Source organism: Streptomyces sp. NPDC005799 (genome assembly GCF_040630525.1).
GTDB classification, from domain to species: domain Bacteria; phylum Actinomycetota; class Actinomycetes; order Streptomycetales; family Streptomycetaceae; genus Streptomyces; species Streptomyces griseorubiginosus_B.
The window spans coordinates 1-56,038 of the sequence record NZ_JBEXXQ010000066.1 but is presented as its reverse complement, the minus strand read 5'-3'; the positions used below and the strand labels follow the sequence as shown (position 1 = coordinate 56,038).

Sequence of the window (56,038 nt, the reverse complement as noted above, 5' to 3'; positions counted from 1 at the left end):
ACCACCCCCCGGGTCATGGGCGACAGGGGGACATAGTCATGCCGGGCCAGAAGGCCGGGAGCCCCAAGATCGGGGCCGTCTAGAAGGTAACGGGGGGCACACCATGGGCTTGTCTTTCCACCACAACGCGGACGGCACGATCACCGGCCGCGACGACAACACCGGGTTCACCGTGACCGACACGGACGAGGAGGAGGTCAAACGCCGCATCTACGAGGACGCCGCCCGGGACGTTCGGAGGGCAGGTTGTCGCCCAGATGCTGCTGATGGCCGCCCACCGTGCCTCCCTCAGCGGGTACGGGCGGGCGGACCTGGTCCGGCTGCTCGACGCGGCGGGCCACGAGCCGCCCGACCAGGCGCCGGGGCGGGTGCGCCGGGCCGGGACTCCGGGGGCGGGTGGAGGGTGGGGGGGGAGGGGGGGGGGGAACGGGGGCGGGCGGCCCCCGGGGGGGGAATCCGAGCAGCCGGACCAGGCGCCGGGGCGGGTCAGCAGTCCCTGAACTCCGGGGACTGGTTCAGGATCTGGGAGCGGAGGGACGTGAAGCGGCCGTAGGTCTCGCCGGTGCGGGCTCCCGGGGGGAAGACCGCCACCCGGTGGCAGTTCTGGAAGGCCAGTTCGACGCCGAAGTGGCGTTCCAGGCTGCCGCGGATCGCGTCGCCGGCGAGGGCGCGCAGGAGCTGGCCGCGTTCGCGCTCGGAGGGGGGAGGACGCCTGGTCGAGGAACTGCTCACGTTCGCGGTCGCGGACGGCGGCTATCGCGCCGTGTGCCTGCACACGGACCCGTCGGTGTCGGGGGCGGAGGCCTTCTGGCGGTCTCTCGGCAGGGTCGTGCTCGACGAGCGGCGGGAATCCGGCGGCGGTCAGGGGATCGTCCACTTCGAGATACCGACGGGGCGGTAGGCGCCGTGCACCGTTCGAGACTTCTTCTTACGCTGATGCTGGTCGCACCGGCGGCTCGCGCCCGGGTGCCGGACCAGGCGGAGGAGGGGTGGCTCGGGCTCCACACCGGGGGGTTGTCCTCGGTGTCCGGGCTCATCGTGCCGACGGGGAGCTCGGTGACGGGACTGCTGCCGGACGCGGGAGCGCCGGGCGCGGTGCCGTGGGTGATGCCGGCCGTGGTGCTGGTCGCGGCGGCTGGGTTGTTGCCAAGAGGCCGATGAGCAACGGATCGTCGCCGGCTGTGGTGCCGCGGTGACCGGTCGCGGCCGGGCGACACGCGGCTTGGCCACGGAGGCGCGAGCGGCAACGACGGCACGGTGTCCGACGTCACGCCACGGTCCTGGAGGTGAGGCCGCGACTCCCGGCGGTGAGGCCGCGACTCCCGGCGGTGAGGCCGCGACTCCCGGCGGTGAGGCCGCGACTCCCGGCGGTGAGGCCGCGACTCCCGGCGGTCAGGACGTGATCCCGGCGGTGAGGCTGCGACACCTAGCGGTCAGGACGTGATCCCGGCGGTCAGGACGCGACCGTCTCCCGCTCCTCCGCCGCCAGTTCCAGGATCTCCGCGACCTCCGCGTCCTGGACGCGGGAGTTGCGGTGGAGCCACCGGACGTCCCGGCCGAAGGACCAGGTCAGGGAGGCGAGGGCGATCAGGACGACCGTCAGGGACGCCGTGCTCGGCAGGTAGCCCGAGGCGGACAGCAGCAGGCAGATGCCCTGCATCGCGGCCACCGTCTTGCGGGCCATGCTCGGCGGGAGCTCGGCGTTCAGCCACGGCCAGACACGGGCCGCGGCCACGAAGCCGTACCGCATGCCGCCGATCAGCAGGACCCACGGGCCGAACTCCATGGAGACGTACACGCTGAGGACGAGGATCAGGAACGCGTCCACCTCCATGTCGAAGCGCGCGCCCAGCGGCGTGGACGTGTTCGTGGCGCGGGCGACCTTGCCGTCCACGCCGTCGAGGATCAGCGCGACCGCCGTGAGGCCGACGAGGGCGGTGACCGGCGGGGAGCTCTCGAAGGAGTCCGCGACCAGGGCGGTGACTCCGCCCACCAGGGTCGCGCGGCCGAGCGTCACTCGGTTGGCCGGGCCGAAGGAACGCGGCCGGGTGCGGTGCAGTGCCCGGGAGAGCACCGCCCAGGTGGCGACGGCGAAGGCGAGGCCGGTCAGCCAACCCGCCGGCCCCATGCCGATCGCCGTGCCGAGCAGGGCCAGCAACAGGATCTGAACGCCCGCTCCCACAGCGGTCTCCTGCTGGACCAGCCTTGCGTCGTAAGTGTTGTTCAGGGCCACCGCACACCCTCCGGCCGTATGACAGAGTCGATCAACGCCGCGTACTGTGCGCGGCCTGTGCACACCTCGGTACGTGAACCACTTCCCGATCGTTCAGGAGGACGTCAGATGAACCTGATCGCCCGCGCGTTCTGGCTCAGCCGTCCGGGACAGGGCGAGATACGAGACGTCCACCTGCCCGAACCCGGTGAGGGCGAGGTGCTGGTGCGTTCGCTCTACTCCGGGGTCAGCCGGGGGACGGAGACGCTCGTCTTCCGCGGCGGTGTTCCCAAAAGCCAGCACGCGGCCATGCGGGCGCCGTTCCAGGAGGGCGACTTCCCCGCCCCCGTGAAGTACGGCTACCTCAGCGTCGGTGTCGTGGAGGCGGGTGCGGCGGACCTGGTCGGGCGGACGGTCTTCTGTCTGTATCCGCACCAGACGCGGTACGTCGTCCCCGCCTCCGCCGTGACCGTCGTTCCGGACACCGTGCCCGCCGAGCGGGCCGTCCTCGCCGGGACGGTGGAGACCGCCGTGAACGCGCTGTGGGACGCCGCGCCGCTGGTCGGAGACCGGATCGCCGTGGTGGGCGGGGGCATGGTCGGCTGCTCGGTGGCCGCACTGCTCGCCCGCTTCCCGGGCGTGCGCGTCCAGCTGGTGGACGCCGATCCCGGCCGGGCCAAGATCGCCGAGGCGCTCGGGGTCGGCTTCGCGCTGCCCGCCGACGCCCTCGGTGAGTGCGATCTGGTCGTGCACGCCAGCGCCACCGAGCAGGGGCTCGCCCGGGCCCTGGAACTGCTCACCGCCGAGGGCACGGTGCTGGAGCTGAGTTGGTACGGCGACCGGCAGGTGGCCCTCCCGCTCGGCGAGGCCTTCCACTCCCGGCGCCTGGTCATCCGCAGCAGCCAGGTCGGCACCGTCTCCCCGGCCCGCCGCTCCAGCCGCAGCTACGCCGACCGGCTCGCGCTCGCCCTCGATCTGCTCGCCGACCCGGCGCTGGACGCCCTCGTCACCGGGGAGTCCGCGTTCGAGGAACTGCCGGACGTCCTGCCTGGGCTGGCCTCCGGGGAGATCCCGGCGCTGTGCCACCGGGTCAGGTACGCGGACACAGCCTGACGGAGTCGTTCAATCCGGGACGACTTTTCGGCCACGCAAGACCGCCTGACCTGAGAAAAGAGTGAGACGGGGCTGAACACGGGGAACCGAAGAGCCGTACTACACGGCATCCCCCGGCGGCCAATGGCCGGGGGACCAGACGCGCCGCACCTGGAGGGTCGTCCGTTGTTCAGTGTCACCGTCCGCGATCACATCATGATCGCCCACAGCTTCCGCGGCGAGGTCTTCGGACCCGCGCAGCGCCTGCACGGAGCGACGTTCCTGGTGGACGCCACCTTCCGGCGCGAGCAGCTGGACGACGACAACATCGTCGTCGACATCGGACTGGCCACCCAGGAACTCGGCGCGGTCGTCAGCGAGCTGAACTACAGAAACCTCGACGACGAACCCGCGTTCACCGGGACCAACACCTCCACGGAGTTCCTCGCCAAGGTCATCGCCGACCGGCTGGCCGAGCGCATCGAGAAGGGCGCGCTCGGTGAGGGCGCCAAGGGCATCGCCGGGATCACCGTCACCCTGCACGAGTCGCACATCGCCTGGGCGAGTTACGAGCGTGCCCTGTGACCGACGTGACCTTGGAGAAGGTGGGGAACCCGGCACTGGGCTATGTGCCCGTGCAGAACGCCGCCGTCAAGAAGGCCGAGATCCTGCCCATGTCCCTGCGCCTGGTGCACTTCGTCATGCCGGGCGGCGTCGACGACCCCGCCGCGCCGAGCGGCGGCAACGCCTACGACCGGCGGGTGAGCCTGGATCTGCCCGGTTTCGGCTGGCAGGTCCACAAGCACGCCGTGGCCGGCGAGTGGCCCCGGCCCGGGGCGGCGGCCCGCGCGGAACTGGCACGGACGCTGCGCCAGTTCCCCGACGGGGCGGTCGTCCTGCTGGACGGGATCGTCGCCTGCGGGGTGCCCGAGATCGTCGTACCGGAAACGGAGCGGCTGAACCTCGCCGTGCTGGTGCATCTGCCGCTCGGCGACGAGACGGGCCTCGAGCCCGCGGTGGCCGCCGAGCTGGACGCCAAGGAGCGGGACGTACTGCGGGCCGTGCCCGCGGTCGTCGCCACCAGCGACTGGGCGGTCCGCCGCCTCGTCTCGCACCACGGGCTAGCCCCCGAGCGGGTCCACGTCGCCGCCCCCGGCGCCGACATCGCGCCCCTCGCCTCCGGCACCGACGGTGTCTCGCGGCTGCTGTGCGTGGCCGCGGTGACCCCGCGCAAGGGGCAGCACCGACTGGTGCAGGCGCTGGCCGCGGCGGCCGACCTGCCGTGGAGCTGCGTGTGCGTGGGCGGACTCGGGCAGGACCCGGAGTACGTCGCCCATCTGCGGCAGCTGATCAGGGAGAACGGTCTGGAGGGCCGCATCCACCTCGCGGGTCCGCAGGCCGGTGCCGAGCTCGACGCCAGCTACCAGGCCGCCGACCTGATGGTGCTGACCTCCTACGCGGAGACGTACGGCATGGCGGTCACCGAGGCCCTGGCACGTGGCATCCCCGTGCTCGCGACGGACGTCGGGGGTCTGCCCGAGGCGGTCGGCCGCGCCCCCGACGGCGGGGTGCCCGGCATCCTCGTGCCGCCGGAGGACCCCGCCGCGCTCGCCGCCGAACTGCGCGGCTGGTTCGGCGAGGCCGACGTACGACGCCGGCTGAAGGCCGCTGCCCGGGGCCGGCGGGCCGCCCTGGACGGCTGGGCGACCACGGCCCGCAGCCTCGCCGGAGTACTGGGCCGGCTGCCGAGCGAACCCAGGAGGGCGGCATGAACAGGACCGCACCGGCACAGACCGGCGGAAAGATCCCGGCGCAGCCGGGTCCGAGGGAAACGGTTCGGGGGCAGCAGATGGCAACGCAGGCGGCGGACACCCGCACGAACGCAGAGGACCGGACGGCCGAGACGGACCGCCACGAGCCGGGGACCGGTGCCGCGGCGGACGGCGGCCGCCAGGTGGCCGGGAACGGTGGCGGTACGTCGGTGGAGAGCAGCCGGCAGGCGGGCTCGATCGGGGGCGGTACGTCGGCGGACACCGGACGACAGCCGGACGCGCCCGGTGGCAGCCCGGTGGCGGACGCCGCCGCGCAGGGCGTGATCCCCGGTGCCGGGCCCGTCCAGGGGCCCGGGGAGCGGGCCACCGTGCGGTTGCGGGAGACCGGACCGGACGAGCCGCCGCGCTACGCGCCCGAGTGGCTGGAACTGCGGGAGCCCGCCGACGCCGGGGCCCGGGCGCACGATCTGCTGGACCCGCTGCGGATCCGGCTCGCCAACCTGCCCGGCAAGGCCGGGTACGTCATCCACGACCTGGGCTGCGGCACCGGCTCGATGGGCCGCTGGCTCGCGCCCCGCCTCGACGGCGCCCAGCACTGGATCCTGCACGACCGCGACCCCTACCTGCTGCACTTCGCCGCCGTCGCCTCCCCGCGCTCGGCCGCCGACGGCAGCCGGGTCACCGTCGAGACCCGGCGCGGCGACGTCGCCCGGCTCACCCCGGACGCCCTCGCCGGCGCCTCCCTGGTGACCGCCTCGGCCCTGCTCGACGTCCTCACCCGCGAGGAGATCGACACCCTCGCGGCGGCCTGCACCGGCGCGGGCTCCCCCGCCCTGCTGACCCTCTCGGTCGCGGGCCGCGTCGAACTCTCCCCGCCCGACCCGATGGACGAGGAGATCATGGAGGCCTTCAACGCCCACCAGCGCCGCGACGGGCTGCTCGGCCCGGACGCGGTCACGGTGGCCTGCGAGGCCTTCTCGGAGCGGGGCGCCACGGTACGGGTCAACCCGAGCCCCTGGCGGCTCGGCCCCGGCGAGGCGGCGCTGACCGCCCAGTGGCTGCGCGGCTGGGTCGGCGCGGCCGTCGAGGAGCGCCCGGAGCTGGCATCGCGCGCAGAACGGTATCTGCGTGACCGGCTGGCCGCCTGCGAGGCCGGCGAGCTCCACGTCACCGTCCACCACAGCGACCTGCTGGCGCTGTCCCGGCCGGTGGGCGGGGCGTCATGAGCGTGGAGACGGTGCGGGCGTTCGTGGTGCGCGGCGCGACGAAGACCGGGCGGGACGTGGACGTGGTGTCCGGGGCGCCGAGGGGCGTGCGTGCCGAGGGGCAGGTCCTTCCGGCACCGGCGGGCGCGGCCGACGGTGTGCCGTCCGTCGTGGTCGAGGTGTGGGAGGACGGCAAGGACTGTCTCGCGGCGCGCGAGGCGGCCCTGCGGGCGCGGGCCGGTGAACTCGCCGTCTCCGCGGACCGCATCGGCGTGATCGTCTCCTCCGCGCGGACCGGAACCCCGTCCGCCGCGCCCCGGTGGCGGAGCCTCCTGAACCGTCTCAACTCCCGTGCTCTGCGCACCCACTTCGGCTCGGTCGCCGGCGCCGTCATCCTGGGCGCCCTGTTGTGGCATCTGGGCACCGGCGTGCTGCTGGACGGGCTGCGGCGGATCGACGCCACGACGCTGGTGCTGTCCCTCGTGATCGGCGCCGTCACCACCGTGCTCAGCGCCTGGCGTTGGGCGCTGGTGGCCCGGGGGCTCAGGATCGAACTGCCGCTCGGCGCGGCCGTCGCCGACTACTACCGCGCCCTGTTCCTGAACGCCGCCCTGCCCGGCGGTGTCCTCGGGGACGTGCACCGGGCGGTGCGGCACGGGAAGAACGCCGGTGACCTCGGCCGCGGTGTGCGGACCGTGGTGCTGGAACGGGTCGCCGGACAGATCGCGCTGGCCGTCGTCGGTGGCGCGGTGCTGCTGACCCTGCCGTCCCCGGTGCTGGCCGAGGTACGCAGCTTCGCCCCGCTGGTCGCGCTCGCCATGGTGGGCGCGCTCGCCGTCGTCCTGGCCCTGCGGATGAACCGGGCGCCCTCCCGCCGCGGCCGCGCCCTGCGCGCGACGCTCGCGGAGGCCCGCGAGGGACTGTTCTCCCGCCGCAACGGGCCCGGAGTCGCCCTCTCCTCGCTCCTCGTCCTCGCCGGACACCTCGCCATGTTCGTGCTCGCCGCCCGCGTCGCCGGCTCCCCAGCCTCCGTCGCCGTCCTGCTGCCGCTGGCCGTGCTGGCGCTGCTCGCCATGGGAATCCCGCTGAACGTCGGCGGTTTCGGGCCTCGCGAGGGCGCCACCGCCTGGGCGTTCGGCGCGGCCGGACTCGGCGCGAGCAGCGGGGTGGCCGTCGCCGTGGTCTACGGCGTGCTCAGCTTCGTCGCCGCCCTGCCCGGCGCGGCCGTCCTCGTCGCCCGCTGGTACGAGGGCCTGCGCGCCGGGACCGACGCCGGTGCCGACTACCCGCGGTCGTCCGCCGACGTGAGCAGCGAGAAATACGCGCCGAAGGAATCCGCGAGGCTCGCCAGCAGTTCCTTCCCCTTTTCCGCGGAACCGAGCGAAGGGCGTCCGATGACGCCCGAATCGGTATAGCCGGACATACCGAGGGTGAGCAGATGGCGACGGTCGTCCGCGATGAAATCGGAGGTCTCATAACCGGGCCGGAGGAATTCCGGGTGAGCGTGCAGAAGGATGGAGGTCTCGATTTCTCCCGCGTGCATGTCGGTCAGCAGCGAGGTGGTGACCCCCGCCCGCTGCCGAGCCGCTTCCCAGTCCTCGGCGGCCGGGAACAGCGCCATGTGCTCGCCGCGCGCGGAGGCTTCCTGGACGACGTTTCCCAGCACGTAGTTGCCGCCGTGCCCGTTGACGACCACCAGGACGTCGACGCCGGAGCGGTGCAGCGAGTCCGCAATGTCCCGAACCACCGCGTGAAGGGTCACCGAGGAGATGCTGACGGTACCGGGCCAGGCCGCGTGCTCGTGCGAGCAGGAGATCGTCACCGGGGGCAGGAGGTGCACCGGGTACGCCGCGGCGATCTCCCGGGCCACGGCACACGCGACCAGCGTGTCGGTCGCCAGCGGAAGGAACGGACCGTGCTGTTCGAAGCTGCCCACCGGAAGGACGGCGACCTGCGTTGAGACACCCGCCGCTCTGGTCCGTACCTCTTCCGTAGTGTCCGCCGGCACCAGCCCGTCCGCCGCCGTACGCGCGCCCGAACCACTCATTTCTTCACGGCCTTTCGTCTCTGTTTAGGAATCAGATCATGACAGATAAAATCGGCGTCCTCGGCAAGAAGTCCCCGCAGCGCACGGGTGTGGAACGGATCGTGAATGCACCACTGCCCACGGTGTACGGGCAATTCCGGGCGATCGGCTACATGGATCACGACCGGGGTGACGAACAAGTCGCCCTGGTGTACGGCGAGATCGGCACGGACGACGTTCTCACGCGCCTGCATTCCGAGTGCCTGACCGGTGACGCGTTCGGCTCCCAGCACTGCGAGTGCGGCGACCAGCTGGCCTCCGCGCTGAAGGCCGTCGTCGCCGAAGGCAGCGGCATCGTCGTGTACTTGAGGGGCCACGAGGGCCGAGGCATCGGTCTGCTGGCCAAGCTGCGGGCGATGGCGCTGCAGGCGGAGGGCCTGGACACGGTCGAGGCGAACCTCGCGCTCGGACTGCCGGTGGACGCCAGGGACTACGGCGTCGCCGCGGAGATCCTGCACGACCTGGGCGTGAACTCGGTCCGTCTGATGTCCAACAACCCGCGCAAGCGCGAGGCGTTGCTGCAGCACGGCATCAAGGTCGCCGAAACGGTCCCGCTGCTGATCCAGCCGTGCGAGAGCAACATCACCTACCTGCGCACCAAGCGGGAACGGCTCGATCATGTGCTGCCGCATCTGGACGCCGTGGCCCACCTGTCCTGATCGCGGTGCGGATGCGGGCCAGCGCCGTGATCATCGGCGGTGGGGTGATGGGCGTGAGCATCGCCTACCACCTCGCCGCCGCCGGTGTCCGTGACCTCGTCCTCGTCGAACGGGACGAACTCGCCTCCGGCTCCACCTCGAAGGCCGCGGGCGGGGTACGGGCGCAGTTCTCCGACGAGCTCAACATCCAGCTCGGCGCGCGCAGTCTGGCGGCCTTCGGCCGGTTCCAGGAGGAGATCGGGTACGACATCGGGCTGCACCGGGTCGGCTATCTGTTCCTGCTGTCGACGCCGGAGGAGGTCGCCTCCTTCGAGGCGGGCGTGGAGCTGCAGAACTCCCTCGGCGTGCCCAGCCGCCTGATCACCCCGAAGGAGGCCCGCAAGCTGTCGCCGCTGATCAGCATCGACGGCCTGCTCGCCGCCGCCTTCTCACCGGACGACGGCCACTGCACCCCCGAGGCCGTCGTCCACGGCTACGCCTCCGCCGCCCGCGCCCTGGGCGTGCGCATCCTGCGGCACACCGAGGCCACCGGCATCGAACGGCAGGGCACCACCGTCACCGCCGTCTCCACCACCCTCGGCCGCATCGCCACCGACACGGTGATCTGCGCGGCCGGCCCCTGGTCCCGGGCGGTCGGCGCGATGGCCGGCGTCCAGCTGCCGGTGGTGCCGCTGCGCCGCCAGATCGCCGTCACGGAACCCGTCGCGGGACTGCGGTCCGACCTTCCCATGACGATCGACTTCACCACCAGCCTCTACTTCCACGCCGAGGGCCCCGGTCTCCTGCTGGGCATGTCCGACCCCGACGAGCAGCCCGGCTTCGCCACCGACCCCCACGACCGCTGGATCCCCCGCCTGGCAGCCGCGATGGAACAGCGCGCCCCGGCCCTGCTCGACCTGCGCCGCACCGGCACCTGGGCGGGCCTGTACGAGATCACCCCGGACCACAACGCCCTGATCGGGGAGGCCACTTCCGTTTCCCGCTTCCTGTACGCCACCGGCTTCTCCGGGCACGGCTTCCTGCAGGGACCCGCCGTCGGCGAGGTGATCCGCGACCTGTACCTGGGCCGCGTACCCTTCGTGGACGTCAGCCCCTTGAGCGCCGACCGTTTCGCGGCCGACGCCCCGCGCCCGGAGGCCAACCTCGTATGACAGAGCTCCACCTGTGGCTGCGCCACGAGGACCGCACGACCGAACGACGCACACCGATCGTGCCGTCCGACGCCCGTCGGCTCGTCGAGGCCGGAGTGACGCTGACGGTGGAGGAGTCCCCGCAGCGGATCTTCCCGATCGAGGAGTACGAGACGGCGGGCTGCGCGGTCGCGCCCTCGGGAACGTGGGTGTCGGCGCCCCGCGACGCCGTGATCCTGGGCCTCAAGGAACTCCCGGACGGACCGGCAGAACTGACTCACCGTCACATCTTCTTCGGCCACGCCTACAAGCGGCAGCCGGGAGCTGAGACCCTGCTGCGGCGGTTCGCCGCCGGGGGAGGCCGGCTCCTCGACCTCGAGTACCTCGTGGACGACGACGGCCGCCGGCTGGCCGCCTTCGGCTTCTGGGCCGGCTACCTCGGCGCCGCCCTCGCCGTGCTCCAGCACCGGGGCAGGCTGGCGGCTCCCCTCACTCCCACCTCGAAGGAGAAGCTGGACGAGTCGCTCCAACGCGCCGAAGGGGACGAGGAGTTCACGGCCCTGGTGATCGGCGCGCTGGGCCGCAGCGGCCGGGGAGCCCGCGTCGCCCTCCACGCGGCCGGGATCGAGCCGACCTGCTGGGACCTGGCCGAGACCCGGGACCTGGACCGCCCGGCGCTGCTCGCCCACGACGTCATGGTGAACTGCGTCCTCGCCACCAGCCCCGTCCCGCCCTTCGTGCGCGAGCAGGACCTCGACGACCCCGCCCGCCGCCTGCGCACCCTCTGCGACGTCACCTGCGACGTCGGCTCGCCCCTGAACGTCCTGCCGGTCTACGACCGCACCACCGACTGGACGGATCCGGCCCGGCGCCTGCGCAAGGAACCCCCGCTCGACCTCATCGCCATCGACAATCTGCCCTCCCTGCTCCCGCGTGAGTCCAGCACCGACTTCTCCGCTGCGCTGGTGCTGCAGCTGCTGGAGTTCGGGGGCGGCGGGGCGTGGGGCCGCTGTCTGGACCGGTTCCACCAGGCCTGCCGTGAACTCGGTATCGAGGAAGGGGAGTTCCGTGGCTGACCGCGTCGGCGCGAGCGGCACCGTCCACTGGATCGGTGCCGGACTGTCCACGGGCAGCGGTCTGGGCCGGCTCTGCGACAGCGCGCCGCGCGTACGGCTGTGGCACCGCACCGAGGAACGCGCCGCCGAGGCCCTCGGCCGGCTGGACCTCACCGGAGGCGCCGAACCCCGCGCCTACACGCTCCCCGCGCTCACCGCCGAACTGGCGCCCGGCGACGTCGTCGTGTCGATGCTGCCCGCACCCGAGCACACCGGCGTCCTGGCGGCCTGCGTGGCCGGCGGCGCCCACTTCGCCTGCTCCAGCTATGTCTCCGACGCCGTCCTGGAGCAGGTCCCCCAGGCCGCGAAGGCCGGCCTGGTCGTCCTCACGGAGGCCGGACTCGACCCCGGCATCGACCACCTCTTCGCCCACAGCCTCGTCGCCCGCGCCCGTGAGGCCGTCGGCGACGACACGGCGGCCTCGTACGCCTTCACCTCCTACTGCGGCGGCATCCCCGCCGTCCCGAACGACTTCAGGTACCGCTTCAGCTGGGCACCCGCGGGCGTCCTCAACGCCCTGCGCTCGCCCGCGCGTTACCTCGAGGACGGAGTGGCCGTCACCGCCGACCGGCCCTGGGAGGTCACCCGGCCGCACGTCCTGGAGGGTGAGACCTTCGAGGTGTACCCGAACCGGGACAGCGTGCCCTTCGTCGAGCAGTACGGGCTGCCGGCCGCCTGGCAGGCGCGGTCCTTCGTGCGGGGCACGCTGCGGCTGGAGGGCTGGCTGCGGGCCTGGGAGTCGGTGTTCGAGGAGCTGAAGGGCGGGGACGACGCCCGGATCGCCGCGCTGGCACGGGAGTTGGCCGACCGCTACCCGACCACGGACGCCGACCGGGACCGGGTCGTGCTCGCCGTGTCACTGGACATGCGGGCGCGGGAGGGGCGGAGCTGGTCGGGGAGTTACCTCCTCGATCTGGTCGGCGACGCGCGGGAGAGCGCGATGGCCCGCTGCGTCTCCCGTCCCCTGGCCCTGGGTGTCCGCCACATCCTCGACGGCAGCCTGCCCGCGGGCCTGAACCGGGCGGCGGAGACGGCCGCCCGGTCAGAACGGTGGCTTGGTGAACTGGCCGAGGAGGGGCTGGAGTTCAGCCTGCGCGCCGACCAGTAGGCGGGCTCAGCCGGTGACCGCCTCGTGCACCAGGCGCCTGAGGTCCGGGATGACCCCGAGCGGGGTCTTCGGCCGGACCTGGGTCATGAACTGCACGGTCAGTTCGCGGCGCGGATCGACCCAGAAGGTCGTCGACGCCGCACCGCTCCAGCCGTAGGTGCCGAGGCTCGACGGGGTCGGGGTGCGGTCCGGGTCGATGACGACGGAGACACCGAGTCCAAAGCCGACGCCCTCGTTGTTCGGCTCGTCGTGGACCGGACGGCTGCCGAAGGCGCGCAGGTCGGCGCCGCCGGGCAGATGGTTCTCGGTCATCAGGCCGACCGTCTCGGCGGCCAGCAGACGGACGCCGTCGAGTTCGCCGCGACGGCGCAGGAACTCCATGAAGCGGTGCATGTCGTGCGCCGAGGCCACCATGCCGCCGCTGCCGGACAGCAGACGGGGGCGTCCGCGCAACGGCAGCCCCGGGACCGGCTCGATGCCGCCGCCCTCGGTCTCGCCGTACAACTCGGCCAGCCGGGGCGCCTGTTCGTCGGTGACGTGGAATCCGGCGTCGGTCATGCCGAGCGGGCCGAGGACGCGCTCCGCGAAGAACGCGTCGAGCGGCTGCCCCGAGACCACCTCGACGACCCTGCCGAGCACATTGGTGGCCACCGAGTAGTTCCACTCCGTGCCCGGCTCGAACTGCAGCGGCAGACCCGCGTACACGTCGACCGTCTCGGCGAGGTTGGTGCCCGGCACCACCGACGACTCCAGCCCGGCGGCGCGGTACAGGGCGTCGACGGGGTGGGAGTGGTAGAAACCGAAGGTCAGGCCCGCGGTGTGGGTCAGCAGGTGGCGGATCAGGATCGGCCCGGACGCCGGGCGGGTGCGGACATCGGCCCCGGAGCCGCTCTCGTACACCCGCGGCTCGGCGAAGGCCGGCAGGTACCGGTCGAGCGGGTCGTCCAGTGAGAGCCGGCCCTCCTCGACGAGGATCAGGGCGGCGACGGTGGTGACCGGCTTGGTCATGGAGTAGATCCGCCACAGCGTGTCCGGCTCGACGGGCAGCCCGGCCGCGACGTCGCGCCGGCCGTGGGTGGTGAGGTGGGCGACACGTCCGGAGCGGGCCACGGCCACCAGGTGGCCGGGCAGGCGTCCCTCGTCGACGAAGTGGGCGAGATGCTGGTCCAGGCGGTCCAGCGCCTTCACGTCCAGCCCGGCCTCTTCCGGGTCCACCTCTTGTCGCAGCTGTGCCATCGCTCTCCTCCGAATGCGCTCGTCGAGGCCCGGTGCGGCGTGCCGCGTCACACCGGCCCCGCAAGTCATCGTTGCGCAGGAACACGGGCCGGGTCCCCCTGTTGACCGGGATTGATCTCCGTAAGGGAGCGTTTTGGGAATGCGGGCATCCGCCGGACGGGTTGACGGCTGTATGACTCAGGACACACTGCTCGAGCTGCTCTCCGAACACCGTGGGGGAGTGCTGGTCACTCTCAAGCGCGACGGCCGCCCCCAGTTGTCGAACGTCAGCCACCACTACTACCCGGAGGAGGGCATCGTCCGGATCTCGGTCACGGACGACCGCGCCAAGACCCGTAATCTGCGCCGGGACCCGCGCGCCTCGTACCACGTCTCCAGCCCGGACCGCTGGGCCTACACGGTCGTCGAGGGCACCGCGGAGCTCTCGCCCGTCGCGAAGGATCCCCGGGACGACACGGTCGAGGAACTGATCCGGCTCTACCGGGACGTCCAGGGCGAGCACCCCGACTGGGACGACTACCGCGCCTCGATGGTCCGCGACGGCCGGCTGGTGGTGCGCCTGAAGGTGGACCGCGCGTACGGCATCCCGAAGGGCGCCATCAAGGGCTGAGACGATTACGGCATCCCGACGGGCGCCATCCAGGGCTGAGACGGTCACGCGGTCCTAGGGCTGCGGGCGCAGGGCGCACGACCGATGGCCCGGGGCTCAGGGGCTGCCTAGGCTCACCGGAGAAGACAGCGCAGCTCGGGAAGAGGTCATGATGCCCGTCGACGGACGCAGCCATGTTCGTGTCGCCCGCCCCTCGAGGGATCTCGCGGCCGCCGAGCGGTTCTGGGTCGAGGGTCTCGGGCTCAGCGTGGTGTGGCGGACCGAGGGCGGTTCGGAACCCGGTGAGCACGATCTGCTGATGGTCGGGTGGCCGGACGCGGGATGGCACCTGGAGCTGGTGCACGAGCCCGCCCGGCCGGTGGAACCCCGGCCCACCGAGGAGGACCTGCTGGTCGTCTACGTCGACGGGCCGGTGCCGGAGGAGTTGGTGGACCGGTTGGAGGCGCACGGCGGCAAGCGGGTGGCCTCGCCCAATCCCTACTGGAACCGGTGGGGAGTGACCGTCGAGGATCCGGACGGGTACCGGCTGGTTCTGTGCGAGCGCGGCTGGTCCAACGCGTGAGCGGGCCCGGACAGGAGTGCGCCGCACGCGCCGGGAACGGATCCCCGCGCGTGCGACGGTTCGGCGGTGCGGGGTCAGGCCGTGACCGTCTCCGGCTGTGACGCCGGCCGCGCCGTGCGCTCGCCCAGCTGCTCCGTCGGGACCTTGTGGGTCTCCCGGGCCGAGAGGGCCGCGATGACCGGCGGGACGCACAGGGCCGCGGTGAAGAGGGCGACCGAGGACCAGTCGGTGCCGTCCGGGCCCGCGATCTCCGCCGCGAAGGTCACCGCGAAACCGGCGACGGCGAAGCCGATCTGGGTACCGACGGCCATGCCGGACAGCCGGACGCGGGTGGAGAACATCTCACCGTAGAAGGACGGCCAGACACCGTTCGCCGCGCTGTAGACGACACCGAAGGCGACGACGCCCAGGAACAGCACCAGCGGGTAGTCGCCCCTGGAGATCGCCCACAGGTACAGGAACATGGTGACCGCGCTGCCCACCGCGCCGACCAGGAACACGGGGCGGCGGCCGATGCGGTCCGACAGGCGCGCCCACAGCGGGATGGCGGCGAGCGCGACGGCGTTGGCGAGCGCCCCCACCCACAACATGGACGAGCGGGACATGCCGACGGAGTCGCTGGTGGCGTAGGCCAGCGCCCACACCGTGAAGATCGTGGAGACCGAGGCGATGAGCGCGCCCCCGATCACCCGCAGCACATCTCCCCAGTGCTCCCGCAGCAGCACGAGCAGCGGCATCCTCACGACGCCCTCGGTCGCCGCCTGCCGGGCGAACACCGGCGTCTCCTCGAGGCGGCGCCGGATGACGTACCCGACGACGGCGACCGCGACGCTCGCCCAGAACGGGACGCGCCAGCCCCACGACAGCAGCTGGTCCTCGGGCAGGGCGGCGACCGGGATGAAGACCAGGGTGGCGATGAGCTGGCCGCCCTGGGTGCCGCTGAGGGTGAAGCTGGTGAAGAAGCCGCGCCGGTGCGGCGGGGCGTGTTCCAGGGTCATCGAGTTGGCACTGGCCTGCTCGCCGGCGGCGGAGACGCCCTGCAGGACGCGGCACAGCACCAGCAGGACCGGCGCGAGCGAGCCCACCTGGGCGCGGGTGGGCAGGCAGCCGATCAGGAACGTCGACAGACCCATCAGGATCAGCGTGAAGACCATGATCCTCTTGCGGCCCGCCCTGTCACCGAAGTGACCGAGGAAGAGCGCGCCGACGGGCCGCGCGGCGTACGCGACGCCGAAGGTGGCCAGCGACAGCAGGGTCGCGTTGGCCGGGTCGGACGCGTCGAAGAAGACCTTCGGGAAGATCAGCGCGGCGGCGCTGCCGTAGATGAAGAAGTCGTAGTACTCCAGGGCGCTGCCGATCCAGGCGGCTGCTGCGGCCTTTTTCGGTTGCCCGACGGCTTCGGCGGGGACGGACACGGCGTTGCTCCTTCGGGGGGCTCCAACGTGAGCGGAGCGAACGGAGAAGGGGAGACGGAGAGGGGGAAGGGGAGGGCGAGCGGGGAGCCGGATCAGTCGGCTAATTAACCCACTGGATAGTTAGTAGCGGTGGGTGGGATGTTGCGCCCGCGTTTCCCGCGTGTCAAGGGGTCGCGCCCGGCGGCCCTCAGTCCGCCGTGCGCTCCGCGGTCAGGTAGGCGATCACCATGTCGCCCAGCATGGCGCGGTAGTGCTCGCGCTGCGCCGGGTCCACCAGGTCGCGGCCGAAGAGGGCGCCGAAGGTGTGCCGGTTGGAGACCCGGAAGAAGCAGAAGGAGCTGATCATCGCGTGCAGGTCGACGGCGTCGACGTCCGCCGTGAACAGCCCGGACTCCTGCCCGGCGGCCAGGATGCGGCGGATCACGTCGAGGGCCGGGGAGCCGATCCTGCCGAGTTTCCCGGAGGCCGCGATGTGCTCGGCGCCGTGGATGTTCTCGATGCTGACCAGCCGGATGAAGTCCGGGTGCTGCTCATGGTGGTCGAAGGTCAGCTCGGCCAGCCGCCGGATGGCCGCCACCGGGTCCAGATGCTCGACGTCCAGGGCCTGCTCGGCCTCGCGGATCACGCCGTACGCCCGCTCCAGGACGGCGGTGAAGAGCTGCTCCTTGCCGCCGAAGTAGTAGTAGATCATCCGCTTGGTGGTACGGGTGCGGGCGGCGATCTCGTCGACGCGGGCGCCGTCGTAGCCGGCCCGGGCGAACTCCTGGGTGGCCACGTCGAGGATCTCGGCCTGGGTGCGGGCGGCGTCACGGATCCGTCCGCCGGGTCGTGCCGGTTCGTCGACGCTGGTCATCGGGTTCCTTCGGAGGGTGGGACCGGTGCCGCAGATTCTAGAAGGCGCCCGGGCGGACGGTGCCGGGACCTTCCCTGGGCGCCGGACGGCTGATATAGCTAACGTACTGGTTCGTACATTAACCATCGGTTCAGGAGGTCCGTGTGGCCAAGGACTCGTTTCTCGTCGGACTGATCGGCGCCGGCATAGGGCCCTCGCTCAGCCCGGCGCTGCACGAGCGGGAGGCGGACCGTCAGGGCCTGCGCTATCTGTACCGGCTCATCGACATCGACCGGCTGGGCCTGCCCGCGCGGTCCGTGGGCGACCTGGTGCGCGCCGCCCGCGACCTCGGCTTCGACGGGCTGAACATCACCCACCCCTGCAAGCAGCTGGTCATCGGGCACCTGGACGCCCTCGCCCCGCAGGCCGAGGCGCTGGGCGCGGTCAACACCGTCGTCTTCGAGGACGGACGGGCGACCGGGCACAACACCGACGTCACCGGGTTCGCCGCGTCCTTCGCCCGCGGGCTGCCCGACGTGCCCCTGGAGCGGGTCGTGCAGCTGGGCGCGGGCGGCGCGGGCGCGGCCGTCGCGCACGCCACGCTCACCCTCGGCGCCGGTCGGGTCACCGTCGTCGACGCGCTCGCCGAGCGGGCGGTGGATCTGGCGGCGGGGCTGAACCGGCGCTTCGGCGCGGGACGGGCCGCCGCCGCCACGCCGGACCGGCTCGCCGACCTGCTCCCCGGTGCGGACGGCATCGTCCACGCCACCCCGACCGGGATGGCCGCGCACCCGGGTCTGCCCTTCGCCGCGGAGCTCCTGCGTCCCGGGCTGTGGGTCGCCGAGGTGGTCTACCGGCCGCTGGAGACCGGGCTGCTGCGCAGGGCCCGTGCCGCCGGGTGCGCCACGTTGGACGGGGGCGGGATGGCCGTCTTCCAGGCAGCGGACGCGTTCCGCCTGTTCACCGGCCGGGAACCCGACGCGGCCCGGATGCTCTCGGACATCGGGGAACTGGCGGGCGCCGTCACCGCCCCCAAGTGAAGTGAGGTAGTCGAAGGTGCGTACGTCCATCGCCACCGTCTCTCTCAGCGGATCCCTCACGGAGAAGCTCACCGCCGCCTCCCGGGCCGGCTTCGACGGGGTCGAGATCTTCGAGGACGACCTGCTCGCCAGCCCCCTCGCCCCCGAGGAGATCCGGGCCCGCTGCGCCGACCTGGGACTCGGCATCGACCTCTACCAGCCCCTGCGGGACATCGAGGCCGTGCCCGAGGAGGAGTTCACGCGGAATCTGTGCCGGGCCCGGCACAAGTTCGAGCTGATGCGGCGCCTCGGCGCCGACACGGTGCTCGTCTGTTCCAGCGTCTCCCCGTCGGCCGTCGACGACGACGCCCTGGCCGCCGAGCAGCTGGCCCGACTCGCCGATCTCGCAGAGGAGTTCGGCATCCGCGTCGCCTACGAGGCGCTGGCCTGGGGGCGGCACGTCAGCACGTACGACCATGCCTGGCACGTCGTCGCGACGGCGGGCCACCCCGCGCTCGGCACCTGTCTCGACAGCTTCCACATCCTCTCGCGCGGCAGTGACCCCAAGGGCATCGAGGACATCCCCGGCGAGAAGATCTTCTTCCTCCAGCTCGCGGACGCCCCGCTGCTCGCCATGGACGTGCTGCAGTGGAGCCGCCACCACCGCTGTTTCCCCGGCCAGGGCGGCTTCGACGTCGCCGGGCTGGTACGGCACGTGCTGCGCACCGGATACGCCGGGCCCCTCTCCCTCGAGGTCTTCAACGACGTCTTCCGACAGGCGGAGGCCGGCCCGACCGCCGTGGACGCGCACCGCTCCCTCCTGGTCCTGCAGGAGACGGTGGGCCTGGCCCAGTTGCCCGCCCCGGTCGTCCCCACCGGCGTCGCCTTCGCCGAGCTGGTCACCCCCGACGCCGAGCCGGTCGCCGAGGTGCTGGGCGCCCTCGGCTTCGCCCGCACGGCACGGCACCGGGGCAAGCCGGTCGACCTGTGGCAGCAGGGCGAGGCCCGCGTCCTGGTCAACACCGGGCCCGCCGCCCGCCGCGAAGGCACCACGCTCGCCGCGATCGGCCTGGAGTCACCGGACCCGGCCGGTGCGGCCCGTCGCGCCGAGGCGCTGCTGGCACCGGTGCTGCCCCGCCGGCGGGCGGCCGAGGACGCCCCGCTGGAGGCCGTGGCGGCGCCCGACGGCACGGAACTCTTCTTCTGCGCGACGGACCATCCCGAACTCCCCAACTGGCGCGCCGACTTCGAGGACGTCCCCGGCGCCGGACCCGACACGGCCGTGACCCGCGTCGACCATCTCGCCCTCGTGCAGCCCTGGCACCACTTCGACGAGGCCGCCCTCTTCCACCGCAGCGTGCTCGGCCTGTCCGCGCAGGAGAGCGTGGACGTCGCCGACCCGTACGGCCTGCTGCGCAGCCGCGCCGTCACCGCCGCCGACGGAAGCGTCCGTATCGCCCTGTCCGTCGGCCCCGCACCCGCCGACGACACCGTCCACGCCCAGCACATCGCCCTCGCCACCGACGACGTGGTTGCGGCCGCGCGCCGGTTCCGCGCGGCCGGTGGCGCGCTGCTGCCGATACCGGCGAACCACTACGACGACCTCGCCGCCCGATTCGACTTCGCCGACGGCGAGTTGGCGACCTACCGGGAACTCGGCATCCTCTACGACCGTGACGCGCACGGCGAGTTCCGGCACTGCTACACCAGGACCGTCGGCCGCGTCTTCTTCGAACTCCTCCAGCGGGACGGCGGGTATCGCGGGTACGGCGCCTCGAACGCCCCCGTCCGCCTCGCCGCCCAGCACGCCGCCCGCCGCCTCACTGGCGGCTGACGGTCCGGGTGACGCCGGTGACGACCGTGGTGGCCAGGATCCACCCGGTGATGATCAGGGCGTAGGCGAGGTACTGGTACCAGCCGCTCGGCGCGAAGGCGTCCTCCTGACCGAAGGAGATCACCGGCAGGAGCAGGTCGAGGGTGTAGAACACGGGATTGAAGTGCGGGGCCTCCGACGCCTTCAGCGGGCGCGGGTGGTGCAGGGCGTACGCGAGCGAGCCGACGGCCAGCAGCGACAGCAGCCAGACGGCGGCGCGCAGCGGGTGGAAGCCGTAGCCGACGGTGGCGTCCTGGACGTAGCCCCAGACGCGGCCGTACCAGGCGCGGGTCGAGCGCAGACGGCGCTGCTTGGCGAGAAGGACGAGCCGGGCGGCGTGGTCGTCGCCGACCCGGCGGTAGGCGGCCGACAACTGCTCGTAGGCGTAGGGGACGTAGCCGTCGCTGTCGCGCTCGAGCATGGGCAGGCGGCGCTCGGCGGGCACGTGCGGGGTGAGGGCCGTGTAGGTCAGCTCGCTGACGTACACCTCGCCGGGCAGCATCGCCGGTTCGAGGGTGAGGAGTTCGATGTGGGACCGGCGCAGGTTCAGCGCGCCGTCGACACGGTCACCGCCACGCAGCCAGAGTTCGCCGATCACGCTGCTGCTGGCCCGCAGGGCCGTCCCGCCCGGCCCGGAGAGGCGGGCGTGCAGCAGATCGAGGCAGCCGGGGATGCGGGAGCCCCGGAAGTCCACCCGCCCGCGCGCGGTGAGGCACGCCGCCCGGACGTCGCTGCCCACCGTGAGGTTCTGTGCGTCGAGGGCGGTGCCCGAGGGGTGGTCGAACTCGGTGTCGCGGAAGTTCACCGCGCCGGACACGGATGCTCCGGTGAGCCGGACCTGACCGTGTGCCCGCAGACCCGGTGCCCACAGGTCGTCCCCGATCGTCACCTGGTTCAGCTGCAGCACCGGCTCCTCGGCGCCGGCCGCCTCGAACGCGCCCCGGTCGACGAACAGCGCCCCCGCTATGTGCGCACCGCCCAGCCGTACCGGCCCCAGGAACCGGCAGTCCGTGAGCCGTAGCACCCCCTCGACCCGGACCGTCGCCGCGGACAGCCCGGGCAGCACCGAGTCGCTCAGGTTGAGCTGGCGCAGTCGCGCGCCGTACAGCTGCGGGACCTCCTCGAAGTGGCAGTGGCTCAGCCGGACCGCGTGGTCGGTCGTGCCGTACCGCAGGTCGAGGACACCGGTGATCCGGGCGCCGTCCACCTTCAGCGCGGCTATCTCACCGGGCTCCTCGGGCCCGTTGAGCAGCAGGGCCCGCAACACGGCCGCGCGCAGGGTCCGTTCGGGCCCCCACCGCCCGCCCTCGGCCGGGTCCTCGTCGTTCCCCGTACCGAAGTCGACCGCTTCCCCCGTGGCGAACGCCCGCCACACCCGCCGCTCGGCCGACGTCAGTTCGTTGATCTCCACAGGGTGGGACTCTAACGCCCTCACACGACAGTGGCCCGGGCCACGACACCAACGCGTCTGCTCATCTGCGGTGTTGAGCGAGCGCGGAGGTGTGCGTGGTCCGGGCCGGGCGGGTTACGGCCGGGTGTTCCACTCGGCGACGACCGGGCGGCCGTGCTCGGTCGACAGGCGGCTGACCGTGCCCGTGGAGAGTTGGAACAGCCGTCCCTCGGCGGGCGGCAGGCCCAGTCGGCGGGCGGTCAGGACGCGCAGGAAGTGGGCGTGCGCGATGAGGATCACGTCACCCGAGCGGTTGGCGAGGGCGGCGTCCACCCGGGCCAGCACCCGGTCGGCGCGGTCGCCCACCTCGGCCGGGGACTCGCCCGGGTGGCCGTCGGGGCCGGGCGGGACACCGTGCAGCCACAGGTCCCAGTGCGGGCGGGTGCGGTGGATCTCGACGGTGGTGATGCCCTCGTAGGCGCCGTAGTCCCACTCGTGCAGGTCGGGGTCGACCTCGTGCGAGGGGATGCCCGCGAGTTCGGCGGTGCGTATCGCGCGGCCGAGCGGGCTGGTCAGGGCGAGTGCGTAGGTCCGCTGCGAGAGGAGTGGAGCGAGGGACTTGGCCTGCTCCTCACCGTGCTGGGTGAGGGGCAGGTCGGTGTAGCTGGTGTGCTGTCCCGACACGCTCCACTCCGTCTCGCCGTGGCGGACCAGGAGAAGGTCCCCCACGGCCGGACTACTCCTTCGACTCGACGGCGTGGCCGCCGAACTGGTTGCGCAGCGCCGCGACCATCTTCATCTGCGGGGAGTCGTCCTGGCGGGAGGCGAACCGCGCGAACAGGGAGGCCGTGATCGTCGGCAGCGGAACGGCGTTGTCGATGGCCGCCTCGACCGTCCAGCGACCCTCGCCGGAGTCCTGCGCGAAGCCCTTGAGCTTGTCGAGGTGCTCGTCCTTGTCGAGGGCGTTGACCGCCAGGTCCAGCAGCCAGGAACGGATCACCGTGCCGTCCTGCCAGGACCGGAAGACCTCGCGGACGCTGTCGACCGAGTCGACCTTCTCCAGCAGCTCCCAGCCCTCGGCGTAGGCCTGCATCATGGCGTACTCGATGCCGTTGTGGACCATCTTCGAGAAGTGCCCGGCGCCGACCTTGCCCGCGTGGACATAGCCGTACGGGCCCTCCGGCTTGAGCGCCTCGAAGATCGGGTGGAGCCGCTCGACGTGCTCCTTGTCGCCGCCGACCATCAGCGCGTAGCCGTTCTGCAGGCCCCACACACCGCCGGAGACACCCGCGTCGACGAAGCCGATGCCCTTGGCGCCCAGCTCCTCGGCGTGCTTCTCGTCGTCCGTCCAGCGGGAGTTGCCGCCGTCGACGACCGTGTCGCCGGGGGAGAGGAGGGTGCCGAGTTCGTCGACGACGGACTGCGTGGCGGCGCCGGCCGGGACCATCACCCAGACCACGCGCGGCGCTTCCAGCTTGTCGACCAGTTCGGCGAGGCTCGTCGCGTCGGAGAGGTCGGGGTTGCGGTCGTAGCCGATGACGGTGTGGCCGGCGCGGCGGATCCGCTCGCGCATGTTGCCGCCCATCTTGCCGAGACCGATGAGTCCGATCTGCATGTCAGTTGCCTTCCTTCAGGTCGCGGTAGGCGGCCACGAGTGCGGTGGTGGAGGGGTCGAGGCCGGGGACGTCCGCGCCCTCGGTCAGGGCGGGTTCGACACGCTTGGCGAGCACCTTGCCGAGCTCGACGCCCCACTGGTCGAAGGAGTCGATGTTCCAGATCGCGCCCTGGACGAACACCTTGTGCTCGTAGAGAGCGATCAGCTGGCCGAGGACCGACGGGGTCAGCTCGCGGGCCAGGATGGTCGTGGTGGGGCGGTTGCCCGGGAAGGTGCGGTGCGCGACCTGCTCCTCGGGCACACCCTCCGCGCGCACCTCGTCGGCGGTCTTGCCGAAGGCGAGCGCCTGGCCCTGCGCGAACAGGTTGGCCATCAACAGGTCGTGCTGCGCCTTGAGTTCGTCGCTCAGTTCGTCCACCGGGCGGGCGAAGCCGATCAGGTCCGCCGGGATCAGCTTGGTGCCCTGGTGGATCAACTGGTAGTAGGCGTGCTGCCCGTTGGTGCCGGGCGTGCCCCACACCACCGGTCCGGTCTGCCACTCCACCGGACGCCCGTCACGCTGCACCGACTTGCCGTTGGACTCCATGTCCAGCTGCTGCAGATACGCCGTGAACTTGGAGAGGTAGTGCGAGTACGGCAGCACGGCGTGCGACTGGGCGTCGTGGAAGTTGCCGTACCAGATGCCCAACAGGCCGAGGATCAGCGGGGCGTTGGCCTCGGCCGGGGCGCTTCGGAAGTGCTCGTCGACGATCCGGAAGCCGTCCAGCATCTCGCGGAAGCGGTCCGGGCCGATGGCGATCATCAGGGAGAGGCCGATCGCCGAGTCGTAGGAGTAGCGGCCACCGACCCAGTCCCAGAACTCGAACATGTTGTCCGGGTCGATGCCGAACTCGGTGACCTTCCCGGCGTTCGTCGACAGGGCGACGAAGTGCTTCGCGACCGCCTTGTCGTCGCCCAGACCGTCCGGGCCCTCCAGCAGCCAGGAACGGGCCGAGGTGGCGTTGGTGATGGTCTCGATCGTGGTGAACGTCTTGGAGGCGACGATGAACAGCGTCTCCGCCGGGTCCAGGTCGCGCACCGCCTCGTGCAGGTCGGCGCCGTCCACGTTGGACACGAAGCGGAAGGTCAACTCCCGCTGCGTGAAGGCCCGCAGGGCCTCGTACGCCATCGCGGGGCCGAGGTCCGAGCCGCCGATGCCGATGTTGACGACGTTGCGGATCCGCTTGCCGGTGTGGCCGGTCCACTCGCCCGAGCGGACCCGCTCGGCGAAGCCGCTCATCTTGTCCAGCACCGCGTGCACCTTCGGCACGACGTTCTCGCCGTCGACCTCGACCACCGCGTCGCGCGGGGCGCGCAGGGCGGTGTGCAGCACGGCGCGGTTCTCCGTCGTGTTGATCTTCTCGCCGCGGAACATGGCGTCGCGCAGCCCGAACACGTCGGTGGCGGTGGCCAGGTCCCGGAGCAGGGCCAGGGTCTCGTCGGTGATCAGGTGCTTGGAGTAGTCGATGCGCAGATCACCCACGCGTACGACGTACCGCTCCGCGCGCCCGGGGTCGGTGTCGAACAGCTCCCGCAGCCGGGGTTCGCCCTGGGCGCGGTGGTCCTCCAGGGCGGTCCACTCGGGACGCCGGTTGAGACTTGGGGTGTCGGACATGTCAGACGGTCTCCTTCGCGCTCTCGCCGCGCAGGGCGATCGCGTACATCTCGTCGGCGTCGAGGCGGCGCAGCTCCTCGGCGATGAGCTCGGAGGTGGTGCGGACCTTCAGGGCGAGGGTGCGGGAGGGCTGGCCCGGCAGGGACAGCGTGGCCAGCGGGCCCTCGGGGCGGTCGATGACGATCTCGCCGTCGGTGGTGCCCAGGCGCACGGCGGTGACGACCGGGCCGGCCGTGACGACCCGGTCGATCCGCACGTTCAGCCGCGCCTCCAGCCAGCGCGCCAGCAGCTCGGCGGCGGGGTTCTCGGCCTCGGCCTCCACCGCGCCCGAGATGATCTGCGCCCGCGCCTGGTCCAGGGCGGCGGCCAGCATCGAGCGCCAGGGCGTCAGCCGGGTCCAGGCGAGGTCGGTGTCGCCGGGCGCGTAGGAGCGGACCCGGGTCTCCAGCGCCTCGAGGGGGTTCTCCACCGCGTACAGGTCGGTGATCCTGCGCTGTGCCAGCGCGCCCAGCGGGTCCTTCGAGGGCACCTCGGGCGCGTCCACCGGCCACCACACCACGACGGGCGCGTCCGGCAGCAGCAGCGGCAGCACGACCGAGTCGGCGTGGTCGGACACCTCGCCGTAGGTGCGCAGCACGACCGTCTCACCGGTGCCGGCGTCGGAGCCCACGCGCACCTCGGCGTCGAGCTTGGAGGCGACGCGGTCGCGCGGGGTGCGGGCCTGCCGCCTGATGACGACCAGGGTGCGCGAGGGGTGCTCGTGCGAGGCCTCCTCGGCCGCCTTGATCGCGTCGTAGGCGTTCTCCTCGTCCGTGACGATCACCATCGTCAGGACCATGCCCACGGCAGGCGTACCGATGGCGCGGCGACCCTGCACCAGCGCCTTGTTGATCTTGCTTGCCGTGGTGTCGGTCAGGTCGATCTTCATGGCCTGCGCCAGCTCCGTCCGTCTCGTGCGAGCATCTCGTCGGCTTCCTCGGGTCCCCAGGTACCCGAGGCGTACTGCGCGGGCTTGCCGTTCTTCGCCCAGTACTCCTCGATCGGGTCGAGGATCTTCCAGGACTCTTCCACTTCCTGGTGGCGGGGGAAAAGGTTGGCGTCGCCGAGCAGTACGTCCAGGATGAGCCGCTCGTACGCCTCCGGGCTGGACTCGGTGAAGGACTCGCCGTAGGCGAAGTCCATCGACACGTCCCGGATCTCCATCGAGGTGCCCGGGACCTTGGAGCCGAACCGGACCGTCATGCCCTCGTCGGGCTGGACGCGGATGACGATCGCGTTCTCGCCGAGCTCCTCGGTGGCGGTGGAGTCGAAGGGCGAGTGCGGGGCGCGCTGGAAGACGACCGCGATCTCGGTGACCCGGCGGCCCAGCCGCTTGCCGGTGCGCAGATAGAACGGCACACCCGCCCAGCGGCGGTTGTCGAGTCCCAGCTTGACGGCCGCGTAGGTGTCGGTCGTGGAGGACGCGTCGATGCCGTCCTCCTCCAGGTAGCCGCGGACCTTCTCGCCGCCCTGCCAGCCCGCCGCGTACTGTCCGCGCACGGTGTGGGCGCCGAGGTTGTCCGGCAGCTTCACGGCCTTGAGGACCTTCAGCTTCTCGGTGAGCAGCGACTCGGCGTCGAAGGCGGCCGGCTCCTCCATGGCGGTCAGCGCCATCAGCTGCAGCAGGTGGTTCTGGATGACGTCACGGGCGGCGCCGATGCCGTCGTAGTAGCCGGCGCGGCCGCCGATGCCGATGTCCTCGGCCATCGTGATCTGGACGTGGTCGACGAAGGACCGGTTCCAGATCGGCTCGTACATCTCGTTGGCGAAACGGAGCGCCAGGATGTTCTGGACGGTCTCCTTGCCGAGGTAGTGGTCGATGCGGAAGACCTGGTCCGGCTCGAAGACCTCGTGCAGGACCGCGTTCAGCGCACGGGCGCTCGCGAGGTCGCGGCCGAACGGCTTCTCGATGACCGCGCGCCGCCAGGCGCCCTCGGGCGCGTTCGCCAGGCCGTGCTTCTTCAGCTGCTGGACGACCTTCGGGAAGAACTTCGGCGGCACGGAGAGGTAGAAGGCGAAGTTGCCCCCGGTGCCGCGGGAGGCGTCCAGCTCCTCGACGGCCGACTTCAGCTGCTTGAAGGCGGTGTCGTCGTCGAAGTCGCCGGGGATGAACCGCATGCCCTCGGCGAGCTGCTGCCAGACCTCCTCACGGAACTCGGTGCGCGCGTGCTCGCGGACGGAGTCGTGCACGATCTGCGCGAAGTCCTCGTCCTCCCAGTCCCGGCGGGCGAACCCGACGAGCGAGAAGCCCGGCGGCAGCAGACCGCGGTTGGCCAGGTCGTAGACGGCCGGCATCAGTTTCTTGCGGGAGAGGTCACCGGTGACGCCGAAGATGACCAGGCCGGAGGGGCCGGCGATACGGGGGAGGCGTCGGTCGCGCGGGTCGCGCAGCGGGTTCTCCCACTCGACGGTGGCAGGGATCTCGGTCATTCCGCGTCCACTCCCTTGCTGTCCGGGGACTTGCTGTCCAGGGACTTGGCGACGGCCTCCAGCAGGTCCTGCCAGGCCGTCTCGAACTTGGCGACACCCTCGTCCTCGAGCTGCTGCACGACCTCCTCGTACGAGATCCCGAGGGCCTCCACGGCGGCCAGGTCGGCGCGCGCCTGCGCGTAGCCGCCGGTCACCGTGTCACCGGTGATCCCGCCGTGGTCGGCGGTGGCGTCGAGGGTGGCCTCCGGCATCGTGTTCACGGTGCCCGGGGCGACCAGCTCGTCCACGTACAGGGTGTCCTTGTACGCGGGGTCCTTCACGCCGGTCGAGGCCCACAGCGGGCGCTGCCGGTTGGCGCCGGCGCCGGCGAGAGCGGTCCAGCGGTCCGACGACCGGGACGGGTCGCCGGCGGAGCCGAACACCTCTTCATAAGCCTGGTACGCCAGCCGCGCGTTCGCCAGCGCGGCCCGGCCCTTGAGGGTGGTCGCCTCGGGGGAGCTCAGGCCGGTCAGCCGCTTGTCGATCTCGGAGTCCACGCGGGAGACGAAGAAGGAGGCGACCGAGTGGATGGCCGTGAGGTCGAGGCCCCTGGCCCGCGCCTTCTCCAGGCCGGCGAGGTAGGCGTCCATGACCTCGCGGTAGCGCTCCAGGGAGAAGACCAGCGTGACGTTGACGCTGATGCCGAGGCCGATGACCTCGGTGATCGCCGGGAGGCCGGCCCGGGTCGCCGGGATCTTGATCATGACGTTGGGCCGGTCGACGAGCCAGGAGAGCTGCTTGGCCTCGGCGACGGTGGCCCTGGTGTCGTGGGCCAGACGCGGGTCGACCTCGATGGAGACCCGGCCGTCCCGGCCGCCGGTCGCGTCGTGGACGGGCCGCAGGACGTCGGCGGCGGCGCGGACGTCGGCGGTGGTCATCATCCGTACGGCCTCTTCGACCGTCACGCCGCGCACGGCCAGGTCGGCGAGCTGCTCCTCGTAGCCCTCGCCGGAGCCGATGGCGGCCTGGAAGATGGACGGGTTGGTGGTGACGCCGACGACGTGCTTGTCGCGGACGAGTTCGGCGAGGTTGCCGGTCTCGATGCGCCCGCGCGAGAGGTCGTCCAGCCAGATGGAGACGCCTTCGTCGGTGAGGCGCTCGAGTGCTCCCGCGGTGGCGGTTGCTTCGGTCATGGTACTGATCATCTTCTTTCTGGCGATCGGATCAACCGCGGGCGGCGGAGAGGCCCGTCGTTGAATTGAACACAGCCTTGGCCGTTGCGGCGACGTTCTCGGGGGTGAAGCCGAACTCGGCGAACAGGGTCTTCGCGTCGGCGGAGGCGCCGAAGTGCTCCAGGGAGACGATGCGTCCCGCGTCACCGGTGAAGCGGTACCACGTCAGGCCGATGCCCGCCTCGACCGCGACGCGGGCCTTCACCGACGGCGGAAGCACGCTCTCGCGGTACTCGCGCGGCTGCTCCTCGAACCACTCCACCGACGGCATCGACACCACGCGGGTACCGATCCCCTCGGCCTCCAGCTGCTCCCGCGCGGCGACGGCGAGCTGCACCTCGGAGCCGGTGGCGATGAGGACGACGTCCGGGGTCCCCTTCGAGGACTCCTTCAGGACGTAACCGCCCTTCGCCGCATCCGGGTTGGGGGCGTACGTCGGTACGCCCTGACGGGTGAGCGCGAGTCCGTGCGGGGCCGGGTTCGTGGCGTGCCGCCTCAGGATCTCGGCCCAGGCGACGGCGGTCTCGTTGGCGTCGGCCGGGCGGACCACGTTCAGACCGGGGATGGCGCGCAGCGCGGCCAGGTGCTCGACCGGCTGGTGCGTCGGGCCGTCCTCGCCGAGACCGATGGAGTCGTGCGTCCAGATGTAGGTCACCGGGAGCTGCATCAGCGCCGACATCCGCACCGCGTTGCGCATGTAGTCGGAGAACACCAGGAAGGTGCCGCCGTAGACGCGGGTGTTGCCGTGCAGGGCGATCCCGTTCATCTCCGCGGCCATGGAGAACTCGCGGATGCCGAAGTGGACGGTACGGCCGTACGGGTCGGCCCCGGGCAGCGGGTTGCCCTTCGGCAGGAAGGAGCTGGTCTTGTCGATGGTGGTGTTGTTCGAGCCGGCCAGGTCGGCGGAGCCGCCCCACAGCTCGGGCAGCACGGCACCCAGCGACTGCAGCACCTTGCCGGAGGCGGCGCGGGTGGCGACCGACTTGCCCTCCTCGAAGACCGGCAGGGCCTCCTCCCAGCCATCGGGCAGCCGGCCGGCCACGACCCGGTCGAACAGCTCGGCGCGCTGCGGGTCGGCGCCGCGCCACTTGTCGAGCTGCTTGTCCCAGGCCGCGTGCGCCTCGGCGCCGCGGTCCAGGGCCTCGCGGGTGTGGGCGAGGACGTCGGCGTCGACCTGGAAGGACTGCTCGGGGTCGAAGCCGAGGACGCGCTTGGTGGCGGCGACCTCGTCGGCGCCGAGCGCGGAGCCGTGGGCGGCCTCGGTGTTGCGTGCGTTCGGCGCGGGCCAGGCGATGATCGTGCGCATCGCGACGATGGAGGGCCGGCCGGTCTCGGCCTGGGCGGCCCTCAGCGCCGCGTAGAGGGCCGGTACGTCGATGTCGCCGTCCTCGGCGGGCTCGACGCGGTGGGTGTGCCAGCCGTAGGCCTCGTACCGCTTCAGGACGTCCTCGGAGAAGGCGGTCGCGGTGTCGCCCTCGATGGAGATGTGGTTGTCGTCGTAGAGGAAGACCAGGTTGCCGAGCTTCTGGTGCCCGGCGAGGGAGGAGGCCTCGGCGGAGACGCCCTCCTCCAGGTCGCCGTCGGAGACGATCGCCCAGATGGTGTGGTCGAAGGGGGAGGCGCCCTCGGGGGCATCCGGGTCGAACAGACCGCGCTCGTAGCGGGCGGCCATCGCCATGCCGACGGCGTTGGCGGCGCCCTGGCCGAGCGGACCGGTGGTGGTCTCCACGCCCGCCGTGTGGCCGTACTCGGGGTGACCGGGCGTCTTGGACCCGTGGGTCCTGAAGGCCTTCAGGTCATCGAGCTCGAGCTCGTACCCGGCCAGGAACAGCTGGGTGTAGAGGGTCAGCGAGGTGTGGCCGGGGGAGAGGACGAAACGGTCCCGGCCGGTCCACTCGGGGTCCGCGGGATCGTGGCGCATCACCTTCTGAAAGATCGTATACGCGGCCGGTGCGAGCGCCATCGCGGTGCCCGGGTGGCCGTTACCGACCTTCTGCACGGCGTCGGCGGCCAGCAGTCGCGCGGTGTCGACGGCGCGTCGGTCGAGTTCGGTCCATTCGAAGCTGTCCGGTGTCTGCGTGCTCATCTTCAAGAAGTCCTCGATCGCAGCGGTCTTTCTGGCCTGACGCGTTCAACCTTAAAAATCTGACTTTTACGGTGGTAGGTCCTCGTGTGCCAGCCTGTGGTGAAAGTGGGACACCGAGAGCACCAGCCGGGCGGCGTGAGAGGGACATGGCGGACAGAACCATCCAAGGCGGCGACGGTGACGGGGGCGTGGACGTGATCAGAACGTTCCCCTTCCCGGTCGAGCTGAGTGTGTGCGGGGTCGGCATGCAGGTCGGCCCCATGGGAGCCGGCCGCACCTGGCACGCGGACGCCCCGCTGCACCGCGTCCACCGCATCGACTTCCATGTCGTGATGCTCTTCGACGACGGCCCCGTCCGCCACATGATCGACTTCGCCGAGTACGAGGCGAGGGCGGGGGACGTGCTGTGGATCCGTCCGGGCCAGGTCCACCGTTTCCCGAAGGTCAGCGAGTACCGCGGAACCGTGCTGACCATGCAGCCGGGCTTCCTGCCCCGTGCCACGGTGGAGGCAACGGGCCTCTACCGCTACGACCTCCCACCCCTGCTCCGCCCGGACGACGCACAACGGGCCGCCCTGCGCTCGGCCCTGACGCAGTTGCGATACGAGTACGAGGACACCACGACACTTCCGCTGAGTCTTCACACGGCGGTCCTGCGTCACTCCCTGACGGCGTTCCTCCTCCGTCTCGCCCATCTGGCGGCGAGTTCGGCCCAGGCGGCCCGCGGTCAGTCGGACACCACCTTCACCCTCTTCCGGGACGCCGTGGAGAAGCACTTCGCCACCAACCACAGCGTCAGCGCCTACGCCGACTCCCTCGGCTACTCCCGCCGCACCCTCGTCCGCGCGGTCCGCGCCGCCACCGGCGAGACCCCCAAGGGCTTCATCGACAAGCGGGTCGTCCTGGAGGCCAAGCGACTCCTGGCCCACACCGACCTCCCGATCGGCCGCGTCGGCGCGGCCGTCGGCTTCCCGGACGCGGCGAACTTCTCCAAGTTCTTCCAGCAGCACACGGACATGACACCGGCGGCGTTCCGGGCCGAGATGCACTGAGAAGGGGCCCCCCCCACCCGGCGTGGGGCCCCTCTTCTGGGCGAACCGCGGTGTCAGTGACCGAAGTCGAACCAGTTCACGTTCACGAAGTCCGCCGGCTGGCCGCTGGAGAAGGTCAGATAGACGTCGTGGGTGCCGGTGACCGCACTGATGTTGGCCGGGATCGTCGTCCAGGACTGCCAGCCGCCGGTGTTGGCGACGGCGAAGCTGCCGACGGGTGTGCTGGTGGCGCTGTCGAGGCGTACCTGGACCAGACCGCTCACCCCGCTCGCCGCGCCGCTCGCCACCCGGGCGTAGAACTGCCTGGCCGCGGTGGAGCCGAAGTTGACGCCCTTGTAGAGGGCCCAGTCGCCGTTGGCGATGTAGCCGACGTCCTGTCCGCCGCCGGTGTCCGAGGTGGTCTCGGTGCTGACGCCGGACTGGCTGTCGTACGACTCCGCCTGGATGGCGCTGTAGGCGTCACGGTTGCCGGACGGCGGAGGCGTGGTGGTACCGCTCCCACTGGACGACAGCACCTGGACGTAGTCCACCAGCATCGGGTGTCCGGACTCGGTGGCGCCGGTCGGTCCGCCGCCGAACGCGGCCGGGAAGGCGCCGCCCATCGCCACGTTCAGAATGACGAAGAAGCCGTGGTTGGTGGCGTTGGCCCAGGTCGTGGCATCCACCTGACCGGCCGTCACCGTCTGGTAGTTGACCCCGTCGACGGAGAAGCGGATCGCCTCGGGGCTGGCCGAGCGGTCCCACTCCATGGTGTAGGTGTGGAAGCCCGACTGGCAGGTCGTGTTGGGGCAGGCCGTCGAATTGCCCAGGCCCGTCGTCTCGTTGCAGGGGCCGCCCGAGGCCGTGCCGCAGTGCATGGTGGCCCAGGTCTTGTTGATGCCGTTGACGTTCTCCATGATGTCGAGCTCGCCGACGCTGGGCCAGTTCTGGTAGTTGCCGCGGTAGGGCGCGCCCAGCATCCAGAACGCCGGCCAGTAGCCGGCCGCCGCGTTCCCCGTGACGTCGGGCATCTGGATCCGTGCCTCGACGCGCAGCTTGCCGCCCGCCGGGGGCTGGAAGTCGGTGCGGTTGGTCTCGATACGGCCCGAGGTCCAGTTGCCGGCCGCGTCCCGGATCGGGGTGATCCTGAGGTTGCCGCTGCCGTCGAGGGCGACGTTGCTGGTGCTGCTGGTCATCGTCTCGACCTCGGAGGTGCCCCAGTTGGCGGGGCCGCCCGGATAGGAGGTTCCGGTGTCGTACTGCCAGTTGGAGGTGGAGACGCCGGTGCCGGCCGAGCCGTTGAAGTCGTCGAGGAAGACCTGGGTCCAGCCCGACGGGGGTGTGGGGGCGGAGGCGTCGGCTGACTGGGTGGCGGCCGTGGCGAGCGCGGCCGCCAGGCCGAGCGTGCTGAGGACGGCGACGAGCGCGCGTCGCCGTCTCGGTGTGCCGGAGCTTGCACTCATGGGGGTGCCTCTCGGGTACGGGGATGGCTGCGGGGTGCCGATTGAGAGCGCTCTCAAAGTGGCCCCAATGTGCTCCCGCCCACACCGGTCGTCAAGACTTAAAACAAGGAAAGTCCTTCCGGCGCGGGTGAGTTCACCCCATGAATGCCGTTTGTGCTAGACGGCGCTTCCGGCCTTCCACCCCTCCCACGACAGGTTCCAGCCGTTGAGCCCGTTGGCCGGATCCACCGTCCGCTCGCCGGAGTTCCTGACGATGACGACATCCCCGAGCATCGAGCTCCTGTAGAACTTGTAGCCGTCCACGGAGGGGTCGTTCGCGCCCTTCGCGTCGTGCAGACCGACGCAGCCGTGACTGGTGTTCTCGTGGCCGAAGACCGAGGTGGACGCCCAGTAGTTGCCGTGCACGAAGGTGCCGGAAGTGGTCAGGCGCTGGGCGTGCGGCACGTCCGGGATGTCGTACTCGTCGCCGAGTCCGACCGTGGAGGACTCCATCCGGGTCTGCTGGAACCGCTCGCTGATCACCATGATCCCGGACCAGGTGGTGTGCTGGGCATTGCCGCCGGAGACCGGATAGGTGGCGACGGTCTCCCCGTCCCGTTCGACCACCATCTCCTTGCTCGCCAGGTCGACGGTGCTGATCTGGGCGCGGCCGATGTGGAAGGTGACGTCCTTGTGCTGGACGCCGTAGACGCCCTCGGCGCCCTGGACGTCCTTCAGCCGCAGGCTGAGGGTGATCTTCGTGCCGGGCGCCCAGTACGTCTCGGGCCGGAAGTCCAGCCGGGTGTCGCCGAACCAGTGGCCGACCACCTCGACGGCGGGCTCGGCGGTGACGGTGATGGCCTTCTGCACGGCCGCCCTGTCCTTCACGGCGTGCGTGAAGTTGATCGACACGGGCATGCCGACGCCGGAGGTCGAGTCCGCCTCGGGCGTGAAGTAGCCGACGAAGGTCTCACCGGGCGACTTGGTGGTGAAGGTCGTGGTCCGCGCCGAGCCGCCCTTCGGGGTGGCGGTCACCGTGTACTTCGTGCCCGAGTAAGGGTTTCTCGCCGACGTCCACCTGGTCCTGGCCGCGTTGAACGAACCGGCCAGTGTCGAGCCGTCGTTGCCGGTGACCTTGACCGACGCGAGCGTGCCGTCGGTCACGGTGACCTCGACCGGGTTCGCGAAACCGGCCTTCCTGGTGCCGTCGGCGGGGGTGACCGAGACCGCCGGCCTCCTCGCCGCCGCCTTCGCGGACGCGGCTGGCGTGGCCGTGTCCTCGGAGGCGCCCGCCGAACCGCTGCACCCGCTCAGTACGGCGGCGGCCGGTACGACGCCGAGCGCGCCGAGCACACCGCGCCGGGACCACCTCCCCGACCGCTGCGGGGACCGGTTCGATATGTGCGAGACGCCCACGGCAGGCCTTTCCGGGATTTCCACCTTGTCCGGACGGATCCTGCGCCGCGCGTATGTGCTGATCCTTTGAAAGTCCGGGCCGCTTCCTGAGATTCCGGTGAGGACTCCCCGGGGGCCCGGCCGTTGCGGTCCACTGCCCTTCCGGTTCAGCGGCTCGCCGGCTCGGCCGGCTCTCGTGCCTCCTCGCTCACCCCGAACCGCTCGTGCACCCGCCGCAGCGGCCTCGGCGCCCACCACGCCCGCCGCCCCAGCAGCGCCATCGTCGCCGGGACAAGCAGCATCCGTACGACCGTCGCGTCGATCAGCACCGCGAGGGTCAGGCCCAGGCCGATCTGCAGGATCGGAGAGAAGCCGCCGGTCATGAAGGCGCCGAAGACGACGGCCAGCAGCAGCGCGGCGCAGGTCACCACGCGCCCGGAGCGGCGCAGACCGGTCACCACGGCCTCCTGGTCGTCCCCGGTCAGCCGGCGCGACTCGCGCATCCGGGCCAGGATGAACAGCTCGTAGTCCATGGCCAGTCCGAAGGCGATGGCCACGATCAGCGGTGGCGCGGTCAGGCTCAGGGCGCCCAGGCCCTCGGCGCCCAGCGCGCCGGCCAGATGACCGTCCTGGAAGACCCACACCACCACACCGAGCGCGGCGCCCAGGCTGAGCAGCGTGGTCAGGATCGTGCGCAGCGGGATCAGCACCGAACCCGTGAAGGCGAACAGCAGCGCGAAGATGCCGACGAGCACGGTCAGGGCCGCCCAGGGCGCCCGGTCGGCGAGCATCGCGCGGAAGTCGACGAGCCGGGCGGCTGCCCCGGTGACCTGCACGGGCTCCGAGCCGCGCAGCTCCCGCACCCGCCGCACCAGACCGGTCGCCGCCGCGCCGTCGACCCGGCCGGAGGGCTGCAGCTGCACGACCCTCGCCCCGCCCGGCAGCGCACGGACCTCGGCGGTCGGGGAGAGAGCGCGGATCCGGTCGGCGGTCGCCGCGTCGGTGCCGGGCCTCAGGACGACCGTGACCGGCGAGACGCCCGTGCCGGGCGGGAAGTGTGCACCGACGGTGTCGTACAACTGCCGCGCCTCGGTGCTCGACGGGAGCTGGGTGGCGTCACCGATCTCGATCCGCATGCCGGTGGCGGGCAGGGCGAGGACCAGCAGGGCCGGTACGACGGTGGCGAGCACGGCGATCCGGCGGCGGGCGGCGAAGCGCGCGAGGCGGGCGAAGACGCGGCCCTCCTCGCCCTCCGGCCGTGTCCTCGCGGGGGCGATCCGCGCGCCGAACCGTGTCAGCAGCGCGGGCAGCAGCGTCACCGCGGCCAGCATGTCGACGACCACGACCGCCGCCACCGCGAGGCCCATGCTGCGCAGGAACACGCTCGGGAAGACCAGCAGTCCGGTGAGGCTGACGGCGACGGTGAGCCCGGAGAACAGCACGGTCCGCCCGGCCGCCGCGACCGTACGGTGCACGGCCTCGACCACGTCCTCGGTGTGCCGGCGTTCCTCCCGGAAACGGACCAGCATCAACAGGGCGTAGTCCACGGCGAGTCCGAGGCCCAGCATGGTGGTGACCTGGATCGCGTAGACCGAGATGTCGGTGACCTCGCTGAAGCCGGACAGCGCCAGGAACGCGCCCGCGATCCCGCTGACCGCGATCACGAGCGGCAGCGCGGCCGCACGCAGTCCGCCGAACACCACGAGCAGCAGGGCGAGTACGACGGGCAGGGAGATCAACTCGGCGTCGCGCACGTCCTCCTGGGCCCGTTCGCCGAGCTGCTTGCCCAGCAACGGGCCGCCGCTGACGTGCACGTCGGGCGCCTCGATCCGCTTGATGCGCGCGGCGGCCGCGTCGACGGCCTTCTCCTCGGCGTCGTCGCCGAGACCGCCCTCGAGGGTGACCGGGACGATCAGGGCGCGCCCGTCGCGCGCCGTGAGCCCGTGGGTGGTGTACGGATCCGGTACGGCGGCGACCCCGGGAACGCGACGCACGTCGGCGACGGCCCGTTCGACCCGGGTGCGCAGGCCGGCGTCCGCCACCGCGACGCCCGCCACGACCCCGGTGACCGACTCACCGGTCGGATCGGTCCGGTCGAGGTACTGGGCCGCGTGCTCGGACTCGGTGCCGGGGACGTCGGGCACGTTGTCGGAGAGCCGCCCGAAGACGCCCGTCCCGAGCCCGAAGCCGAGCAACAGCAAGAGCAGCCAGAGCAGGATCACGGTGAGCGGACGGCGGGTGGCCGTCCGGGCGAGGACGGAGAGCACGGTCCCTCCCTGCGGAGTGTCGGTGGACATGCCCTCAGGCTCATGCGGGCGGGTGTGTCCACGGATCGCCGGAGCGAGCGGTTTCGAGTCCTCGGCCGCACGGGGGAGAGGGGGGTGCGGCTCACTCTCCAGGGGGAGGCGGGAATCGTTCCGGTCGCGGCGGAGGTTGACCGACTCACCACATCCGGCCGTCGAGGAGCGCCCCGTGCCCGAGGAATCCCCCGTCCGCGAACTCCGTCTCGTCGTCACGGCGTCCGACTACGACGAGGCGCTGCGCTTCTACCGGGACGTCCTCGGCATGCCCGAGCGTGCCGCCTTCTCGTCCCCCGACGGCCGGGTCACCCTCCTCGAGGCGGGCCGGGCCACCCTGGAGCTGACCGATCCCGGGCACGCCGCCTTCATCGACGAGGTGGAGGTGGGGCGGCGCGTGGCCGGGCCGATCCGGGTCGCCTTCCAGGTGGACGACTCCACCGCCGTCACGGCCCGGCTCGCCGCCGCCGGAGCCGACGTCCTCGCCGAGCCGACCCGCACGCCCTGGAACTCCCTGAACTCGCGGCTCGAGGCCCCTGGCGCGCTCCAGCTGACCCTCTTCGAGGAGCTCGGCCAGGGCCTCTTGCGAAAGTCCCGCCGTCCGCCCGGAGGGCGGGCCCTGCGGCGTCATGGGGGAGCGTGCCGGGCGTCGCGGGGCAGGCGGGACTTTCGCCACCGGCCCTAGGGAGCCCCGGGCGCCACCAGCCCCGTCTCGTACGCGCAGATCACCGCCTGCACCCGGTCCCGCAGGCCGAGCTTGCCCAGGACGTTGCTGACGTGGGTCTTGACGGTGTGCTCGCTGACGAAGAAGGCCGTGGCGATCTCGGCGTTGGACAGACCGCGGGCCAGCAGCCGCAGGGTCTCCACCTCGCGGGCGGTCAGGACCTCCAGACGCTGCGGGGTGGCCGAGGCGGCGGCCTCCTCCCGGCGGCGCCGGACGACGTCCGCGACCAGGCGCCGGGTCACCGTGGGCGCGAGCAGGGAGTCGCCGGCCGCGACCACCCGCACGGCGTGCACCAGGTCGTCGCGGCGCACGTCCTTGAGGAGGAAGCCGCTGGCGCCCGCGTACAGCGCCTCGTACACGTACTCGTCGAGGTCGAACGTCGTCAGCATGACGACCTTGCACGCGGACCGCGCGCACACCCGCCGGGCCGCCTCCAGGCCGTCCATCTCCGGCATGCGGATGTCGAGGAGCAGCACGTCCGGCGCGTGCCGGTGCACCGCCGTGACCGCCTCTGCGCCGTCCCCGGCCTCCGCGACCACCTCGATGTCCTGCTGGGCTTCGAGGATCATGCTGAACCCGCTGCGCACGAGTTCCTGGTCGTCGGCGACGACCACGCGGATGCTCACCCCAGCGCCGCCTGCCGGTCCGCCGCGACGGGCAGCCGTACGGCGACCCGGAAGCCGCCGTGCGGTCCCCGTCCGGTGTCCGCGCTGCCTCCGCAGGCGGCGGCCCGCTCCCGGATGCCGATGAGCCCGTGTCCGCCGCCCGGCCCGGCCGGGCCCCGTCCGTCGTCGGTCACCGTCAGGGTCAACGCGTCCTCCGTCCAGTCCAGTTCGACCGTCGCCGAGGCAGCGTACGCATGCTTCACCGTGTTCGTCAGTGCCTCCTGCGTCACCCGGTAGGCGGCGACCTCCGCGTCCGGCGGCAGCGGCCGCGGCTCGCCCGTCGTGCGCAACTCCACGCGCAGTCCGGTGGATTCACCGACCCGACGCACCAGCCCGGGCAGGGCCGCCGTCCCCGGCTGGGGTGAAGTGCCGTCGCGGGGTTCCTCCTTGAGCACGCCGAGGATCCGCCGCAGCTGCGCCATCGCGTCCCGGCCGGCCGTCGCGATCGCGTCGAAGGAGGCCTCCGCGCGCTGCGGATCGCTGCGCACCACGACCGGTCCCGCCTCCGCCTGCACCACCATCAGGCTCACCGCGTGGGCGAGGACGTCGTGCATGTCCCGGGCGATCCTGGCCCGTTCCTGGGCGATGGCCCGTGCGGTGTCAGCGGCCCGCTCACCCTCCAGACGCCGGGCCCGGTCCTCGACCGCGTCGGTGTACGCGCGCTGCACCCGGGCGAGTGTGCCGAGCCCGTACGCGCACAGGATCGTCAGCAGATGGAAGGCGTACTCGAAGGGCCGGGCGTTCTCCTTGTGCTGCATGGTCAGCGTCGCGCCGAGCAGCCAGCCCGCCAGCATCAGGCGGCGCTGCCAGGCGGGCGAGCGGGCGGCCAGCGTGTACAGCACGACGAGGCCGCCCCACACCACGTCCGGTGGCGGCGCGTGGTAGACGGCCATCGCGGGCGTGGCCGCGGAGATCACCCACGCGGTGGCGAAGGGCGCGCGCCGCCGCCACACCAGCGGCACCGCGGTCGCGGCGCCGAGCAGCCAGCCCTGCCAGCTGAGGCGGTCGTCGCCCTCGTCGGGAAACAGCCACTGCAGGGACACGGCGAACAGCACGAGCGCGGCGAGGGCGGTGTCGACGACGTACGGATTCGCGGCACGCACCCGCGCGGCGATCCGCGGGATCCAGGAGGACGGGGACATGAGCGGCTCCTCGGACAAGGGCCGTTCCAGTATCCCGACGAGCGGCGGCGCGCGCCTCGCCGGTGAGAGGGATATGAGCCTTGCAGCCCTACGGCTCCTTCGGCGGCCGCCAGCCCAGGGCTCGGGAGATTCCTCGTGCCGCGAGTCGTACCGCCGGTATGAGGACCGGGATCTGGGCGTCGGTCTGCGGTACCACCACCGACACCGCGGCCGTCACCGTGCCGCCCGGTCCGCGTACCGGTGCGGCCACCGACAGGGCGTCGTCGGTGACCTGCCGGCTGCTCACCGCGACCCCCGTGCGCCGTACCTCGGCCAGCACCCGGCGCAGCCGCGCCGGGTCGGTGATGGTGTACGGCGTGAAGGCCGCGAGCGGGCCCGCGCAGTACTCGTCCTGGGAGTCCGGGTCCGCATGCGCCAGCAGCGCGAGCCCGACCCCCGTGGCGTGCAGCGGCCAGCGCGCGCCGACCCGGATGTGCACGCCGACCGCCGACCGCCCCGACAGCCACTCGATGTAGACGACCTCGCCCCCGTCCCGCACCGCCATCTGCACGTTCTCGTGGGTGGCCTCGTACAGGTCCTCCAGGTACGGCAGCGCGATCTGCCGCAGCGCGAGTCCGCGCGGGGCGAGTGCCGCGACCTCCCAGAGCCGGAGCCCGACGTGGTAGACGCCGGACGCGTCCCGCTCCAGCGCGCCCCAGTCGGTGAGCGCGCCGACCAGGCGGTGCGCGGTGGTGAGGGTCAGCCCGGCCCGCCGGCTGATGTCCGTCAGGGACAGCGCCGGGTGCTCGTGGTCGAACGCGGCGAGCACGGACAGCAGCCGGTCGGGCGCGGAGCGGAGGGTCATGGCCGGGCGTCTCCCGGGTGCGCGAGGTCGTAGGGGCGGGGATAGGGGGCGGGGCGGTAGTCGACGTACCGTGCCGCGGACGTCGAATCCTCCCGCGCGGCGCGGGAGTTGAGGACCGCAGGTGAGGTGTCCCAGCGGCCCGTGTCGAGGCGGTGCTCCAGGGTGTGCAGGGCCCCGAGCATCTCGCCGGAGGTGAAGGCGCAGTGTCCGGGGCCGTCGACATAGGCCTGGCTGAGCAGCCGGCCGGAGCCGGCCGCGGTGGCGGCCCGCCGGTACGCACTCTCGGCCTGGACCGGGATCAGTCCGTCGCCGGTGGTGTGGATGTCCAGCTGCGGGTCGCTCAGCCGGCCGCCGAACACACTGGTGCGCCGCATCCACCGGACGGCCGCGGGGTCGGCGGAGATCCGGGGGGCGCGGTTCAGTGCCGCGAGGTCGGTACGCAAGGACACTCCCGCCTCCTTGTAGAGCTCCGTCACCTCTTTGTACAGCGGGGACCGGCCCAGCATCGCGGTGTAGTCGACGCCGGTGTTCCAGGACATGGTGCCCCCGGCCCGGCTCTCCGCCTCCTGCCGCCAGCTGAAGGCGGGCAGCTGCAGCAGACCGGAGACGGCCGTGTACTGGTTGCGCTCCTGGCCGTCCCAGTCCGTCGGGCCCGGCTGGGTCTGCGCGGGGTCGTTGTGGCCGGGGATGTCGTGCAGGGCGGCGGCGAGCGCGATGCGGGCGCGGCCGGCGGCGCTCTGCTGGGCCGCGGAGACCTTCGAGGTGAGGGCTTTGGCCGCGCCCACGGCCGCCGCCTGGTCGGCGAAGCCGGTGAGCGGGATGTCCTCGCCGGGCGCGAGCAGGGTCCGCAGGGCGAAGACGGGGTCGAGGGTGCTGTTCCAGTTGGCGACCCCGCCCTGGACCAGCCCGCACATCGACAGCGAGCCGCCGAAGCGGTCCGCGTGCCGCTCGGCGAGGGTCGTGGTGACCAGGCCGCCGTACGAGGTGCCCCAGGCGATCGTCCGCCGGGCGGTGCCGAACTCCGCGGTGAACAGGTCGAGGGTGGCGAGCTGGTCCGGTACCGCCTGGGTCACCGCCCAGCCGGTCGTGGCGTACGAGGAGCCGATGAGCGCGTAGCCCTCGGCGAGCAGCTTGCCGGCGGTGGTGGCGTCGGGGGAGTCCTGCGCCGGGTTGGGCGCACCGGCGGGGCGGTAGCCGTGGCTGTAGAGCAGCACGGTGCCGTTCCAGTGGGCGGGCACGTCCATCGAGTACGTGGCGCCCGAGGGGAGCCGGCCTTCGACATGGGCGTCCGTGGCCGCCTGGGCGGGTACGGCGGCGGCCGCGCCCAGGGTGAGGGTCAGCGCGGCGAGGCGGATGCGGGTCTTCACGTGAGGTCCCTTCCGGTGGGGCGTGCGGGACGAAACCCCGGTGAAATTAGGCACTCACTCTTCGGCAGTCAATAACTTGCACAACATGGGTTCGCGGTCGAGTGCACGCACGACGTCAGCCCAGTCCGTCCTCGGCGATCCGCAGCAGCAGCGTGTGCAGCGTCTCCCGCTCGGCCGGACCCAGCGGGCCCAGCAGGTCGTTGGTCACGCGCAGGCCCGCCTCGTCCGTGTCGCGCAGGAAGGCGCGGCCGTCCCCGGTCAGGACGACGATGCGGCTGCGGCGGTCGTCGGGGGAGGGGCGGCGCTCGGCGAAGCCCAGCTTCTCCAGGTCGTCGACCAGGCCGACGATCGCGCTCGGGTCGTACCCGAGCCGGGCGCTCAGTTCGCGCTGCAGGGCCCCCTCGGAGCCGGCGAGGAAGCGCAGGACGGCATAGTGCCGCAGTCGCAGCCCCGACTCCTGCAGGAACGTGTTGAACAACTGCCCCGAGCGCAGACCGAGCCGGTAGAGCAGATAGCCCGTGTCCGCGTGCAGAGTGCGCATCCAGGGCTCGTCGGCGTCGATCGAGGCTGCGTTCTTGGCGTGCTGTCGGCTGATGGCGGGCTCCCTGGTCTCGGCCCCGCGAAGGGCGTGCTTCTCGGTGCAGATTCCAGCATGTCGCACCCTGAGGTCGCCAACAACTATTGACGGCAACAATTATTGCTCTTAGCTTCGATCTCGAAGCCGCAGCCCATGTTGAAGGGACTCCACCCGTGTCCAGCATCGATCTCACCGGCAAGGTCGCCGTCGTCACCGGCAGCGGCCGGGGCCTCGGACTGGCCTACGCGCACGCCCTGGCCGCCCATGGCGCGTCCGTCGTCGTCAACGACGTGGACGAGGCCGTGGCCGAGGCCGCCGTGAAGTCCATCACCGAGGCGGGCGGCAGGGCCGTCGCCGAGGTCGTCCCGGTCGGCACCTCCGAGGCCGCGGACCGCCTGGTGAACCGGGCCGTCGAGGAGTTCGGGCGGCTGGACGTCCTGGTCACCAACGCCGGCATCCTGCGCGACAAGGTGCTGTGGAAGATGACCGACGACGACTTCGACGCGGTGATCACCACCCACCTCAAGGGCACGTTCACCTGTGCCCGCGCCGCCGCCGTCCGCATGCGCGAGCAGGGCGAGGGCGGCACCCTGATCCTGGTCGGCTCCCCGGCCGGCCAGCGTGGCAACTTCGGGCAGACGAACTACGCCGCCGCCAAGGCCGGCATCGCCGCCATGGCCCGCACCTGGTCGATGGAGCTGGGCCGCGCGAACATCACCGTCAACGCGATCGTGCCGGTGGCCGCCACCGCGATGACCGAGACCATCCCCGCCTTCGCGCCGTACGTCGAGGCCCTGAAGAACGGCGAGCCCTTCCCGGACTTCCTGCGCAAGGGCGAGGGCTTCGGCACCCCCGAGGACTGCGCTGCCCTCGTGCCCTTCCTCGCCTCCGAGGCCGCCCGCCAGATCACCGGCCAGGCCATCGGCATCGGCGGCGACAAGGTGGCACTCTGGTCGCATCCGCAGGAGATCAAGGCGGCGTACGCCGACGGCGGCTGGACCCCGCAGGGCCTGGCCGACGTCTGGGCCACCTCCCTCGGCGCGGAGCCGCAGAGCGTCGGCATCCCGGCGCCCAAGTTCCCGGAGGCGTGATGTCCCCCTCGATGAACGTCGACGACCTGGTCGCGATCGACGTCCACACCCATGCGGAGGTGTCCTCCAAGGGGCACTCCTCCCTGGACGACGATCTGCACGACGCGTCCTCCGCGTACTTCAAGGTGGAGGGCAAGCGGAAGCCGACCCTCGAGGAGACGGCCGCCTACTACCGGGAGCGCAGGATGGCCGCCGTGATCTTCACGGTGGACGCCGAGTCCGCGACCGGCACCGCGCCCGTCCCGAACGAGGAGGTCGCCGAGGCCGCCGCCGCCAACGCGGACGTCCTCATCCCCTTCGCCTCCATCGACCCCTTCCGCGGCAAGGCGGGCGTGAAGCAGGCCCGGCGGCTGGTCGAGGAGTACGGGGTCAAGGGCTTCAAGTTCCACCCGAGCATCCAGGGCTTCTTCCCCAACGACCGCTCGGTCGCGTACGACCTGTACGAGGTGATCGAGGAGACGGGCACCATCGCCCTCTTCCACACCGGTCAGACGGGCATCGGCGCCGGCGTCCCCGGCGGGGGCGGCATCCGCCTGAAGTACTCCAACCCGCTCCACGTCGACGACGTTGCGGCCGACTTCCCGCATCTGAGGATCATCCTGGCGCACCCGTCCTTCCCCTGGCAGGACGAGGCCCTCGCCGTCGCCACGCACAAGCCGGGCGTGCACATCGACCTGTCCGGCTGGTCGCCGAAGTACTTCCCGCCGCAGCTCGTGCAGTACGCGAACACGCTGCTGAAGGACAAGGTCCTCTTCGGCTCCGACTTCCCCGTCCTGACCCCCGACCGCTGGCTCGCCGATTTCGAGAAGCTGCCGATCAAGGACGAGGTCAAGCCGAGGATCCTCAAGGAGAACGCCGCCCGCCTGCTCGGGCTGACCAAGCCGTAAGGGGCCGTAGATGCGCAACGAGGGACTGGGATCGTGGCCCGCCCGCCGGGCCCGCAAGACCCCGCACCGCACCGCCCTGATCCACGGCGGCACCTCGCTGACGTACGCGCAGCTGTACGACCGCACCACCCGCCTCGCCCATGCCCTGCGCTCGCGCGGCATCCGGCGCGGCGACCGCATCGCCTACCTAGGCCCGAACCACCCCTCCTACCTGGAGACCCTGTTCGCGGCGGGCACGCTGGGCGCGGTGTTCGTGCCGCTCAACACCCGCCTCGCGGGCCCGGAGATCGCCTTCCAGCTCGCCGACTCCGGAGCGAAGGCGCTCGTCTACGGCCCCTCGCACGCGGGGCTGGTCGCCGGGCTGCCGGGCGACACCGACGTACGGGCCTACGTCGAGGTGGGTGCGGAGTACGAGGAGGCGCTGGCCGGCGCCCCGGCCGAACCGGTCGACGAGCCCGTCGCCCCCGACGACACCTGCATCATCATGTACACCTCGGGGACGACCGGCCGCCCCAAGGGCGCCATGCTCACCCACGCCAACCTGACCTGGAACGCCGTCAACGTCCTGGTCGACACCGACCTGATCGCCGACGAACGCGCCCTGGTCTCCGCGCCGTTGTTCCACACGGCCGGCCTGAACATGCTGACGCTGCCGGTGCTGCTGAAGGGCGGCACCTGTGTCCTGGTCGAGGCCTTCGACCCGAACGCCACCTTCGACCTGATCGAGGAGCACCGGATCACCTTCATGTTCGGCGTGCCGACCATGTTCGAGCAGGTGGCCCGGCACCCGCGCTGGCCCGCCGCGGACCTGTCCTCCCTGCGCATCCTGACCTGCGGCGGCTCCCCGGTCTCGACACCGCTGATCGCCGCGTACCAGGAGCGGGGGCTGACCTTCCTGCAGGGTTACGGCATGACGGAGGCGTCCCCCGGCACGCTGTTCCTGGACGCGGAGCACGCCGTCAGCAAGGCGGGCTCGGCGGGCGTGCCGCACTTCTTCAGCGACGTGCGGGTCGTCCGGCCGGACCTCACACCGGTCGACGTCGGAGAGACCGGCGAGGTCGTGGTCCGCGGACCGCACGTCATGCCCGGCTACTGGGGGCTGCCCGAGGAGACGGCCGCCTCCTTCGCGGACGGCTGGTTCCGCAGCGGGGACGCGGCCCGGGTCGACGAGGACGGGTACGTCCACATCGTCGACCGCATCAAGGACATGATCATCTCCGGGGGCGAGAACATCTACCCCGCCGAGATCGAGGACCTGCTCCTGGCCCACCCCGGCATCGTCGAGTGCGCGGTCATCGGGGTGCCCGACGAGAAGTGGGGCGAGGTGCCGCGGGCGGTCGTCGTCCCGCGCGAGGGCGTCACGGTCGACCCCGACGAGGTGCTGGCCTCGCTGGCCGGACGCCTCGCCAAGTACAAGATCCCGAAGTCGGTGGTGCTGGCGGACGAACTGCCGCGCACCGCCTCCGGGAAACTCCTCAAGTCCCGTGTCCGCAACCGGTACGGCAACAGTTAAGGAACTCCATGAGCATCACCGTCAACGGCATCGACGAACTGAAGAAGCTCGCGGGCAGCGACCTCGGCACCAGTGAGTGGATCGAGGTCACCCAGGAGCGGATCAACACCTTCGCCGACGCCACCGGCGACCACCAGTGGATCCACGTGGACCCCGAGAAGGCCGCCGAGGGCCCCTTCGGCGCCCCGATCGCCCACGGCTACCTCACCCTCTCCCTCTTCATCCCCCTGTTCACCGAGCTGCTGGACGTCCAGGGCGTCACCACGAAGGTCAACTACGGCCTGAACAAGGTCCGTTTCCCCTCGCCGGTGAAGGTCGGCTCGCGTATCCGCCTGGTCGGCCGGCTCGCGGAGGTCGAGGACGTGCCGGGCGGGGTGCAGATCACCGTCGACGGCACCATCGAGATCGAGGGCGGCACCAAGCCGGCCGCCGTCCTGCAGAGCCTGTCCCGCTTCTACGCCTGATCGGGGCGGACCGGCACCAGGTCGAGGAGGCGTTCGGCGGCGTCCCGGGCGGGCGGTGTGAGCTGGTCGTACACCGCCCGGAACGTCTTCTCCGCCTGCTCCGCCGGCCAGTCGTCGGGCAGGTGCTTCACCGGCAGACGGGGGTCGCGGCGGATGATCCGCAGCCACTCCGCCTGGAGGACGAGCCGCCGGGCCAGGGCGTCCTCGGGGGCCGCGGGCGCGGTCTCCCAGGGCTGCCAGCGCCGCACGAACTCCTGGTAACCGGCGCCCAGTTCGGACAGGTCCCAGGTCTCCTCGATCATCGCGCCGATGTCCGTGCCGGCGTCGGCGTGCGCGCGGAAGACCTTGACATGGGCCGACAGGCCCAGCTCGGAGACCAGCTCCGAGACGTCGACCTCGCCGGGCGCCAGCCACAGGCCGCTGAACAGCGGGCCGAAACCGCTCCAGGTGAGCTTGGAGCGCAGGTCGTGACGCTGGCGCTGCCAGGACTCCGGCAGCGAGAAACCGAGCAGGGTCCAGGTGCCGTCCCAGTCCCGGTTGACGGCACCCGTCTGCCAGATGCGCCGCTCGCCGTCGCGCAGGACCGCCGTGGAGTGCTCGGTGAGCCCGAAGTACATACGGCGGCCCTCGCGCTGGCGCCGCAGCAGGTCCCGCTTGACCATCCGGGTCAGCGTCGACCGCGTCGCCTGCTCGCCCACTCCGGCCCGCTCGAACACGTCGATCACGCTGCCCGAGTACACGCAGACGTCCCGCCCCAGCACCTGGTCGCCCAGGAAGGTGAGCAGCAGGGACTGGGGCCGCAAGGACGATTCCTCACCGTTCATGCGGCCCACGGTACGACGTCATCGATCAGTGCGGCTCAGCCACCCGCCACGTCGACGAAGACCGGGTTCGAGTAGAACCAGGTGTCCGCCCACGGGTCACCGTTTCCGGGCTCGTGCGGAATCGGCCCGTGCGGGTCCACGGACGCGCCCAGGTAGCCCGCGCCGTGCCGGTTGCCGTCGCTGCCGCGCAGCCGGACGTAGAAGGACTCGTCCCCGGCGGTGAGCGGGATCCGCAGGGTGTACGTCCCCTTGCGGCCCGAGACGTCCCTGCTCTGGACGACCCTGGTGTCCGGGGCCTTCCAGGTGTCCCGGTCGGTCACCGGTCCGCGCACCGCGCCCCGGATCACGTCCACGTGCGCCAACTCGGGGAGAATGCCCTGCGGGTTGGCCCGGGACGCGGTCGTGACGGTGACGTACAGCGTGATCCTCTCGCCCTTGCGGACGCGCAGCCGGCCGCCCAGCGTCACGCCCCGGCCTGCGTCGCAGTCCCGCTTCACCCGGACGTCCAGTCCGTCGAGCAGATGCCCGTGGTCCAGCCAGACCCGGCCCGCGCGCAGGCCCGCCATCACGGCGCGGTAGCCGTAGCGGGTCACGCCGACGTGGGTGCGGCTGAACTCGCCCGGCCAGAAGTCGCTGCCCGGCTGCGGGGTGTCGGTGTTCACCGGGTCGGGCAGCCTGCCGGTGTTGTCGAAGTTCTGCCCGGCCGGCCAGTCGCCGTTCTTCCAGGTGTCGAAGACCGTTCGGTGGTTGTCGGAGTTGGTGGTGATCGTGAAGAGGCGGCCCTCGGCGAGCATCGCGTCCCACAGGCCGCCGACGGTCGCGGTGGCCCAGTCGAAGCCGCCGTACGTCAGATAGGCGTCCGCCGGGTAGCCCGCCCAGGACTGCGCGGACGGCTTGTTCTCGTACTCGCCGCGGATGGAGGAGGCGCCGCGCAGGGACGGGATGGCGGCGCCCTGGGCGCCGGGCGCGCCCTCCATGCCGATCATGATCTCGGGGGCCCACTCGTTCCCGCCACCCCACCCTGCGTCCCGCCAGTTGCGCATCTCGTGCGGGGAGTCGATGCCCAGCCGCAGCGGGTGGTTGGCGAGGACCAGGACGTCGTCGACGTAACCCGAACGGCGCTGCTCCGCAAGCCACTTGATCGCCGCGACGGCGTGCGCCTCGTTGCGGGCGGTGTCCGTGCCCGTGGCGGAGCCGTCGGTGTAGCCGAGCAGCTTGCCGTCGTAGGCGAGCTCGAACTGTGTGAGCAGGTCGGTCTCGTGGGGGCCGGGCGCCGCGAAGACCGTGCAGTGCTCGGCGGCCGGGATGTACCACTCCAGACCCTGGAAGATCAGCTGGCGCGGGTTGTCGGAGCGGGCCTTGAGGATCTCGGCGTGCTCCATCCTGGCGCCGTAGTGGGCGTGCCCGAAGTTGGAGTGCTCGTTGAACACCATCCAGTCCAGGCCGTACCGGGCGGCGGCCTGCGCCTGCTGGGAGAACGTGTACTTGGCGTCGTGGCTGTAGACGGAGTGCACATGGTGGTCGCCGACGAGGTACGCCAGACGCGGGTCCTCGCCGCCGAAGCCGGGCCGCGGGGCGGCGAACGCGGGGGTGGCCGCCGTGCCGAGGGCGAAGGCGGCGCCGAACAGGCCCGCGCGGCGCAGGAGTTGACGCCTGGAGACGCCCTGGGCGTCGAGGTGGGCGGGGGGGACGGAGGGATCGGCCCAGGAGGGCAGCTGCTGCTCGGTCATGATCTTTTCGAAAGTCCTCGTCGAGGGCGTCAGTGGGTCATGAAGGAGGTGACGGGCAGCGCCCGTGCGACGATCCGCACGTCGCCGAGGCGGCCGTGCAGGATCTGGTCGATCTTGCCGGCGTACTCGTAGCCGCCGAGCAGCCAGGGCAGTCCGACCGAGGTGATGCCGATCGCGGCGGCCTTGGGGTTGCGGACGACCGGGCACCCCTCGACGTAGAGGGTGGTGTGCCGGCCGTCGTTGACGACCGCGAGGTGCCACCAGGTCTCCAGCGGTGTCTCCTGGCCCCAGTTGGTGGCGATGCCCTCCTGGTTGAGCGGCCGCATGGCCCACTGGGGCTCGCGGTCGTTGGAGAGGGAGAGGGTGGCGAGCGGCTCGTCGGGGTCGTCGCCGGTCTTGCCGGCGGCGCCGCCGGTGCCGGTGCGGCTGACGATTCCGGACCAGGCGTTGTGGTCCGGGTCCCAGTCGGCGGGGAGGCGGTAGAACGCCTCGATGGTGTAACCGTCCTTGAACGTGGCCGAGTTCAGCGGGGCGCCGTCGACCGTCTTCAGGTACGCGCCCTTCAGTGGCGACTTGTAGCCCTGGAACTCCAGGCTGCCATGGCCGGGCTGGTCGGGGTGGTGGTCGGCGGACCAGCCGAGCGCGCCGCCGCCCACCGTGACGAGGCCCAGGTCGTTGCCGCGTCCGGACAGGTCACGGACGGTCCCGGAGACCGGCCCGTCGAACCGCCAGTAGGCGACCGTCCCCGGGATCAGCACCCTCGACGCGGGCCGTGCCGGACGGGCCGGTACCGGGTCGAAGCCGGAGAAGCGGTCCGCGAAGTCGATGTCGACCGAGAAGCGGTCGGTGTCGCCGCTGAGCTCGATCTCCTGCCGCTCCAGCTCGTTCAGGCCCTTCCCCGCCCGGCCGAGGATCCACGGCGAGACCGTCTCCACGTCGATGACGTTCCGGTCCAGGTCGAAGTGGTAGAGGCGGATCATCGCCGCGCCGCCGAAGTAGCGGTTCTGGTAGTTCGTCAGGTGCAGATGCACCTCGTTGCCGGCCGCGTTCTTGCGCGTGGCGCGACCCGCGGGCCAGTAGTGGCCGTTGAGGGTGAGGAAGATCTGGTCGTGGTCGGCGATCAGCTGGTCCCACAGCTGCTGGCCGTAGCCCGACAACTGGTCGTCCTCGACGACGAGTTCGTGCGTGGTCAGGATGACCGGCGTCTTCGGGTGCCGGGCCAGGACGTCCTTCGCCCAGGCGTAGCCCTTCGCCGACAGGCGCCAGTCCAGCGCGAGCACCAGCCACTCCCGACCAGCCGCGCGGAACAGGTGACAGCTGTTGTAGCCGTCCGAGGAGGCGCCGCCGAACGTCGGCTTGCTCTTGAAACGCTGCGGCCCGAACGCGTCCAGGTACGGCGTCGCGCCGCGCTGGTCGTCCGTGGAGGACCGCACGTCGTGGTTGCCGGCCAGCACGCTGTAGCCGACGCCCCGCCGGTCGAGGATCCCGAACGCCTGGCTGATCGCGGCGAACTCGGCCTCCGCGCCGTTCTGGGTGAGGTCGCCGAGGTGGGACAGGAAGACGATGTTGTCGTCCTCGGCGTGCTCCAGCAGATAGCGCAGGGACGCCTCGATGGGCGCCGGGTTGATGCTCGGGCCGTCGAAGAGGTACTGGGTGTCGGGCATCACCGCGAGCGTGAAGCGACGGCTGTCCGTGTCCGGCCGCCGGCCGCCCTTCTCGGCGGCCTCGGCCACGGCCGGCAGCGCCACCCCGGTCGTGGCGGCGGCCGTGGCTGCGGCGCCGAGCAGCGCCGTGGCCCGCAGGAAGCTGCGTCTTCCGGCACCGGCCTGCGCGGCCTCGCCCTGGTTGTGGTCATGCGAAGTACACACGTGTGCTCCGTAAAGGTGGCGAAGAGAAGCTGGCGAAGAGAAGGTGGCGAGGAAAGGGGGGAGTTCTACAGAACGCGCAGGGTCCAGCTCCAGCGGTGGACGCCCGCGGGGACGCGGTACTCGGGGAAGGTGTCGGGGCCGCACGAGGCCGTGCCCAGCCCCCGGTGCGCCGCGTCGATGTGCACCACGCAGCCGGAGCGCGGCACCAGCTCGTCGTGGTGGGTGACGGCCGTCAGGTCCTCGGCGCGATGCCGGGTGACGGAGACCTGCCGCGGCTCGTCCAGCACCACCGCGAGGCCGGTCGCGTCCGGCGCCGACAGCGTGAAGTGCCGTACGCCGTGCCGGCCGCCGCTCTCCTGGGGACGCAGGTAGGGGGTGAACAACTCGTCGACGGGGGCGGAGTGGTGGCCGACCGGCGCACCGAAGGCCCGGTCGGGGTACGACTCCCAGGGGCCCTGTCCGAACCAGTCCAGCAGATCCAGGCCCGGCGCGGTCCCGAACACCGACCCGACCCGGGCGACGTCGTCGAACTCGGCGGGCAGCTCGGCCTCCTCGTCCACGCGGACACCACCCTCGACCGGCGTGAACACCTGCCGGTGCCGCACCACCCCGACGGTGCCGGCGTACTCGGCGTCCACGCTCACCCGGCCGCCGTCCCGCCGTACCGACACGACCTTGCGCACCAGCGAGTCCAGTCCCCAGGTCCGCCAGCGCAGCGCCATGCCGCCCAGCTCGTCGTTGTCGGTGGGCGCCCGCCACAGCGACAGCGCGGGGGCGGAGGCCAGCAGGGGGTGGACCAGCAGGCCCTCGTCGTCGACCTCGACGGGCCGGTCCACGACGGTGTCCTGACGCGCCTCGGGCCCGCGCAGCCGGACCTGCGGCACGCACAACTCGGTGCCCGCCGGCGCCCACGGCTGGTCCTCGGCCACGGTGACCCGCAGCGTCAGCCAGGCCTCGCCGCCGTCCCGCGGCACCTCGAAGGGCAGCGGCACGGCCGCCGTCTCGCCGGGCCGCAGCCCGGGCAGCTCGGCGGGCGCGGTCAGGGTACGGCCGTCCGCCAGGGACAGCTCCCAGGTGCCGGTCAGCCAGTCCAGGCCGCGGAAGTGCTGGTGGTTGCCGAGGACGACGCCCTCGTGCTTGTAGCACTCGATGCGCACCGGGGCGGCGATCTCCCGGTGCTCGTACAGGGAGGGCTTCGGGGTGCGGTCCGGGAAGACCACGCCGTCCGCGATGAACGCGCCGTCGTGGATGGTCTCGCCGAAGTCGCCGCCGTACGCCCAGCGGTGGCCGGGCGCGGCGACACCGTTGTCGTACAGCCCGGCGCCCGCGCGCCCGGCGGGTTGGCCGTCGTTCACGCGTTGCAGGATTCCGTGGTCCCAGAACTCCCAGATGAACCCGCCCTGAAGCCCCGGCGTGGACTCGATGGCCGCCCAATGGTCCGCCAGCGTGCCGTTGCTGTTGCCCATCGCGTGGGAGTACTCGCACTGGATGAGGGGCCTGGTCTGCCGGCCGGACAGAGCGTGGGCGACACAGTCCTCCAGCGGGGCGTACATGGGGCAGGCGATGTCGGAGGCGTCGTCGGTCGCCGCCCAGTCGAGTTTGGCCGCGCCCTCGTACTGGACCGGCCGGGTCGGGTCGTGACGGCGCAGCCAGCCGGCCGCCGCGTCGTGGTTCGCGCCGTAGTCGGACTCGTTGCCCAGCGACCAGATGATGATCGACGGGTGGTTCTTGTCGCGCAGGACCATGCGCGAGACCCGGTCCACGAAGGCGTTCAGATAGCGGGGGTCGTCGGCGATCTCGTGGGCGTGGTCGTGGGACTCGATGTCCGCCTCGTCGACGACGTAGAAGCCGAGCTCGTCGGCGAGGTCGTAGAGCGTGGGGTCGTTCGGGTAGTGGGAGGTGCGGATCGCGTTGAAGCCGAATTGCTTGAGCAGGACGAGGTCCGCGCGCATGTCCTCCCGCGAGAGAGTCCTGCCCGTCAGCGGGTGGAAGTCGTGCCGGTTGACTCCCCGGACGAAGACGCGCTCGCCGTTGACGAGCAGGTCCCGGCCGGCGATCTCGACGTCGCGGAAGCCGACGCGGTGGTGGGAGCTGTCGGCGACCGTGCCGTCCTGGCGGTGCAGCCGGACGGTGAGGTCGTACAGCTCGGGCGTCTCGGCGTTCCAGGTGCGCGCGTCCGGGACTACCGTGTGGATGCGGGCCTCGCCCAGGAAGTCGGAGACGCGGTCGTCCTCGATGTTGACGCGGTCGAACTCGCTGTCCTGGGTGAGCACCCGGCCCTCCAGCTCACCGCTGACGTACCAGCCGTCGGGCAGCGCTCCGCGCGCGTCGCGCACCCGGCAGTCGATGCGCAGCTCACCGTCGTGGGCGGCCCGCACGGTCACGTCGGCGAGATGCAGCGGGTCGGTGGCGTACAGCAGCACCGACCGGGTCACGCCCCCGTGCCACCACTGGTCCTGGTCCTCGATGTGCGAGGCGTCCGACCACTTGACCACGGTGAGCCGCAGCACGGACCGCTCACCGGGACGCACGACCTCGCTCAGGTCGAACTCGGCGGCCAGATGGGAGTCCTTGGAGACACCGACGGGCCGCCCGTCCACATGCACCAGCAGCACGCTCTCGGCGGCCCCGACCTGGAGCACGATCCGGCGTCCGGCCCACTCGCCGGGCACGTCCACCGCACGCTCGTACACGCCCGTCGGATTGGCGTCGGGCGAACCGGGCGGGAAGTCGGGAAACGGCATGCGGACGTTGGTGTACTGCGGCAGGTCGTCCGTGCCCTGCACGGTCCAGGCGCCGGGGACCTGGGCCGAGGACCAGGAACCGCCGACCGGCGCGTCCGGAGCGGGCAGCAACTGGAAACGCCAGTCGCCGTCCAGGGAGAGGGCTCCGGAGCGCCGGTCGACGGCGTTCATCGGCAGACGCCCCCAGGAGGTCAGTTCGGGAGCCTCCCAGGGGCGCAGGGCGATGAGGGGGTCGACGGGGCGGGGTCCGCGGGGTGCGTCGGTCATGACCGTTCCGAAGTCGGGGGTGGGAGGGGGGAGTTCGAGGTGTGGCAGGAGTGGCCGTGGCCGTGCAGAACCCGGCCCTGCAGGCCCCAGGCGGGGTCGACGGGGACGCCGAGCCGGTCCAGGACGGTGGGGGCGATGTCGACGAGGCGGGGTGTGTCGAGCCGGGTGCCGCCGGACATGCCGGGCTCGGCGAGGACGACGAAGACCTCGCGCTCGGCACGGGTGTCGCCGCCGTGCCCGCCGGTGTCGAGGTGCCCGTGGTCCGTGGTGACCAGGACCGTCCAGCGCTCCCGTGCGCGGGCGGGGTCGGCGCGCCTGGTCTCGATGGCGGCCAGCAGCCACCCGAGGTGGATGTCCTGGGTGAGCAGGGCCTGCTCGTAGGCGAGGCTGTGCGGGCCCGTGGCGTGGGCGGCCTCGTCGGTGGCGCCGAAGTACACGAACACGGCGTCGGGGTCGTCCTGGGTGAGCCAGCGCACCGCGGTCCGGGCGACCAGGCGGTCCGCGGTGGCGTAGCCGTCCGACTCGCCGTCGTAGCGGACCCGGCGGCCGATGGCGGGGCCCAGGGTGCCGCGCCGGATCAGCTCCGGCCAGGACACCACGGCAGCGGTGCGCAGCCGGCGCCGGGTGGTGACGGCCCGGGTCAGGAAGTCGGGGTAGCGGGCGTAGTCGGCGCCGGCGAAGTCGTTGCCGCGCACGCCGTGCCGGTCGGGCCACACCCCGGTCAGCACGCTCGACCAGCCGGGCCCGGAGTCGGTGTAGGCCATGCTGGTGGACGGCCCGTCCGGGGCCTGGCCGTCCACCTCGCCGTAGGGCAGCAGGCTGCTGCCGTGGGCGCCCGTCGCCATCAGGGCGTGCAGCACGGGCGCCGCCTCCGGCGAACGGGCCAGCAGGTCGTACCGCAGACCGTCCATGCCCACCACGAGCACCCGGCCGCGTCCGCCGATCTCGTACGTCACCGCCCACCCCCTTTCTCACGGCACCGGCTCAGGTGCCCTGGACGGCTCCCTCGGTGGCGCCCGCGATGAACCCGCGGGCGAAGACGGCGAACACCACGACCAGCGGCAGCGCGGCCATCAGCACTCCGGCCATGACCATGCTGTAGTCGGTGGTGTGGCCGACGTTGAGCTGGGCGAGCTCCACCTGCAGCGTCACGTGGGCGGGGTTGGTGAGCACGACCAGCGGCCAGACGTAGTCGTTCCAGGCACCCACGAAGGCGTAGATGGCCAGGAAGGACAGGGCGGGCCTGATCATCGGCAGCGCGATGTTCCAGTACTGGCGGAAGAACCCGGCGCCGTCGATGCGGGCGGCGTCGAGCAGTTCGTCGGGCACGCCGTTCTCGATGTACTGGCGCAGCCAGAAGATGCCGAAGGCGTTGGCGAGCGCGGGCGGGATCAGCGCCTTGAGCATGCCGACCCAGCCGATCTTGGACATCAGGATGAACTGGGGCAGGATCGCCAGCTGCAGCGGCAGCATCATGAACAGCAGCAGCAGAGCGAAGAGCACCTTGCGTCCGGGGAAGTCGAACTTGGCGAAGGTGAAGGCCGCCAGGGAGTCGACGAACAGCACCAGGACGGTGGTCACGCACGCGACGATGATCGTGTTGAACATCGACCCGAAGAAATCGATGGTGTGCAGCACGTGCCGGATGTTCTCCAGCAGGTGCGAGCCGAAGGTCAGCTTCGGCGGGCTCTTGTAGATGTCCTGGGTGGTGTTGGTCGCCATGACGATCGTCCACAGGAACGGGAAGATCGAGATGACGACGGAGAGCATGAGGATGATGTGGGCGGTCAGGCCCTTGGGGCGGCGCAGCCGCCTCGCGCGCGGGGCGCGGTGCGTGGTGTCGTCCACCGCGGTCATGCCTTCCTCCCTCGTGTGGTGATGCGCCAGTTGACGACGACGAGGACGATGATCAGCAGGAAGAAGGCCCACACGATGGCCGCGCCGTAGCCGTAGTCGTTGTTGAGGAAGGCCGACTGGTAGAAGTACAGCAGCGTGGTCAGACCCGCCTGGCCCGGGCCGCCGAGGTTGGCGTTGGCGGCGTTGCTGGCGAACAGGACCTGCGGTTCGCTGAAGCTCTGCAGGCCGTTGATGGTCGAGATGATGACCGTGAACAGGATGATCGGCCGCATGATCGGGACGGTGATCTGGAAGAAGGTGCGGACGGGGCCCGCGCCGTCCATCTTGGCCGCCTCGTAGATCGAGGTCGGGATCGCCTGGAGGCCGGCCAGGTAGATGATCATGTTGTAGCCGGTCCACATCCAGGTCATCAGCAGCGCGATGACCACCTTGATCAGCCATGGGTTGCTCAGCCAGGGGATCGGCGAGATGCCGACCGTGCCCAGGATCGCGTTGACCAGACCGAAGTTGTTGCTGAACACCGCGCCGAAGAAGATCGCCACGGCGACGATCGAGGTCACGTTCGGCACGTACAGCGCGATGCGGTAGAAGCCCTTGAAGCGGCGCACCGAGTGCAGCAGCGTCGCCAGCACCAGGGCGCCCAGCAGCGTCGGCACGGTGGACAGCACCCAGATCACCAGGGTGTTGCGGATCGAGAGCCAGAAGACCGGGTCGTCCCACAGGAACCGGAACTGCTGCAGGCCCACGAACTGCATGGTGCCCATGCCGTCCCAGCGCTGGAAGGCCAGGTAGAGCGAGTAGAAGACGGGGAAGAAGGAGAACGCGGCGAAGATCAGGTAGAACGGCGAGATCGCCAGGTACTGCCGCCAGTACGACAGCAGTCCGCGCCGCTTGGGCCGAGCGGTGCCCGCGGGCGTGGCGCGCCGCGGGCGGAACCGGGCCGGGCCCGGCCCCCGGC

46 protein-coding genes and 4 pseudogenes are annotated in these 56,038 nt (G+C 71.7%); 21 read left to right on the top strand and 29 right to left on the bottom strand.

Annotated features, from left to right (window positions below):
• Positions 1-486 precede the first annotated feature (486 nt).
• A pseudogene (locus ABZ453_RS42985) lies at positions 487-714 on the bottom strand (SCO5389 family protein); the annotation flags it as partial.
• Between ABZ453_RS42985 and ABZ453_RS42980 the strand changes: the two are divergent.
• Positions 710-901: pseudogene (locus ABZ453_RS42980) on the top strand (GNAT family N-acetyltransferase); the annotation flags it as partial. The pseudogenes ABZ453_RS42985 and ABZ453_RS42980 sit on opposite strands and share 5 nt — an antisense overlap.
• A gap of 20 nt (positions 902-921) precedes the next feature.
• Positions 922-1,161: pseudogene (locus ABZ453_RS42975) on the top strand (MFS transporter); the annotation flags it as partial.
• 292 nt (positions 1,162-1,453) lie between these two features.
• Here ABZ453_RS42975 and ABZ453_RS42970 read toward each other — a convergent pair.
• Positions 1,454-2,233: a CDP-alcohol phosphatidyltransferase family protein gene (locus ABZ453_RS42970; RefSeq protein WP_359024190.1), complete on the bottom strand. Its 780-nt coding sequence runs from the start codon at positions 2,231-2,233 to the stop codon at positions 1,454-1,456.
• Between the two features lie 108 nt (positions 2,234-2,341).
• On the opposite strand from ABZ453_RS42970, the gene ABZ453_RS42965 reads away from it, so the two are divergent.
• The 5 genes and pseudogenes from ABZ453_RS42965 to ABZ453_RS42945 all read left to right on the top strand — a co-directional run.
• Positions 2,342-3,325, top strand: coding sequence for a zinc-binding alcohol dehydrogenase (locus tag ABZ453_RS42965; protein ID WP_359024188.1), 984 nt, complete (start codon positions 2,342-2,344; stop codon positions 3,323-3,325).
• Positions 3,326-3,490: 165 nt separating this feature from the next.
• Positions 3,491-3,889 (top strand): 6-carboxytetrahydropterin synthase, encoded by a 399-nt coding sequence (locus ABZ453_RS42960; protein WP_359024186.1) that lies wholly within the window; start codon positions 3,491-3,493, stop codon positions 3,887-3,889.
• Positions 3,886-5,076 (top strand): glycosyltransferase family 4 protein, encoded by a 1,191-nt coding sequence (locus tag ABZ453_RS42955; protein ID WP_359024184.1) that lies wholly within the window; start codon positions 3,886-3,888, stop codon positions 5,074-5,076. The genes ABZ453_RS42960 and ABZ453_RS42955 overlap by 4 nt, the downstream gene beginning before the upstream one ends.
• A gap of 296 nt (positions 5,077-5,372) precedes the next feature.
• Positions 5,373-6,302 (top strand): class I SAM-dependent methyltransferase, encoded by a 930-nt coding sequence (locus ABZ453_RS42950; protein WP_359024202.1) that lies wholly within the window; start codon positions 5,373-5,375, stop codon positions 6,300-6,302.
• Positions 6,299-7,441: pseudogene (locus tag ABZ453_RS42945) on the top strand (lysylphosphatidylglycerol synthase transmembrane domain-containing protein); the annotation flags it as partial. The gene ABZ453_RS42950 and the pseudogene ABZ453_RS42945, both read left to right, overlap by 4 nt.
• A 122-nt stretch (positions 7,442-7,563) precedes the next feature.
• On the opposite strand, the gene ABZ453_RS42940 reads toward ABZ453_RS42945, so the two are convergent.
• Complete coding sequence (locus tag ABZ453_RS42940; protein ID WP_359024182.1) at positions 7,564-8,328, bottom strand: creatininase family protein; 765 nt, start codon at positions 8,326-8,328, stop codon at positions 7,564-7,566.
• 38 nt (positions 8,329-8,366) lie between these two features.
• On the opposite strand from ABZ453_RS42940, the gene ribA reads away from it, so the two are divergent.
• Genes ribA through ABZ453_RS42920 form a run of 4 tightly spaced genes read left to right on the top strand, consistent with a single transcriptional unit; the run spans position 8,367 to position 12,379 of the window.
• The gene (ribA, locus tag ABZ453_RS42935) at positions 8,367-9,026 is read left to right on the top strand and encodes a GTP cyclohydrolase II (RefSeq protein ID WP_359024180.1); all 660 of its coding nucleotides are present in this window, start codon (positions 8,367-8,369) and stop codon (positions 9,024-9,026) included.
• Between the two features lie 11 nt (positions 9,027-9,037).
• Positions 9,038-10,177, top strand: a complete 1,140-nt coding sequence (locus ABZ453_RS42930) for an FAD-binding oxidoreductase (protein ID WP_359024178.1) — start codon at positions 9,038-9,040, stop codon at positions 10,175-10,177.
• A complete protein-coding gene (locus tag ABZ453_RS42925) occupies positions 10,174-11,232 on the top strand; it encodes a saccharopine dehydrogenase (RefSeq protein ID WP_359024176.1) in 1,059 nt (352 codons plus the stop codon). The genes ABZ453_RS42930 and ABZ453_RS42925 overlap by 4 nt, the downstream gene beginning before the upstream one ends.
• Positions 11,225-12,379 carry a saccharopine dehydrogenase family protein gene (locus ABZ453_RS42920; protein WP_359024174.1) on the top strand — a complete coding sequence of 385 codons (1,155 nt, stop codon included), beginning with the start codon at positions 11,225-11,227 and terminating at the stop codon, positions 12,377-12,379. Before ABZ453_RS42925 ends, ABZ453_RS42920 begins: the two co-directional genes overlap by 8 nt.
• A gap of 6 nt (positions 12,380-12,385) precedes the next feature.
• On the opposite strand, the gene ABZ453_RS42915 is transcribed toward ABZ453_RS42920, so the two are convergent.
• Positions 12,386-13,615: a serine hydrolase domain-containing protein gene (locus ABZ453_RS42915; protein WP_359024172.1), complete on the bottom strand. Its 1,230-nt coding sequence runs from the start codon at positions 13,613-13,615 to the stop codon at positions 12,386-12,388.
• Between the two features lie 172 nt (positions 13,616-13,787).
• On the opposite strand from ABZ453_RS42915, the gene ABZ453_RS42910 reads away from it, so the two are divergent.
• Both ABZ453_RS42910 and ABZ453_RS42905 read left to right on the top strand, forming a co-directional pair.
• Positions 13,788-14,225: a PPOX class F420-dependent oxidoreductase gene (locus tag ABZ453_RS42910; RefSeq protein ID WP_359024170.1), complete on the top strand. Its 438-nt coding sequence runs from the start codon at positions 13,788-13,790 to the stop codon at positions 14,223-14,225.
• Positions 14,226-14,376: 151 nt separating this feature from the next.
• Positions 14,377-14,787 carry a VOC family protein gene (locus ABZ453_RS42905; protein WP_358596734.1) on the top strand — a complete coding sequence of 137 codons (411 nt, stop codon included), beginning with the start codon at positions 14,377-14,379 and terminating at the stop codon, positions 14,785-14,787.
• A 74-nt stretch (positions 14,788-14,861) separates the two neighbouring features.
• Here ABZ453_RS42905 and ABZ453_RS42900 read toward each other — a convergent pair whose 3' ends face one another.
• Together ABZ453_RS42900 and ABZ453_RS42895 are read right to left on the bottom strand one after the other, a co-directional pair.
• Complete coding sequence (locus ABZ453_RS42900; RefSeq protein WP_359024168.1) at positions 14,862-16,202, bottom strand: MFS transporter; 1,341 nt, start codon at positions 16,200-16,202, stop codon at positions 14,862-14,864.
• A 187-nt stretch (positions 16,203-16,389) separates the two neighbouring features.
• Positions 16,390-17,055, bottom strand: coding sequence for a TetR/AcrR family transcriptional regulator (locus ABZ453_RS42895; RefSeq protein WP_356760597.1), 666 nt, complete (start codon positions 17,053-17,055; stop codon positions 16,390-16,392).
• 143 nt (positions 17,056-17,198) lie between these two features.
• Between ABZ453_RS42895 and ABZ453_RS42890 the strand changes: the two genes are divergently transcribed.
• Positions 17,199-18,074, top strand: a complete 876-nt coding sequence (locus tag ABZ453_RS42890) for a shikimate dehydrogenase (RefSeq protein WP_359024166.1) — start codon at positions 17,199-17,201, stop codon at positions 18,072-18,074.
• 16 nt (positions 18,075-18,090) lie between these two features.
• Positions 18,091-19,887 (top strand): TIM barrel protein, encoded by a 1,797-nt coding sequence (locus ABZ453_RS42885; protein WP_359024164.1) that lies wholly within the window; start codon positions 18,091-18,093, stop codon positions 19,885-19,887.
• On the opposite strand, the gene ABZ453_RS42880 is transcribed toward ABZ453_RS42885, so the two are convergent.
• From ABZ453_RS42880 to tkt, 8 genes are all read right to left on the bottom strand, one after another.
• Positions 19,874-21,337 (bottom strand): membrane-associated oxidoreductase, encoded by a 1,464-nt coding sequence (locus tag ABZ453_RS42880; protein WP_359024162.1) that lies wholly within the window; start codon positions 21,335-21,337, stop codon positions 19,874-19,876. The two genes, ABZ453_RS42885 and ABZ453_RS42880, sit on opposite strands and share 14 nt — an antisense overlap.
• Before the next feature lie 114 nt (positions 21,338-21,451).
• Positions 21,452-22,045: a histidine phosphatase family protein gene (locus ABZ453_RS42875; RefSeq protein ID WP_359024160.1), complete on the bottom strand. Its 594-nt coding sequence runs from the start codon at positions 22,043-22,045 to the stop codon at positions 21,452-21,454.
• Positions 22,046-22,052: 7 nt separating this feature from the next.
• Positions 22,053-22,931, bottom strand: a complete 879-nt coding sequence (gnd, locus tag ABZ453_RS42870; RefSeq protein WP_359024158.1) for a phosphogluconate dehydrogenase (NAD(+)-dependent, decarboxylating) — start codon at positions 22,929-22,931, stop codon at positions 22,053-22,055.
• Between the two features lies 1 nt (position 22,932).
• Positions 22,933-24,585: a glucose-6-phosphate isomerase gene (gene pgi, locus ABZ453_RS42865; protein WP_359024156.1), complete on the bottom strand. Its 1,653-nt coding sequence runs from the start codon at positions 24,583-24,585 to the stop codon at positions 22,933-22,935.
• Between the two features lies 1 nt (position 24,586).
• The gene (opcA, locus tag ABZ453_RS42860; protein ID WP_133041968.1) at positions 24,587-25,513 is read right to left on the bottom strand and encodes a glucose-6-phosphate dehydrogenase assembly protein OpcA; all 927 of its coding nucleotides are present in this window, start codon (positions 25,511-25,513) and stop codon (positions 24,587-24,589) included.
• Entirely contained in the window at positions 25,510-27,054 is a 1,545-nt protein-coding gene (gene zwf, locus ABZ453_RS42855) for a glucose-6-phosphate dehydrogenase (RefSeq protein WP_359024154.1), read from the bottom strand. The genes opcA and zwf overlap by 4 nt, the downstream gene beginning before the upstream one ends.
• Positions 27,051-28,235, bottom strand: coding sequence for a transaldolase (gene tal, locus ABZ453_RS42850; RefSeq protein ID WP_359024200.1), 1,185 nt, complete (start codon positions 28,233-28,235; stop codon positions 27,051-27,053). Before tal ends, zwf begins: the two co-directional genes overlap by 4 nt.
• Before the next feature lie 22 nt (positions 28,236-28,257).
• Positions 28,258-30,351: a transketolase gene (gene tkt / locus ABZ453_RS42845; RefSeq protein ID WP_359024152.1), complete on the bottom strand. Its 2,094-nt coding sequence runs from the start codon at positions 30,349-30,351 to the stop codon at positions 28,258-28,260.
• A gap of 146 nt (positions 30,352-30,497) precedes the next feature.
• On the opposite strand from tkt, the gene ABZ453_RS42840 reads away from it, so the two are divergent.
• Complete coding sequence (locus ABZ453_RS42840) at positions 30,498-31,403, top strand: AraC family transcriptional regulator (RefSeq protein ID WP_359024151.1); 906 nt, start codon at positions 30,498-30,500, stop codon at positions 31,401-31,403.
• A 53-nt stretch (positions 31,404-31,456) separates the two neighbouring features.
• Here the strand turns inward: ABZ453_RS42840 and ABZ453_RS42835 are convergent, their stop codons facing one another.
• The 3 genes from ABZ453_RS42835 to ABZ453_RS42825 all read right to left on the bottom strand — a co-directional run bounded on the left by ABZ453_RS42835 (position 31,457) and on the right by ABZ453_RS42825 (position 36,486).
• Entirely contained in the window at positions 31,457-32,845 is a 1,389-nt protein-coding gene (locus ABZ453_RS42835) for a glycoside hydrolase family 16 protein (RefSeq protein WP_359024149.1), read from the bottom strand.
• A gap of 156 nt (positions 32,846-33,001) precedes the next feature.
• Positions 33,002-34,240, bottom strand: a complete 1,239-nt coding sequence (locus ABZ453_RS42830; RefSeq protein ID WP_359024147.1) for an Ig-like domain-containing protein — start codon at positions 34,238-34,240, stop codon at positions 33,002-33,004.
• Between the two features lie 146 nt (positions 34,241-34,386).
• Positions 34,387-36,486, bottom strand: a complete 2,100-nt coding sequence (locus ABZ453_RS42825; RefSeq protein ID WP_359024198.1) for an MMPL family transporter — start codon at positions 36,484-36,486, stop codon at positions 34,387-34,389.
• Between the two features lie 205 nt (positions 36,487-36,691).
• Here ABZ453_RS42825 and ABZ453_RS42820 point away from each other — a divergent pair, with 205 nt between their 5' ends.
• Complete coding sequence (locus ABZ453_RS42820) at positions 36,692-37,201, top strand: VOC family protein (RefSeq protein WP_359024145.1); 510 nt, start codon at positions 36,692-36,694, stop codon at positions 37,199-37,201.
• Here ABZ453_RS42820 and ABZ453_RS42815 read toward each other — a convergent pair.
• The 5 genes from ABZ453_RS42815 to ABZ453_RS42795 form a co-directional block, all read right to left on the bottom strand.
• Positions 37,198-37,866 carry a response regulator transcription factor gene (locus ABZ453_RS42815; RefSeq protein ID WP_359024143.1) on the bottom strand — a complete coding sequence of 223 codons (669 nt, stop codon included), beginning with the start codon at positions 37,864-37,866 and terminating at the stop codon, positions 37,198-37,200. The two genes, ABZ453_RS42820 and ABZ453_RS42815, sit on opposite strands and share 4 nt — an antisense overlap.
• Entirely contained in the window at positions 37,863-39,047 is a 1,185-nt protein-coding gene (locus ABZ453_RS42810; protein WP_359024141.1) for a histidine kinase, read from the bottom strand. Before ABZ453_RS42810 ends, ABZ453_RS42815 begins: the two co-directional genes overlap by 4 nt.
• Positions 39,048-39,135: 88 nt before the next feature.
• Positions 39,136-39,891 (bottom strand): IclR family transcriptional regulator, encoded by a 756-nt coding sequence (locus ABZ453_RS42805; RefSeq protein ID WP_359024140.1) that lies wholly within the window; start codon positions 39,889-39,891, stop codon positions 39,136-39,138.
• Positions 39,888-41,258 carry a prolyl oligopeptidase family serine peptidase gene (locus ABZ453_RS42800; protein ID WP_359024138.1) on the bottom strand — a complete coding sequence of 457 codons (1,371 nt, stop codon included), beginning with the start codon at positions 41,256-41,258 and terminating at the stop codon, positions 39,888-39,890. Before ABZ453_RS42800 ends, ABZ453_RS42805 begins: the two co-directional genes overlap by 4 nt.
• A 115-nt stretch (positions 41,259-41,373) precedes the next feature.
• Complete coding sequence (locus ABZ453_RS42795) at positions 41,374-41,799, bottom strand: MarR family transcriptional regulator (RefSeq protein WP_359024196.1); 426 nt, start codon at positions 41,797-41,799, stop codon at positions 41,374-41,376.
• A 209-nt stretch (positions 41,800-42,008) separates the two neighbouring features.
• Between ABZ453_RS42795 and ABZ453_RS42790 the strand changes: the two genes are divergently transcribed.
• Genes ABZ453_RS42790 through ABZ453_RS42775 form a run of 4 tightly spaced genes read left to right on the top strand, consistent with a single transcriptional unit; the run spans position 42,009 to position 45,790 of the window.
• Positions 42,009-42,926 (top strand): SDR family oxidoreductase, encoded by a 918-nt coding sequence (locus tag ABZ453_RS42790; protein WP_359024136.1) that lies wholly within the window; start codon positions 42,009-42,011, stop codon positions 42,924-42,926.
• An 11-nt stretch (positions 42,927-42,937) separates the two neighbouring features.
• The gene (locus tag ABZ453_RS42785; protein ID WP_359024194.1) at positions 42,938-43,813 is read left to right on the top strand and encodes an amidohydrolase family protein; all 876 of its coding nucleotides are present in this window, start codon (positions 42,938-42,940) and stop codon (positions 43,811-43,813) included.
• 10 nt (positions 43,814-43,823) lie between these two features.
• Positions 43,824-45,326: a long-chain fatty acid--CoA ligase gene (locus ABZ453_RS42780; protein ID WP_359024134.1), complete on the top strand. Its 1,503-nt coding sequence runs from the start codon at positions 43,824-43,826 to the stop codon at positions 45,324-45,326.
• A gap of 8 nt (positions 45,327-45,334) precedes the next feature.
• Positions 45,335-45,790, top strand: a complete 456-nt coding sequence (locus ABZ453_RS42775; RefSeq protein ID WP_359024132.1) for a MaoC family dehydratase — start codon at positions 45,335-45,337, stop codon at positions 45,788-45,790.
• Here ABZ453_RS42775 and ABZ453_RS42770 read toward each other — a convergent pair.
• The 7 genes from ABZ453_RS42770 to ABZ453_RS42740 all read right to left on the bottom strand — a co-directional run bounded on the left by ABZ453_RS42770 (position 45,781) and on the right by ABZ453_RS42740 (position 55,961).
• Entirely contained in the window at positions 45,781-46,614 is an 834-nt protein-coding gene (locus ABZ453_RS42770) for a PaaX family transcriptional regulator C-terminal domain-containing protein (protein ID WP_359024130.1), read from the bottom strand. The genes ABZ453_RS42775 and ABZ453_RS42770 overlap by 10 nt on opposite strands.
• A gap of 35 nt (positions 46,615-46,649) precedes the next feature.
• Entirely contained in the window at positions 46,650-48,344 is a 1,695-nt protein-coding gene (locus ABZ453_RS42765; RefSeq protein WP_359024128.1) for a histidinol-phosphatase, read from the bottom strand.
• 29 nt (positions 48,345-48,373) lie between these two features.
• Positions 48,374-50,212 carry a LamG-like jellyroll fold domain-containing protein gene (locus ABZ453_RS42760; protein WP_359024127.1) on the bottom strand — a complete coding sequence of 613 codons (1,839 nt, stop codon included), beginning with the start codon at positions 50,210-50,212 and terminating at the stop codon, positions 48,374-48,376.
• A 65-nt stretch (positions 50,213-50,277) separates the two neighbouring features.
• A complete protein-coding gene (locus tag ABZ453_RS42755; RefSeq protein ID WP_359024125.1) occupies positions 50,278-53,223 on the bottom strand; it encodes a glycoside hydrolase family 2 TIM barrel-domain containing protein in 2,946 nt (981 codons plus the stop codon).
• The gene (locus ABZ453_RS42750; protein ID WP_359024123.1) at positions 53,220-54,179 is read right to left on the bottom strand and encodes an alkaline phosphatase family protein; all 960 of its coding nucleotides are present in this window, start codon (positions 54,177-54,179) and stop codon (positions 53,220-53,222) included. The genes ABZ453_RS42755 and ABZ453_RS42750 overlap by 4 nt, the downstream gene beginning before the upstream one ends.
• 28 nt (positions 54,180-54,207) lie before the next feature.
• Positions 54,208-55,080 carry a carbohydrate ABC transporter permease gene (locus tag ABZ453_RS42745; protein ID WP_359024121.1) on the bottom strand — a complete coding sequence of 291 codons (873 nt, stop codon included), beginning with the start codon at positions 55,078-55,080 and terminating at the stop codon, positions 54,208-54,210.
• Positions 55,077-55,961, bottom strand: a complete 885-nt coding sequence (locus tag ABZ453_RS42740) for a sugar ABC transporter permease (RefSeq protein WP_359024192.1) — start codon at positions 55,959-55,961, stop codon at positions 55,077-55,079. Before ABZ453_RS42740 ends, ABZ453_RS42745 begins: the two co-directional genes overlap by 4 nt.
• Positions 55,962-56,038 lie beyond the last annotated feature (77 nt).

Coding starts and splice junctions, on each gene's coding strand:
- ABZ453_RS42965 (WP_359024188.1), top strand. CDS start 2,342: ATGAACCTGATCGCCCGCGCGTTCTGGCTCAGCCGTCCGGGACAGGGC.
- ABZ453_RS42940 (WP_359024182.1), bottom strand. CDS start 8,328: ATGAGTGGTTCGGGCGCGCGTACGGCGGCGGACGGGCTGGTGCCGGCG.
- ribA (WP_359024180.1), top strand. CDS start 8,367: ATGACAGATAAAATCGGCGTCCTCGGCAAGAAGTCCCCGCAGCGCACG.
- ABZ453_RS42930 (WP_359024178.1), top strand. CDS start 9,038: ATGCGGGCCAGCGCCGTGATCATCGGCGGTGGGGTGATGGGCGTGAGC.
- ABZ453_RS42925 (WP_359024176.1), top strand. CDS start 10,174: ATGACAGAGCTCCACCTGTGGCTGCGCCACGAGGACCGCACGACCGAA.
- ABZ453_RS42915 (WP_359024172.1), bottom strand. CDS start 13,615: ATGGCACAGCTGCGACAAGAGGTGGACCCGGAAGAGGCCGGGCTGGAC.
- ABZ453_RS42910 (WP_359024170.1), top strand. CDS start 13,788: ATGACTCAGGACACACTGCTCGAGCTGCTCTCCGAACACCGTGGGGGA.
- ABZ453_RS42905 (WP_358596734.1), top strand. CDS start 14,377: ATGCCCGTCGACGGACGCAGCCATGTTCGTGTCGCCCGCCCCTCGAGG.
- ABZ453_RS42895 (WP_356760597.1), bottom strand. CDS start 17,055: ATGACCAGCGTCGACGAACCGGCACGACCCGGCGGACGGATCCGTGAC.
- gnd (WP_359024158.1), bottom strand. CDS start 22,931: ATGCAGATCGGACTCATCGGTCTCGGCAAGATGGGCGGCAACATGCGC.
- pgi (WP_359024156.1), bottom strand. CDS start 24,585: ATGTCCGACACCCCAAGTCTCAACCGGCGTCCCGAGTGGACCGCCCTG.
- opcA (WP_133041968.1), bottom strand. CDS start 25,513: ATGAAGATCGACCTGACCGACACCACGGCAAGCAAGATCAACAAGGCG.
- zwf (WP_359024154.1), bottom strand. CDS start 27,054: ATGACCGAGATCCCTGCCACCGTCGAGTGGGAGAACCCGCTGCGCGAC.
- tkt (WP_359024152.1), bottom strand. CDS start 30,351: ATGAGCACGCAGACACCGGACAGCTTCGAATGGACCGAACTCGACCGA.
- ABZ453_RS42840 (WP_359024151.1), top strand. CDS start 30,498: ATGGCGGACAGAACCATCCAAGGCGGCGACGGTGACGGGGGCGTGGAC.
- ABZ453_RS42835 (WP_359024149.1), bottom strand. CDS start 32,845: ATGAGTGCAAGCTCCGGCACACCGAGACGGCGACGCGCGCTCGTCGCC.
- ABZ453_RS42810 (WP_359024141.1), bottom strand. CDS start 39,047: ATGTCCCCGTCCTCCTGGATCCCGCGGATCGCCGCGCGGGTGCGTGCC.
- ABZ453_RS42805 (WP_359024140.1), bottom strand. CDS start 39,891: ATGACCCTCCGCTCCGCGCCCGACCGGCTGCTGTCCGTGCTCGCCGCG.
- ABZ453_RS42795 (WP_359024196.1), bottom strand. CDS start 41,799: ATGCGCACTCTGCACGCGGACACGGGCTATCTGCTCTACCGGCTCGGT.
- ABZ453_RS42785 (WP_359024194.1), top strand. CDS start 42,938: ATGAACGTCGACGACCTGGTCGCGATCGACGTCCACACCCATGCGGAG.
- ABZ453_RS42780 (WP_359024134.1), top strand. CDS start 43,824: ATGCGCAACGAGGGACTGGGATCGTGGCCCGCCCGCCGGGCCCGCAAG.
- ABZ453_RS42775 (WP_359024132.1), top strand. CDS start 45,335: ATGAGCATCACCGTCAACGGCATCGACGAACTGAAGAAGCTCGCGGGC.
- ABZ453_RS42770 (WP_359024130.1), bottom strand. CDS start 46,614: ATGAACGGTGAGGAATCGTCCTTGCGGCCCCAGTCCCTGCTGCTCACC.
- ABZ453_RS42765 (WP_359024128.1), bottom strand. CDS start 48,344: ATGACCGAGCAGCAGCTGCCCTCCTGGGCCGATCCCTCCGTCCCCCCC.
- ABZ453_RS42755 (WP_359024125.1), bottom strand. CDS start 53,223: ATGACCGACGCACCCCGCGGACCCCGCCCCGTCGACCCCCTCATCGCC.
- ABZ453_RS42745 (WP_359024121.1), bottom strand. CDS start 55,080: ATGACCGCGGTGGACGACACCACGCACCGCGCCCCGCGCGCGAGGCGG.